General features: G+C 29.7%; 43 protein-coding genes and 2 tRNA genes (2 of these 45 only partly in view). 18 read left to right on the top strand and 27 right to left on the bottom strand.

Going from position 1 to position 57,671, the window contains the following annotated elements; genetic code table 11:
• From ACULEV_RS12990 to ACULEV_RS12975, 4 genes are all read left to right on the top strand, one after another.
• A protein-coding gene (locus ACULEV_RS12990; RefSeq protein ID WP_445455476.1) for a hypothetical protein crosses the window boundary here: on the top strand, positions 1 to 91 show its 3' end. Its footprint begins 224 nt before the window's first position; only the last 91 of its 315 coding nucleotides appear in the window; its start codon lies beyond the left edge, outside the window; it ends in the stop codon at positions 89 to 91.
• 87 nt (positions 92 to 178) lie between these two features.
• A complete protein-coding gene (locus tag ACULEV_RS12985) occupies positions 179 to 823 on the top strand; it encodes a hypothetical protein (RefSeq protein ID WP_445455475.1) in 645 nt (214 codons plus the stop codon).
• Positions 793 to 1,557: a sensor histidine kinase gene (locus ACULEV_RS12980; protein WP_445455474.1), complete on the top strand. Its 765-nt coding sequence runs from the start codon at positions 793 to 795 to the stop codon at positions 1,555 to 1,557. The genes ACULEV_RS12985 and ACULEV_RS12980 overlap by 31 nt, the downstream gene beginning before the upstream one ends.
• Position 1,558: 1 nt before the next feature.
• On the top strand, positions 1,559 to 2,230 hold the full coding sequence (locus ACULEV_RS12975) for a response regulator (protein ID WP_445455473.1): 672 nt from the start codon (positions 1,559 to 1,561) through the stop codon (positions 2,228 to 2,230).
• A gap of 216 nt (positions 2,231 to 2,446) precedes the next feature.
• Here ACULEV_RS12975 and ACULEV_RS12970 read toward each other — a convergent pair whose 3' ends face one another.
• The 9 genes from ACULEV_RS12970 to ACULEV_RS12930 all read right to left on the bottom strand — a co-directional run bounded on the left by ACULEV_RS12970 (position 2,447) and on the right by ACULEV_RS12930 (position 9,934).
• On the bottom strand, positions 2,447 to 2,893 hold the full coding sequence (locus ACULEV_RS12970) for a KTSC domain-containing protein (RefSeq protein WP_445455472.1): 447 nt from the start codon (positions 2,891 to 2,893) through the stop codon (positions 2,447 to 2,449).
• A gap of 109 nt (positions 2,894 to 3,002) precedes the next feature.
• A complete protein-coding gene (locus ACULEV_RS12965) occupies positions 3,003 to 4,832 on the bottom strand; it encodes a hypothetical protein (protein ID WP_445455471.1) in 1,830 nt (609 codons plus the stop codon).
• Positions 4,833 to 4,953: 121 nt separating this feature from the next.
• Positions 4,954 to 6,339, bottom strand: a complete 1,386-nt coding sequence (locus ACULEV_RS12960) for a hypothetical protein (RefSeq protein WP_445455470.1) — start codon at positions 6,337 to 6,339, stop codon at positions 4,954 to 4,956.
• A gap of 712 nt (positions 6,340 to 7,051) precedes the next feature.
• Complete coding sequence (locus ACULEV_RS12955) at positions 7,052 to 7,909, bottom strand: reverse transcriptase family protein (RefSeq protein ID WP_445455469.1); 858 nt, start codon at positions 7,907 to 7,909, stop codon at positions 7,052 to 7,054.
• Positions 7,890 to 8,180 (bottom strand): helix-turn-helix domain-containing protein, encoded by a 291-nt coding sequence (locus tag ACULEV_RS12950; RefSeq protein WP_445455468.1) that lies wholly within the window; start codon positions 8,178 to 8,180, stop codon positions 7,890 to 7,892. Before ACULEV_RS12950 ends, ACULEV_RS12955 begins: the two co-directional genes overlap by 20 nt.
• Positions 8,181 to 8,259: 79 nt before the next feature.
• Positions 8,260 to 8,478: a hypothetical protein gene (locus ACULEV_RS12945; RefSeq protein ID WP_445455467.1), complete on the bottom strand. Its 219-nt coding sequence runs from the start codon at positions 8,476 to 8,478 to the stop codon at positions 8,260 to 8,262.
• Between the two features lie 921 nt (positions 8,479 to 9,399).
• Positions 9,400 to 9,600 (bottom strand): GIY-YIG nuclease family protein, encoded by a 201-nt coding sequence (locus tag ACULEV_RS12940; protein WP_445455466.1) that lies wholly within the window; start codon positions 9,598 to 9,600, stop codon positions 9,400 to 9,402.
• Between the two features lie 45 nt (positions 9,601 to 9,645).
• Positions 9,646 to 9,718: transfer RNA gene (locus ACULEV_RS12935), tRNA-Met, on the bottom strand.
• Positions 9,719 to 9,861: 143 nt separating this feature from the next.
• Positions 9,862 to 9,934, bottom strand: a tRNA-Met gene (locus ACULEV_RS12930).
• A 115-nt stretch (positions 9,935 to 10,049) separates the two neighbouring features.
• Between ACULEV_RS12930 and era the strand changes: the two genes are divergently transcribed.
• Complete coding sequence (era, locus tag ACULEV_RS12925; protein ID WP_445455465.1) at positions 10,050 to 10,934, top strand: GTPase Era; 885 nt, start codon at positions 10,050 to 10,052, stop codon at positions 10,932 to 10,934.
• On the opposite strand, the gene ACULEV_RS12920 is transcribed toward era, so the two are convergent.
• Positions 10,935 to 11,423, bottom strand: a complete 489-nt coding sequence (locus tag ACULEV_RS12920) for a hypothetical protein (protein WP_445455464.1) — start codon at positions 11,421 to 11,423, stop codon at positions 10,935 to 10,937.
• Positions 11,424 to 11,577: 154 nt separating this feature from the next.
• On the opposite strand from ACULEV_RS12920, the gene der reads away from it, so the two are divergent.
• Entirely contained in the window at positions 11,578 to 12,888 is a 1,311-nt protein-coding gene (gene der / locus ACULEV_RS12915; RefSeq protein WP_140964515.1) for a ribosome biogenesis GTPase Der, read from the top strand.
• A 64-nt stretch (positions 12,889 to 12,952) separates the two neighbouring features.
• On the opposite strand, the gene ACULEV_RS12910 is transcribed toward der, so the two are convergent.
• From ACULEV_RS12910 to ACULEV_RS12900, 3 genes are all read right to left on the bottom strand, one after another.
• On the bottom strand, positions 12,953 to 13,843 hold the full coding sequence (locus ACULEV_RS12910) for a hypothetical protein (RefSeq protein WP_445455463.1): 891 nt from the start codon (positions 13,841 to 13,843) through the stop codon (positions 12,953 to 12,955).
• A 199-nt stretch (positions 13,844 to 14,042) separates the two neighbouring features.
• Entirely contained in the window at positions 14,043 to 15,935 is a 1,893-nt protein-coding gene (locus tag ACULEV_RS12905; protein WP_445455462.1) for a T9SS type A sorting domain-containing protein, read from the bottom strand.
• A gap of 169 nt (positions 15,936 to 16,104) precedes the next feature.
• On the bottom strand, positions 16,105 to 17,649 hold the full coding sequence (locus ACULEV_RS12900) for a hypothetical protein (RefSeq protein ID WP_445455461.1): 1,545 nt from the start codon (positions 17,647 to 17,649) through the stop codon (positions 16,105 to 16,107).
• A 155-nt stretch (positions 17,650 to 17,804) separates the two neighbouring features.
• On the opposite strand from ACULEV_RS12900, the gene ACULEV_RS12895 reads away from it, so the two are divergent.
• From ACULEV_RS12895 to ACULEV_RS12875, 5 genes are all read left to right on the top strand, one after another.
• A complete protein-coding gene (locus ACULEV_RS12895) occupies positions 17,805 to 18,971 on the top strand; it encodes a 2-isopropylmalate synthase (protein ID WP_445455460.1) in 1,167 nt (388 codons plus the stop codon).
• A 6-nt stretch (positions 18,972 to 18,977) separates the two neighbouring features.
• Positions 18,978 to 20,363, top strand: coding sequence for a 3-isopropylmalate dehydratase large subunit (gene leuC / locus ACULEV_RS12890; protein WP_445455459.1), 1,386 nt, complete (start codon positions 18,978 to 18,980; stop codon positions 20,361 to 20,363).
• A gap of 2 nt (positions 20,364 to 20,365) precedes the next feature.
• A complete protein-coding gene (gene leuD / locus ACULEV_RS12885) occupies positions 20,366 to 20,974 on the top strand; it encodes a 3-isopropylmalate dehydratase small subunit (RefSeq protein WP_445455458.1) in 609 nt (202 codons plus the stop codon).
• An 11-nt stretch (positions 20,975 to 20,985) separates the two neighbouring features.
• On the top strand, positions 20,986 to 22,107 hold the full coding sequence (gene leuB / locus ACULEV_RS12880; RefSeq protein ID WP_445455457.1) for a 3-isopropylmalate dehydrogenase: 1,122 nt from the start codon (positions 20,986 to 20,988) through the stop codon (positions 22,105 to 22,107).
• Positions 22,108 to 22,193: 86 nt separating this feature from the next.
• Positions 22,194 to 24,974, top strand: a complete 2,781-nt coding sequence (locus tag ACULEV_RS12875; protein ID WP_445455456.1) for an outer membrane beta-barrel protein — start codon at positions 22,194 to 22,196, stop codon at positions 24,972 to 24,974.
• A 53-nt stretch (positions 24,975 to 25,027) separates the two neighbouring features.
• Here the strand turns inward: ACULEV_RS12875 and ACULEV_RS12870 are convergent, their stop codons facing one another.
• The 6 genes from ACULEV_RS12870 to ACULEV_RS12845 all read right to left on the bottom strand — a co-directional run bounded on the left by ACULEV_RS12870 (position 25,028) and on the right by ACULEV_RS12845 (position 29,281).
• Complete coding sequence (locus ACULEV_RS12870; RefSeq protein WP_445455455.1) at positions 25,028 to 25,930, bottom strand: T9SS type A sorting domain-containing protein; 903 nt, start codon at positions 25,928 to 25,930, stop codon at positions 25,028 to 25,030.
• 144 nt (positions 25,931 to 26,074) lie between these two features.
• The gene (locus tag ACULEV_RS12865) at positions 26,075 to 26,854 is read right to left on the bottom strand and encodes a TPM domain-containing protein (protein ID WP_445455454.1); all 780 of its coding nucleotides are present in this window, start codon (positions 26,852 to 26,854) and stop codon (positions 26,075 to 26,077) included.
• Between the two features lie 23 nt (positions 26,855 to 26,877).
• The gene (locus ACULEV_RS12860; protein WP_445455453.1) at positions 26,878 to 27,315 is read right to left on the bottom strand and encodes a TPM domain-containing protein; all 438 of its coding nucleotides are present in this window, start codon (positions 27,313 to 27,315) and stop codon (positions 26,878 to 26,880) included.
• Positions 27,316 to 27,322: 7 nt separating this feature from the next.
• Positions 27,323 to 27,916 (bottom strand): LemA family protein, encoded by a 594-nt coding sequence (locus ACULEV_RS12855; RefSeq protein WP_445455452.1) that lies wholly within the window; start codon positions 27,914 to 27,916, stop codon positions 27,323 to 27,325.
• 10 nt (positions 27,917 to 27,926) lie between these two features.
• A complete protein-coding gene (locus ACULEV_RS12850; protein ID WP_445455451.1) occupies positions 27,927 to 28,259 on the bottom strand; it encodes a MerR family transcriptional regulator in 333 nt (110 codons plus the stop codon).
• Positions 28,260 to 28,303: 44 nt separating this feature from the next.
• On the bottom strand, positions 28,304 to 29,281 hold the full coding sequence (locus ACULEV_RS12845) for a M23 family metallopeptidase (RefSeq protein WP_445455450.1): 978 nt from the start codon (positions 29,279 to 29,281) through the stop codon (positions 28,304 to 28,306).
• Between the two features lie 210 nt (positions 29,282 to 29,491).
• Between ACULEV_RS12845 and alaS the strand changes: the two genes are divergently transcribed.
• The 4 genes from alaS to ACULEV_RS12825 all read left to right on the top strand — a co-directional run bounded on the left by alaS (position 29,492) and on the right by ACULEV_RS12825 (position 34,778).
• Positions 29,492 to 32,128, top strand: a complete 2,637-nt coding sequence (alaS, locus tag ACULEV_RS12840) for an alanine--tRNA ligase (RefSeq protein ID WP_445455449.1) — start codon at positions 29,492 to 29,494, stop codon at positions 32,126 to 32,128.
• 154 nt (positions 32,129 to 32,282) lie between these two features.
• Entirely contained in the window at positions 32,283 to 33,071 is a 789-nt protein-coding gene (locus tag ACULEV_RS12835; protein WP_445455448.1) for a hypothetical protein, read from the top strand.
• 108 nt (positions 33,072 to 33,179) lie between these two features.
• Positions 33,180 to 34,136: a GSCFA domain-containing protein gene (locus tag ACULEV_RS12830; RefSeq protein WP_445455447.1), complete on the top strand. Its 957-nt coding sequence runs from the start codon at positions 33,180 to 33,182 to the stop codon at positions 34,134 to 34,136.
• A gap of 12 nt (positions 34,137 to 34,148) precedes the next feature.
• The gene (locus ACULEV_RS12825) at positions 34,149 to 34,778 is read left to right on the top strand and encodes a DUF4230 domain-containing protein (protein ID WP_445455446.1); all 630 of its coding nucleotides are present in this window, start codon (positions 34,149 to 34,151) and stop codon (positions 34,776 to 34,778) included.
• 112 nt (positions 34,779 to 34,890) lie between these two features.
• Here the strand turns inward: ACULEV_RS12825 and ACULEV_RS12820 are convergent, their stop codons facing one another.
• Entirely contained in the window at positions 34,891 to 35,199 is a 309-nt protein-coding gene (locus ACULEV_RS12820) for a rhodanese-like domain-containing protein (protein ID WP_445455445.1), read from the bottom strand.
• Positions 35,200 to 35,302: 103 nt separating this feature from the next.
• On the opposite strand from ACULEV_RS12820, the gene ACULEV_RS12815 reads away from it, so the two are divergent.
• Entirely contained in the window at positions 35,303 to 36,925 is a 1,623-nt protein-coding gene (locus ACULEV_RS12815) for a DUF4832 domain-containing protein (protein WP_445455444.1), read from the top strand.
• 104 nt (positions 36,926 to 37,029) lie between these two features.
• Here the strand turns inward: ACULEV_RS12815 and ACULEV_RS12810 are convergent, their stop codons facing one another.
• Positions 37,030 to 38,787, bottom strand: a complete 1,758-nt coding sequence (locus ACULEV_RS12810) for an aromatic amino acid hydroxylase (protein ID WP_445455443.1) — start codon at positions 38,785 to 38,787, stop codon at positions 37,030 to 37,032.
• A 509-nt stretch (positions 38,788 to 39,296) separates the two neighbouring features.
• On the opposite strand from ACULEV_RS12810, the gene ACULEV_RS12805 reads away from it, so the two are divergent.
• Together ACULEV_RS12805 and ACULEV_RS12800 are read left to right on the top strand one after the other, a co-directional pair.
• Positions 39,297 to 42,353 (top strand): Eco57I restriction-modification methylase domain-containing protein, encoded by a 3,057-nt coding sequence (locus ACULEV_RS12805; RefSeq protein WP_445455442.1) that lies wholly within the window; start codon positions 39,297 to 39,299, stop codon positions 42,351 to 42,353.
• On the top strand, positions 42,346 to 43,080 hold the full coding sequence (locus tag ACULEV_RS12800; RefSeq protein WP_445455441.1) for a hypothetical protein: 735 nt from the start codon (positions 42,346 to 42,348) through the stop codon (positions 43,078 to 43,080). Before ACULEV_RS12805 ends, ACULEV_RS12800 begins: the two co-directional genes overlap by 8 nt.
• A 418-nt stretch (positions 43,081 to 43,498) precedes the next feature.
• Here the strand turns inward: ACULEV_RS12800 and ACULEV_RS12795 are convergent, their stop codons facing one another.
• The 6 genes from ACULEV_RS12795 to ilvA form a co-directional block, all read right to left on the bottom strand.
• The gene (locus ACULEV_RS12795; protein ID WP_445455440.1) at positions 43,499 to 46,387 is read right to left on the bottom strand and encodes a hypothetical protein; all 2,889 of its coding nucleotides are present in this window, start codon (positions 46,385 to 46,387) and stop codon (positions 43,499 to 43,501) included.
• Between the two features lie 168 nt (positions 46,388 to 46,555).
• Positions 46,556 to 49,552, bottom strand: coding sequence for a choice-of-anchor J domain-containing protein (locus ACULEV_RS12790; protein WP_445455439.1), 2,997 nt, complete (start codon positions 49,550 to 49,552; stop codon positions 46,556 to 46,558).
• Between the two features lie 405 nt (positions 49,553 to 49,957).
• Entirely contained in the window at positions 49,958 to 51,826 is a 1,869-nt protein-coding gene (locus ACULEV_RS12785) for an OmpA family protein (RefSeq protein ID WP_445455438.1), read from the bottom strand.
• An 18-nt stretch (positions 51,827 to 51,844) separates the two neighbouring features.
• Positions 51,845 to 52,780 carry a PorP/SprF family type IX secretion system membrane protein gene (locus ACULEV_RS12780; RefSeq protein ID WP_445455437.1) on the bottom strand — a complete coding sequence of 312 codons (936 nt, stop codon included), beginning with the start codon at positions 52,778 to 52,780 and terminating at the stop codon, positions 51,845 to 51,847.
• Between the two features lie 56 nt (positions 52,781 to 52,836).
• Positions 52,837 to 57,135 (bottom strand): lectin-like domain-containing protein, encoded by a 4,299-nt coding sequence (locus ACULEV_RS12775; protein ID WP_445455436.1) that lies wholly within the window; start codon positions 57,133 to 57,135, stop codon positions 52,837 to 52,839.
• A 449-nt stretch (positions 57,136 to 57,584) separates the two neighbouring features.
• Positions 57,585 to 57,671 carry the 3' end of a threonine ammonia-lyase IlvA gene (gene ilvA / locus ACULEV_RS12770; RefSeq protein WP_445458547.1) on the bottom strand. Its footprint extends 1,158 nt past the window's final position, so the window shows 87 of its 1,245 coding nt (coding positions 1,159-1,245); its start codon lies off the right edge, out of view — the gene reads right to left on this strand; it ends in the stop codon at positions 57,585 to 57,587.

The following is a 57,671-nucleotide window of genomic DNA, read 5'->3' as shown; positions in this document are numbered from 1 at the left end:
TGCGGGTAAAGATATGTCTACAGGTGTTATTATAGATAAATTAAAACCTTGCCCAGATGAGTGCGATCCAACTAGCCCATTCCATAAATAATTTTTATTAATTTAATAAAAAAAAAGAGAACTAGCTGGAAAGCATGTTCTCTTTTTATATATATAAAAGGTTCGATTTATTATGTTTATGGAAAATTTAAATTTTGTTAACTTTGTTTGTTTCATTGGTATTTTTCCCTTGATAATTTATATATATCATAAAAAAGTAAATATAGAAACAGTATTTTTTTTACCATTTATTGTTTTATTAGCTTTTGGAAGTTTGTATGAATTGTTTGGTTATTCGATTTTTAAAGGCAGTACAAAATATTGGTTTAGGATTTATTCCTTTTTAGAGTTTTATACAGTTTTATATTTTTATTACAAATTATTAAATTATAAAAAGTTTTTTGTTATTTATGCTATATTTTACTTCATTTTATATGTGTATTTATTAATTAATTGGTCACCTGATAAAATAGGTTTAAATGAATTACCACTTAATGTAGCAATAACTTCAATAGTTATAATAAGTAGTTTTCTTTGGTTTATAGAGGTTTTTAAAAGAATGGATGACAAACCCTTGTATTTTAGGTCAAGTTTTTACTATATTTCGGCTTTATTAATCTACTTTACTGGAACTTTTCTGGTATTTTTAATGGGCGATTATATGTTTTTTGATGATTCGATAAGTAGAGATAAGTTTTGGATTTTAATAGTTATCTTTGGTTTTTTTCTGAGATTAATATTAATTTTTACAGTTTGGAAAGCACGAATAAAGTTGGAACATTAATACTTGTAGGAACAGGACTAATTGTTATTTTAGTTTTGCTTTTATTATTTTTGGCTGTTTTTTATCAGACGTATGTCATGAAAATGAAACGAAAGGAAGCAGAACTTCTTCTTAAAACGTCATTAGAGTCTGAAAAACAAGAGCGTAAGCGTATAGCTGCGGATATTCATGATGGTGTTTCTGGTGATTTGAACGCTATAAGAAATTTTTTATCTGTACTTTATAAAAATGAAACTTCTCAAGAGAAAAAAGCACTATATGATGATATCAAAATAGGTGTTGAAGCTGCAATTGAGAATACACGCTTAGTTTCTTATAAATTAATGCCTCCTTTACTGGAAACATCAGGGTTTTTAATAACACTTCAGGATTACTTCTCAAGATTAAATTCAAAAACTTCAACTCATTTTTCTATAAATACAAAGGAGAAATCGATTGATTTACCTAATGAAATGTCTTATGAATTATTTAGAGTTGTACAAGAATTAACGACTAATATGATAAAATATGGTAATGTGAAATCTTGTGAAATTACCATAAAACAGGAAGGAAATAACTACATTTTTTTTATAAAAGATGATGGAACTCCTTTTAATTTTAAAGAGATGTATTTGATTTCAAAAGGGACTGGATTAAAGAATATTAGTTCTAGATTGAAAGTAATTGATGCAATTTTTAAACAAAATCAACCAATTTTAGGAAATGAATTTGTAATTTCGGTAAAAATTAGATAGAATGAAGGTAGCAATAGTAGATGATCACCAACTTTTCAGAAAAAGTCTAGCCCATTTACTGAATTCATTTGATGAAATTGATGTTGTTTTTCAAGCTAATAATGGTAAAGAGTTTTTAAGCAACATTGATGAGTATGAGATTGATTTAGTACTATTGGATATACAAATGCCAGAAATGGACGGTTTTCAAACGTGTAGAGTGCTAAGAGATAAATATCCTACTATTTATGTTTTAATTATTTCGCAACTTACAACAAAAGAAAGTATACACAGAGTTATGGAATTAGGAGCTCATGGGTTTTTTACAAAAAATTCAGATCCTGATCAACTTCAGAAAGCTATTATTAGTATCAAAGAAAATGGATATTATTTTGGAAATGAGCTAGGTTCAGTAATTCGTGAAGTAATACTTTGGGAAAAGAAAAACATACCTAGTTTATATGATTCTTTTGCTGAAATTGATGAAAACTGTTTAACGACAAGAGAAATTGAGATTATTAAATTGGTTTCTAACGGAAAAAGCAGTAAAGAAATTTCTGAAATTTTAAACATTAATGTGAGAACTGTTGAAACACACAGAAAACATATTATGGAAAAAACTAATACTAAAAATTTTATTGGAGTTGTGATTTTTGCATTAAAATATCAATTAATCGCGCTTGAAGAAATTTAAAAAAACGCTACTAGGTATAACAAGATACGTATAAATACGTAGTCAAAAACATCAAAAATACGTATTTATACGTATTTTTTTTTAGAATAAAACAAGTTAACTTTGGTAAAGATAGTTTAGAGTTTGTTTTGTTAAGTTTGTTTTTTATAAACAAATTTAAAAAAAAGCTACCCAAGTTAAGGGTAGCTTCTTTTGTTTTATTCTGATTATGAAAATTTATTCGGCTGCAACTAATTTAGAAGCACTTCGGTATAAAAAATTTGAATAAATGTGTCTTCTTGCGAAACGACTTGGTGATTCGGCATTTATCATTTTTACATAAGTGTTTTTTGGAACACCAAAATATTCATATTTATTTCCGTCTAAAAACTGTATGTATAAAACATTATTGTCCATATAAAAATCTTCAATATTGACTGAAGAAGTTGTTTTTAAATAAAGTTCTTTATCTTTATCAAGAGTTTCATTGGCAACACTAACTAAAAAATGGTAAGCCTCAATTGTTAGCGTACTTATTGCTTCCACTTCTTTCTTTTTTTCTTCATCCGTAAATTTATCAGGATGATTTTCTTTCATACTTTTTCTGTAGATCGATTTTAATTCGCTAAGAGTTACATCTTTAGTAACGTTAAGTAGTTTTCTGTACTCAACAATTTTTTTCATATTCATATTCAAAAGAGATAAAATACTTTATAAGAAAGTAATTTGTAAAAAATAAATTAGCGGCAAAAGTAATATAATTTATAAGTATAACTGTTAAATAAAGAATATTTTATTGATATCTAATATGATAAGGTTTTGAAAGTCTAAATTGTGGCAATGATAAGTCATCATTTTCAAACGAATTTGTTTTAATAATATTTGTCCCTTCAAAAGGAATAGTAGGGTAGTAGGAAAATGAAATTTGAAAACTATTAAAAATCAAATAATCATTGTTTATTAGTAAGCCAATTCCAATTTTGGAATACACTTTGCTATTAATTAAATCCTGATTCTTTTCTGAAATTGAGCCCATTGTAACGTTTAAGTAAGGACTAAAGCGAAAGCCTTTCCAACTCGTTGGAGAATAGGTTTGAGTTTGTAAAGATAAAACCCATTTTTGAGTTCCTCTAAGTAAATTTGTAAAGCCAATAATTCCATTGTTTCCTTCTAAATTAACTAAATCTCGTTGAGATACATCACGATTGTTTCCCCATACATAAGAAGGTTTAATAAATTGTCTAGTTTTCCATTTTCCAATATGAAATAGAGGACTGAAATAGTTAAGTTCAATTTTAAAAGTATTTTGGTAGGAATCACCATTATGAAAAAAGCTGCCCCATTCAACGGAATTGCTTAAATAACCAAATGAATATTTTCTACCATATGCTAATTTACTTCCTAGATACAATCTGGTTAACTCATTCTTATCTTGAAATCCAACAGTAATTGCTGCTATTTCTCCATAAGGAACATCTTCTACTATGTCATAATTAAAAATAAAACTATCCTTGTAATATTTTTGGGAAACAACCCCAATTTGAGAAATAATATTTGTTTCATTTGAGAAAAAAGATGTTGGATCAAATTCTTCGGATGCTTTTTGTAAAAATATTTTTTTATTATAGGCAATTGAAGTTATTAGTCTTGTAGTTCTACTATTATAATCGTTTTTATTGGATAATTTGAAAGATCTTCCAATCCAATATTCTTGAAATTCCGATTTTAGTGCATTTGTAACAATACTATCGTTAGCTACAATGAATGGTTCATTTTGTAATCTATTTTCAAAATATAATCCTCCAGCCCATTTTGTTAATGGAGAGAAAAAACTTCTGTTTATTGAAACAATTCGCCTGGTATTATTGTCAAAATCATTGTCATAAATTGCATTAAAACTAATGTAACTGTTTTTTATATTGTTTATCGAGTATGCTCCAGATTTAGCTTTATAACCATCAGAAAAACGTTCTTTGTAGTTTCCTCTTATTTGATGGCCTAATCCAAGTAAATTTCTTTCGCGAAGAGAAAAACTCCCTTGATTCGATGAAAGACTTCCATTAGGAATTATACTCCAAGAGTCTAAAAGTGTAACATCTACATCAATAGAGTCAGAATCTTTGCTTATTAATTTAGGATTGATAATTACTTTTCTAATATAACGTTGGTCTCTTATAAGTCGTTCAGATTCTTCAATAATCAAGTTGTCGAAAATGTCATTTTTTTTAAAAAGCAAAAGATTATTTACAGTAAATTTCTTTGTTTTTATATGTACGGCATTTCCAAATTTTTCAAAATTGTTTTTAGGAATTTTAGTAGAATCATCTATTGAATAACCAAAAGGGTCTAAGGATTTTATATTTATATTTCGAATGATTTTACCATTAAATTTTACTTTTTCATTTTTTACGACAGTTTCTTTAGATTTATTAATTTTCTCGTTTAATTTTGAAGAACGAAAAAACAATCTATAAACAAATTTTGAAAATTTACCTTTTTGAGAATATTTATGGATGTCATGGTAAATTTTTACAGAATCCTTTTTAATTGTATTTTTTTGCGAAAAACAACTAGCAGAAAAAAATAGATTTAGAAGAAATAGCAGTACAATTTTTTTTATCATAATTCAAACAAAAATAATTATTGAGTAATAGAACGGCAAAGTGTCTATGAAATTATTTTTGAGCCAATATAAATAAAAAAAGCCACTCATTCCTGAGTGACTCTAAAATTAACTTTTTGTTTTATTGTTGCTTATTATTAGTAAGGTCATTTAAAAGTTTAATTTGTAATAAAGATTCAGTTGTATTGCCATTTGCATTCCCTCCAGAAATAATCATATTTGCAGGAACTTGCATATTAGACAACTCATGAGCCACGCCAATACGTGTTTCTTTCTCAATTTGTGCTTTCTCTTGAGGTGTTAATCCTGCATTTACTTTAAGTCGGTTAGCATCTGCTTGTGCTTTTTCTTTTATTAATAAAGCTCTAGCTTCTAATTCTGCGGTTTTTACGGCAATTTCAGCTAATTGTCTATTTGATTCTTCTTCTTTTACTCTTGTTTCAATAGCAATTAAAGTATTCACTTGCATTTTTTCTTGCTTTACACGCTCAGCTGCTTTGTCTCTTTCCCCTTCAGCAACAATACGTTGTTGAGCTGCTCTAGCCGTTTCTACTTTTTGAATTTCGATAATTTTTTCAGCAGAAATATCGCGTTGTTGTTTTAATTTATCTTCAAAAGCCTTATTCAAGTCAACATCGTCAATAATTACTTGAGCGGTAACAATCTTATTGACATTAATTTCATGAGGAATTCTTTTAGGAATACCATTAACAAAGATTTTTTCATTTCGAATAAACTTATTAATTTCTTTAATGCCTCTTTTCTTTTTAAGAAGTGAATCTACACCAATTTCATTATAGATTGTATCTCTCACTTCTACTTTTTTAACAACAAAACCACCGTTTTTCAAGGCATCTTCAATAGTCATTCTATAATCGGTTGCAGAACCAGAAACATAATCTTCAGCAGAATACATGAATGTTACGTTTTTTAACTGTTCTGAAACTGTTGGCAATAAGGTATTGTTGATTAGGTTAGAAGGTTGTCTATACGTTTCTACTAATTTAATAAAAGCCATATCGTCGTTTGGCATTTCAAATCTAACCGAAGCATATACATTAGCATCTACTTTATCAATAAATCGTACATTAATTCCATTAGGAATAATACCTTCAATTCCTGTAACATCTTGCTTGTAGTTTCCTTTTTTATCTAAAGCCACACATTTGATGTCAATGAATTTTTCCCATTCTTGAATTTTGCTAAAAGGAACAATGAATTTAATTCCTGGTGACATGATTGTAGAACGAGCACCTGTTGGACTTAATATATAATATTGATGTCCTTCTTTAGCGAAAATTACCGATTCGCTTAGTAACAACATTAGCAAACCTAATCCAAATAGTCCTGCTCTTAATTTGAAATCTAACATGGTTAAAAGATTCAAATAAGAAGGAGTTTTTTCGTTGTCTTTATCTTTTTCGCTGAGTTTCTTAAGAAGAAAAGGATAAATAGCCGTTAAGACAATTGCGAAAATTACAAGTAAATAGCCTAAAAATGTTAGCATGATTAATTAATTAAATGGGTTAATAAATAGTTAAAAGGGTTAAAAAAAAGCAATGTTAGGTCATTCCAATTTCAATTTGAGAGCGTAAGAGTCTATATCATCATGATTGTTAATCAGTTGATACTTTTAAAATGTATTGAAATAAGAAATGCTATTTTATTAAAAGGAATTAAAATGGAATACCATAACATTAGTAACTACCAAAATGTCTGGAAGTTTATCGCAAAAACTTTTTATGCGTTTTTTGAATACTAATGTTTGTAAAGTTCTCATGGTAATAGTTACAATTTCTTTGATAGTAGTTTTACGTTAAAGAAATGTGAAATGTTACAAGAAATGGTGAAAATATTTTTCAATAAAATGTAATGTATTGAAATATAATGATTTGTCTGATTGGGTTATTTGTAAAAAAAGCCTCTTATTTCTGAAAGGGTTTTTAGTAGCAGGAATAGGATTTTAACTTGTAATTTACTGATATTCAGTAATAATTTTACTTTTTTTAGCTTTAAAAATGTAAATAGTATGCGTTTTAGTATGCTTGTTAATATTCAGTTTATAACGTTCCCAGACTTTACATCTGTTGAGTTTTTTCAAGACTGGCTTTAACAAATGTACCGAAAACTTTAAAAGAAAAAGCGTGAATAAAAAGAAAAAAATAATCATTAAACTTTCCAAAGAAACCCAAATCCTTGCAATAGCATAAAACCTGTGCTTAGTGGTTGCCTTTTTTGTTATTTGTTTTTCGTATATTATTTAAATAATTTCCATAAGGCTTTATCTTCTTTTCTGATTTTTCTTCTTCTTTTGCTCTTTGTATAATTTTTTCTGGTGCGTCTATTTTATTCAGAAAAATATTTATTCCGGTTACATTTTGATTTCCTTGATAATTAGTTTTTCTTCTACTTATTTTTAAACCACTTTCTTGAACGATTTTTAAAAATATTGGAATTAAATCTTGAAAATCTTTTTGAGATGAAAATGTTAAGTCGTCAATGTATCGAGTATAAGTTATGCCATTTTCTTCACAGATTTTTATTAATTTATAATCTGTTTCTAAAAAAATAATATTTGAAATATGTGTACTAGTTGGCGTACCTTGAGGTAATTCGCCTTTCCAGGTTGTCAATTTTGTAATATAAAAAGCAAACTGTTTATTAAAACCTAATTCAATGAATGTATTATGAATTTTTTTTGATTTTATTGAAGGATAAAAATCTTTCAAATCAGTAGTAAATATATATTTTTTTCCTTGATGTGGTTTTGCGTTTGTAATGTTACTTTTCTTTTTTACTCCACCGTGTACATTACTTGGTAATTCTATATCTGAAAGAATTCTATCTTTAATTTTTGATTGGATTAACTTTAATTTTGTTTTTGATGGGCGAATAATTCTTTCCTTAATAGTTCCATCTAAATAGGTTTTAAATTGCCCAGTTTTTTTGTCAATTTTTTGTTCAACCCATTCATTGTAATGAGTGTCTATTTCTTGAATAATTTTATCAAGTTCATTTTTTGTTTCCCCAATTATTGAAGGTAGAAACAATTTATTTCTAGACTTTAAAGAACTCATTTATTAATGATTTAACAGATGGATTTATAATCTCAAATGCTTTTCTTTTTTCAGGAGAAATGTCTTCTTCATTAAGTGACATAAAAAAAAGAATAGGCAATGGAATATCAAGATTCAAACTTATCACTTTTAAAGTTGATAAATTTGGTTCTTTACTATTATTTTCAATTTGAGATAAATATGTTTGAGTTATACCACAAGATGAGGCAAACTCTGTTTGAGTTTGGCCTTTTTGCTTTCTGATATCTTTTATAACTGTACCTAGATTCATAATAATTAAAATGGAAAAATTTAAAGGGTGTCGGTTGATAATTGAATAATGTAATACTTCTTTAAGAACTTAATAGCCATTAGATTAAAAATTTAATAATTAGGTAAACAATATCTGAAATTTCAGATTTATAATGTTTGTCTGTCAACCCTTTCTTAATTCTCAATCTATTTAATTTTGCTATTGCATCATTTAATAGATTAACATCATTCTCCGATAGAGAACACTGGTCCGTTGCGATAGTTACAAGTACATTTTGTAAACCATCGATGTTTTGAAGTCTTTTTTTTCTCGACATGATATAATAAGTTTTAGTAATAGCTTAATTGCTACCTGCTTATTTAACAATAATCAATTACTAAATGCGTAGACAATGTTCTCTATGCACCGCTTTAAAATCCCTGCTTCTTTTAAAATAGAAACTTTCATTGATACAATTCATTTCATCTTTTCTAATCTGATTTAAAACCTCTTTGAATTAATTGAATTTGATTTCAATGCTATCATCGATTTGGCGATTTGGCTTTTCCAGGCGACATCGACAGTTTTCAGCAGTTAGAGAGCGAATTGTGTCTGAAACCCCAATAAAGGGTTGTTTAAATGAATAAACAAAAGTTAAAACTCTCCATTTAGTAATTAATTTTCAAAACATATTTCAAAGAACTATGATGCAAATATATATAAATATTACTTACAGTTAATAAAAAAGGGCAAAATATTTTTAATTTTTTTTTAGTCTATTGAAAAAGAGTGAATTAATTTTATTGCTAACTTGTAAATATATCTGACATTGTTACCACTAATCTACTAATATAGGATAGATAGGTTTGATAAATGTTAGTTTGTATTTTTTTAAATTTAAACAATCGTTTTTAAACCCACAATACGTATTTATACGCATTTTTTTAAGTTTTCAGAACGTATTTAGACTTACAGGTTTTTATAATCTTTATACTTATAAATACATACATAGAAACTGAGGGTGCATTTTTATAGAATTATAATGCTAAAAAGTGTTAATTATTGGTGTTTTATAATCTGATTTTCAAGGGTATTAATTAGAAAATTGTATGCGTTTTCGTATGCGTTTGCATTAAAAAACGCATACGATTTTAGTATAAAAAACCCTCAATCGCTTGCTGATTAAGGGTTTTTTATCGTAGCGAAGACGGTATTTGAGCTTAGTGCGCTTAGGCGAATATGAGCCTCTTTATTTATATTATTTTTCTCTTTGTAAGGCATCCTTTTTTGTGGTATAAAATTCAACATGTACCACTTTCCAAGGCCTAAATTTAATTGTATAACCTTTTGTTGCTAAAAGATTATGGGATTTAAAACGTTCTATCAAATTAGAAGTGTATCCCACATAATTTTTATTATGTTTTTCAGAAAAAAGAATATAAACAACAAATTCTTCCATATTGTTAAAACCAAAAACCCTCTCATTTCTGAAAGGGTTACTTAGTAGCGGGAACAGGACTCGAACCTGTGACCTTCGGGTTATGAGCCCGACGAGCTGCCTACTGCTCTATCCCGCGATGTGCGTTTATAATTTCAATAAAATTCTTACTAGTTAACATTGCGATTTGAACCTGTGTCCGCCTAGGTGGATATGAATCCGACAAGCTACCAATTGCTCTATCCCGCGATGTGCGTTTGTAATTTCAATAAAAATTCTTAGTAGCGGGAACAGGACTCGAACCTGTGACCTTCGGGTTATGAGCCCGACGAGCTGCCTACTGCTCTATCCCGCGATTTGTGAGTGCAAAATTACAATGTTTATTGGAATAAACAAACCTTTTTTAAAAATAATGTTTTATTTCTTCTATTCACCTGATATGACTACCTTTGCAAAATAAATAAATTGTAATGGAACACAAAGCTGGTTTTGTAAATATTATTGGTAATCCAAACGTAGGTAAATCTACATTAATGAATGCTTTAGTAGGTGAGCGCTTGTCAATCATAACAAGTAAAGCACAAACTACTCGTCATAGAATATTAGGAATTGTCAATGGTGATGATTTTCAAATGATATTATCAGATACTCCTGGAATTATAAAACCTGCTTATGAATTGCAAAACTCTATGATGAGTTTTGTGAAAAATGCTTTTGAAGATGCGGATGTTTTGATTTATATGGTCGAAATAGGAGAGAAGGAGTTAAAAGATGAAGCTTTTTTTAATAAAATTGTACATTCTAAAATACCAGTTTTATTATTATTAAATAAAATTGATAAATCGAATCAAGAGCAATTAGAAGAACAAGTGGCAATGTGGGCTGAAAAAGTGCCTAATGCAGAAATTTTTGCTATTTCGGCTTTAGAAAATTTTAATGTTCAAGGCGTTTTTGATAGAGTTATAGAATTGTTGCCTGTATCACCACCTTTTTATCCTAAAGACACTTTAACGGACAAACCAGAACGTTTCTTTGTTAACGAAACTATTAGAGAGAAAATCTTATTAAACTACGACAAAGAAATCCCTTATGCAGTAGAAATTGATACAGAAGAGTTTAAAGAAGATGAAACTATTATTCGCATTAGAGCCGTTATAATGGTAGAACGTGAAACTCAAAAAGGAATCATTATAGGGCATAAAGGAGCTGCTTTGAAAAGAGTAGGAACTCAAGCAAGAGAAGATTTGGAAAAGTTTTTTGGCAAAAAAATATTTTTAGAAACTTATGTTAAGGTTAATAAAGATTGGAGAAGTAATGCTAATCAGTTAAGGAGATTTGGTTACAACCAAAAATAATTAGTGAATAACTCTTTCCATAATAGTTTGTAATTGATTCATTTGTGGCATTCCTTTTTTTCTGTTTCTTCTAGCCATATAATAAAGTAAAAACCAGGAGAACAACATTAAGGCAATAATAATAATTTCAATGGTGTAGTTTTGGTGTAATCTTACTTTAGTATAAGCAGATACTGAAGCAACTAAGAAAATTACGGCAATAAGAAAATGAAGAAAAATAAAAAATGTCCACAAAACAGGATCTGGACCATATAAGCCATTTACTGCTGTATTTCCATCTTCCATAGGTTCTAATTGTAGATGTAGATGTGGAGAATATTTTTCTCTTTGGAGTACACCCAAACTTATCCAAATGTGATTATCTAAAATTTTCACTTTGTAATCAGGCTCTATTTCAGATTTTAATTCTTCAAATTCTTTTAAAACAGTATCAAATGATTTTGTAGCAACTGTATAGAATCGAAGTCGTAGGGTAATGTTTTTCTCCATAAATTGGGATTTATGATACTAATCTACGAAAAAATATTAATAAAAGAATATCAAATTAACATTACACACTTGTTATTGAATTGATTAAATAGAAAAGCAAATCTATTTTTCTAAATTCTAAATGATTATCTTTGCACTTTCAAAAAAATAAATAATGAATAATATTGTAGCCATAGTAGGTAGACCAAATGTGGGAAAATCGACATTTTTCAATCGTTTAATACAACGTAGAGATGCTATTGTTGATTCTGTTAGCGGTGTTACCAGAGATAGAAATTATGGCAAAAGTGAATGGAATGGAAAAGCCTTTTCTGTAATAGATACAGGTGGATATATTAAAGGTTCGGATGATGTTTTCGAAGGAGAAATAAGACGTCAAGTAGAATTAGCTATTGACGAAGCAGATGCTATTATTTTTTTAGTGGATGTGGAAGAAGGTGTAACTCCAATGGATGCTGAAGTTGCTAAGTTACTTCGTAAAGTAACAAAACCAATATTGCTAGCAGTAAATAAAGTAGATAATGGTGCTCGTGAGAAAGATGCTGTTGAATTTTATTCTTTAGGATTAGGAGAATATTTTACCATTGCTGGAATGAATGGAAGTGGAACGGGTGAATTATTAGATGAATTAGTAAGAGTTTTACCAGAATTACCTGAAGTGGAGGAAGAAGAAAATCCTCTGCCAAAGTTTACTGTTGTAGGTAGACCAAATGCAGGAAAATCATCGTTTATTAATGCGCTTATTGGAGAAGATCGTTTTGTAGTAACTGATATTGCAGGAACAACTAGAGATTCTATCGATACAACTTATAATCGTTTCGGATTCGAATTTAAATTAGTAGATACCGCTGGAATCAGAAGAAAAGCTAAAGTAAAAGAAGATTTAGAATTCTATTCAGTTATGCGTTCTGTAAGAGCAATTGAACATAGTGATGTTTGTATTTTAATGATTGATGCAACAAGAGGCTTTGAAGGACAAGATCAAAACATATTTTGGTTAGCCGAAAAAAATAGAAAAGGAGTTGTAATATTAGTCAATAAATGGGATTTAGTTGAGAAAGATACCATGTCAACTAGAGATTATGAGCGAAAAATTCGTGAAGAATTACAACCATTTACAGATGTACCTATTTTATTTGTTTCTGCTTTAACGAAACAAAGATTACTAAAAGCGTTAGAAGTAGCTGTTGAAGTTTATGAAAATAGAAAACAACGTATTGCAACTTCAAAATTCAATGACGTTATGTTGCCTATTATTGAAGCAATGCCACCTCCAGCTTTAAAAGGAAAATATGTGAAAATTAAATATTGTATGCAATTGCCTACACCAACACCTCAATTTGTGTTTTTTGCTAACTTGCCTCAATATGTAAAAGATCCTTATAAGCGTTTTATTGAAAACAAATTACGTGAAAATTATAATTTTTCAGGTGTACCCATTGATATTTATTTTAGACAGAAATAATAATACAAAAAAAGAGCTTTCAATTTGAAAGCTCTTTTAAAATGCACAATAACCTCATTCATTATTATTGTACAATTATTTTTTTAGTTGTCACTTTGCCATTGTTTCTCAACATTTTTAAAGTGTAAATTCCTTCAATTGTAGATTCATCAACAATAAAATTTATCGTTTCTTTATCTGCAATAGTAAACTCTATTTTTTTTGTATTACCAAACAAATCGATTAATGTCATTTCTTTTAAATCAATTTCTTTTGCGAAAATTTTAGAAATATAACCTCTATAGATAGGATTTGAAATAATGTAAGTTGCGTTTGTAGATTCTTCTGATGTGTTTGTGTCTTGTATGTTAGCTACTACATTTTCAGTAATTGGTTTAATTTCAATATCATCAACTTCCATTTGTAAGCTTGAATTTTCACTCAATTTGGATTGATTTTGAACAGAAGGATAAAACCAAAGTTGTGAATTGTCTTCAGTAGGAATATATGTTATTTTTACAATTTGCCAAAAAGAGGTTGGTTTGCTAACTTCCTTAGACCAAATTAATTGGCTTGCTTCATCAACCTTAGGCTTTCTTTGTGAAGTAGAATTTGATAAACCACTAGTTGCTCTAACATTTGCTGTTGGAACTTGTGTTTTAGATTCCTGAGAATTTATGCTTGTATATGCTTTTACTTTAAAAGAAATTTCATATTTTTTTCCAACAGTAAAATTATAGTTGGTATAAATACCTTCACTATTTTCTTTTGCAATACTTAACCAAGCCCAAGTGTTATTGTTTAAGTTTCCTAAAACCATTGGAGTTCCATGACTTGCAGCCCAACCTTTTATACAACTTGGAGCGCTAAAACCATTTCCAGTACAATTTCCGCTTAAGCTTCCATTAGTTAACGTTTGTGAATTACTAATAATTGAAGTAAGAAATAATGCTGTAAAAAATAATATTGTTTTCATGTTTATTGTAATTAGATTTTTTTTGTTTTTATTGATATGCAAATATTCAAACTATTGGAAAATAAAACATTAAGAAATCTCCTCATTTTTAAGGGGAAAAACACCCTTTTTTAAAAAGGGAAAAAGTATTTAAAATAGCACAAAAAGAAAGCTGTCTAATTTAGACAGCTTTTAATAATTAATTTATGCAGTATTATAGTTATTGAATTAGTAACTTTTTTGAAGTGATAGAGTTATCTTTTTTAATCACTTTTACAACATAAATTCCTTTTGGTAATCTTTCATTTATAGGAAAACTAATTGAATTATCGTCTTTAATTGTAAATAGTGTAGTATTTGTTTTTCCTAATAAATCAATTATTAAAACTTCACTCACATTTTTTGAGTCTGTGGTAAAAGTGCAATAACTTCCTTTTGTAATTGGATTTGGAGATAATTGTTCAAGGATTGTGTTTTTTTCTAAAACATTATCTGATTTATCCATGATTACTTCTACATTTTTAATATCCTTGGTTTCAATAGCATATTCTGGTTGACCATTTGCTAATAACCCTTGAATGATGATTTTAAAGGCTTTTCTAGTTTCTCCCCATGGAGCACAATCATTCCAAATTCCGTGTTTGATATAGTACCAAGTATTTATAACTAATCCTGTATTAAATGTAGCAGACATTCCATTTGGAGTTACAGATGGATTTACTCCAACAGGATTATTTCCAGAAGTACTACCATTAGGAGCATAAGAAATAGACCAATGATGACTAACAAAAACTGGGTTTGAAGCAGCAATAGCTGTAACTTGTACATTATTCCCAATATTAGAAGCATTGATTGAAAAGTTAGTTGTATATCCTGACCAATATACATTTTGTGGTAAAGCTATTCTTAACTCTGTCCATTGTACACAACTGTTATAAACACCATGTTTTATATAGTAGTTTTTATCTTTAGATAAGCCAGTAAAAGTAGTTGTAGTTCCATTTTGTATTGAACCAATTAATCCTAAGCTATTTGCATCCGTCGTTGAGCCAGCAACTGAGGTTTCAATTAATCCCCACCAATGATTTAATCCAGCAGACGTATCACTTGCAGTAACAGTAACTGTAATAGTTCCGTCTGACGCACAAAAAGAATTGAAGGTAAAAGCGGGTGAAGCAGTTGATTTTAAAACCCTAAATATATGTGTAGTAGGAATCCATCCCACACATGGGCTTGAAGATGTAGCTACTTTTATTTCATATTCATATCCAGAAATGAAATTATACCCTTGACCATTAAATAATAATGATAAATTTAATACATCTAATTGTCCAGATGTCCATCCATTTCCTCCTAATTGGGTTTGCCATTGAAAAGCTCCAGTTGAACCAATAGGTCTTCTCCAAACATCAAGATAATATTGGTTTTCACCAAAAGATGCTGTTCCATCAAGAAAAATGTTTTCACCTTCACAAAAATCAGTTTTCATATTTCCAGCTGCATCTTCAAAGTGAAATACGGAAGTTACTGGAGGAGTAATTGTTATATCATCAACTTCCATTTGCACTTGTGCACTTCTGTGTAGTGCAGAATTTACAGTCATTAAAGGATATAGACAAAGTTGGGTATTATTTTGTGATGGAGTATAACTAATAGATATTGTTGACCAATTACCAATGTTTGATCCTATGGTTCTTTGCCATATAAGTTCTCCACTAGCTAAAGCTGTAGGAATTGCCGTTCCAGATGTCGTAGTTAGACCACTAACGGCTCTTATATTTGCTGTCGAATTTAGTGTTGCAGTAGTGGGATTAGTAATACTAGTACTTGTCCTAACTCTGAAAGAAATTTGATAAGTTCTGCCCGCTACAAAGGCATAATTGGTAAATATTCCTTCACCAGTGTTTGAATGAGACCACATCCAAACAGCTGTATTTGTACCAACTGTTCCTGTTACACTTGGACTTCCGTGACTAGCTTGCCAACCTTGAACACAAAATGGGGAATTGTATCCATTGCCAGTACATGTACTGTTTAATTCTCCATTCGTTATGCATTGTGCATTAGTAATACTCCAAATAAAGAATATTATAATTGTAAATAAATTTTTCATTTTGATTAAATTAATTATTTGTTTATAAATAAAATGTGTTGTTGTGATCACTTTGCAAAGATTGTAACTTCTGTAATCAAAACGTTTTATCGATAAACCTTAATTAAAAGGGGATTTTTACCCTTTTTTTATTTAATTAATTTAATTGCTTCTATTCTAGTGTTTTAAACTATCTTATTGAGTTGGTTGCTTTTTCTTTAATAATTTCCATGATAGGTTTATTATCAATTTTACTCTCTAACCAAGAGATGATATCTAAGTATAAAAAGGCTCTTCTTTCATAAGGATGATCTTCATATTCCTTCAAACGAGCATGTAGTTTTTTAAATTCACTTTTTAACTGATGTGGATAAATAGTACCTAAATTTCTCAAAAACTTAATCATTTCACGTTGTACTTCATGAAGATCGTTCATCTTGATTAAGAATTTGTAGGTACTTTTTAATTGTAATTCTAATTTGTAATCTAAACTAGCTTCATAATGTGCAACAAGGCTTAATACTCTTGCAAAACACATTAGATCTTCTCTCATAGTTAAATTTCTATTGTCTATAATTTTCTGTAAATAGGAAATACATTTTATATTATTCCCAACACCAAAATACAAACAAGCTATTTTATAATAAAATACCATTACGTGATGTTCGTCTATTTTATCTTCATTTATCTTTAATTTTTTTAATAACTCGTCAATAAGATAAATTCCTTTATCAAAACTACCTTCTAAAAAATGAAGATTTAATTTACTATTATAAATACATAAAAAGGTAAGAATAGTAACATTGTCATTTTTAGGAAAGGCATCTAAGGCAATTGTTTTTTCTAATTTTTCTAATGTTTCCTTAAATAAAGTCTTATGTTTTATTAGATACAAGCACTCTAAAAGATAATTAACTCCTTTTATATACCAAACAGGATTTAAAAAAATCATTTTTGTATTGCTATAAAATAAATCTACCCATTTTTTTGAATATTTATAACAAGACAGAAAATCCTGAATTAAAAAACTGTACCATAAATGAGCTTTGTATAACCATAATTTTTCCCTAAAACCTAAATCAGAAATAGTATAATTAGGCAGTTCTTTATTAAAATACTTAGTTATTTCTTGCATTTCTGCGTCACTCTTTGCGTAGCCACTTTTTAGCATAATGCTGTATAGTTGTAAGGATAAATTAGAAAGTTTACTGGCAATGACATTTTCTTTACTAAGTTTTTTTGCTTGCGAAGTTAATTCATCAGCTCTACCTACAATACTTCGAGTTATGTATTGAGATTCAATTACTTTTTCAAGTTCTACAATTTCATAAGCAATATTTTTTTCTTCATTTTCAAGAGCCATAATTTTAGCTTTTTCCAATATTTTTAAACTTTGCTTATAAAGCCCTTTATGATATAAAATAGTTGCAAAATCAAGTTGTTCACGTATTAAAATTCGATTGTTTTGATTCACAGGATTCATACGTAAACTCACTAAAATTTGCTTGTATAAATGTGCTTTTAAATTAGAGAGCTGTAATTTGGTTACTATTTTGCTTTCTAAAATAGCTTCTTCATTGTAATCATTCATTTTATCCAATAAATTGAATAATAAAAGGAATTTTGCATTCACATTTACATCAAGTCTGTTGGCATATAATTTAAACTGACGCTTTTCTGACCTAGAAAGCGATTTAATTAAGATAAATAAATTGTCTTTTGATAAGTTTGCCATTGTAAATAAATGAATATTAATTTAATGTAAATCAATCTGTTATGTGTTTTAAAAATTGTTTTAATACTGTAAAACAATTTTTAAAAAACTCTCCTTACGCTAAGCAAAGTATAAATTTGTACGCATAAATTAAAATTAAGTTTAATAATTCTTTTATGGATAAAGGGAAAGTACAAATATTCGACACCACATTAAGAGATGGAGAACAAGTACCTGGTTGTAAATTAAACAAAGAGCAAAAATTAATTATTGCAAAACGTTTAGACGAACTAGGAGTGGATGTTATAGAAGCTGGATTTCCAATTTCTAGCCCAGGAGATTTTGAAGCAGTTGAAGCTATTGCAAAAATAGTAAAAAATGCAACTGTTTGTGGACTCACAAGAGCAGTTGAAAAAGATATAGAAATAGCAGCACAAGCCCTTAAATATGCAAAAAAACCAAGAATTCATACAGGAATAGGCACATCTGATTCTCATATAAAATATAAATTTAACGCTTCTAAAGAGGAAATCATTGAGCGTGCAGTTAAAGCTGTAGCTTATGCCAAAACGTTTGTTGAGGATGTGGAGTTTTATGCTGAAGATGCAGGGAGAACAGATAATGCTTTTTTAGCTCAAGTATGTACCGAAGTTATAAAAGCTGGTGCGACCGTTTTAAATATTCCAGACACTACTGGTTATTGCTTACCAGAAGAGTATGGTGCTAAAATAAAATATCTTACAGAAAATGTAATTGGTATAGACAAAGCTATTTTATCTTGTCATTGCCATAATGATTTAGGTTTGGCTACAGCCAATTCTATAGCAGGAGTAATTAATGGAGCAAGACAAATTGAATGTACTATTAATGGAATAGGGGAAAGAGCTGGAAATACTTCACTTGAAGAAGTAGTGATGATTTTAAGACAACATCCAACTTTAGGGTTAGATACAAATGTGAATGCTAGATTATTAAATGAAATGAGTCATTTAGTTTCTGAGAGCATGGGAATGTTAGTACAACCTAATAAAGCTATTGTAGGAGCTAATGCTTTTGCACATAGTTCAGGAATACATCAAGATGGAGTAATTAAAAATCGGGAAACCTATGAAATTATTAACCCAGAAGATGTAGGTGTTTCTGAATCATCTATTATTCTTACTGCAAGAAGTGGTAGAGCCGCTTTGGCCTACAGAGCAAAAAAAATAGGTTACGAATTAACAAAATTGCAATTGGATATAGTATACCAAGAATTTTTAAAAGTAGCTGATAGAAAAAAAGAAGTCATTGATGATGATGTCCATAGAATTATTGAAAATAATAATATAGGAATAGTAGCATAAATAAAAATGGAAAAGAAAACCCTTTTTGATAAAGTTTGGGATAGTCATGTGGTAAGCGAAGTACAAAATGGACCACAGATATTGTATATAGATAAACATTTAATTCATGAAGTAACAAGTCCACAGGCTTTTGCTGAATTAGAAGAGCGAAATATCCCAGTTTTTCGCCCAAATCAAATTGTAGCTACTGCTGATCACAATGTGCCAACAAAAGATCAGCATCTTCCTATAAAAGATTTGTTGTCTAAAAATCAATTGGAACAATTAACTAAAAACTGTGAAAAAAATAATATTACATTATATGATTTAGGACACAAATATCAAGGAATTGTCCATGTTATTGCACCAGAATTAGGAATTACATTACCTGGAATGACTATGGTTTGTGGAGATAGTCATACTTCCACTCATGGTGCTTTTGGAACCATCGCTTTTGGTATTGGAACGAGTCAAGTAGCGCAAGTTTTTGCTAGCCAATGTTTGTTGTTGAATAAACCAAAAAGTTTACGAGTTTCTGTCAATGGAAAATTAGCTAAAGGAGTAACTCCCAAAGATGTTATTTTATATATCATTTCGCAAATTGGTACAAATTCTGGAACAGGATATTTTTGTGAATATGCAGGAAATGTATTCCAAGAAATGTCTATGGAAGGAAGAATGACCGTTTGCAATATGAGTATCGAAATGGGAGCAAGAGGAGGAATGATCGCACCAGATGAAGTTACTTTTGAATACATAAAAGGAAAAGAGTTTGCTCCCAAAGGAAATGACTTAGAAGAGCGAATTGCCTATTGGAAAACTTTGCCAACAGATGAAGGAGCAACTTTTGATAAAGAGTATTCTTTTAATGCAGAAGATATTGCTCCAATGATTACTTATGGAACAAATCCAGGAATGGGAATAAAAATCAGTGAAAATATTCCTGTTTTAGAAGATGATTCTTTTCAAAAAGCATTGGATTATATGGGTTTTCAAAAAGGAGAATCCTTAATAAATAAACCCATAAATTATGTATTTATAGGAAGTTGTACTAATTCTCGAATTGAAGATTTTAGAATAGCAGCGCAATATATACAAGGGAAACAGAAAGCATCTAATGTAAATGCTTTAATTGTACCTGGTTCTCAACAAGTTGCTAAACAAATTGCAGAAGAAGGATTAACAAGTATTTTTGAAGAAGCAGGTTTTGAAATTCGTCAGCCAGGTTGTTCCGCTTGTTTAGCGATGAATGATGATAAAATTCCAGCTGGAGAATATTGTGTATCTACTTCAAATAGAAATTTTGAAGGAAGGCAAGGGCAAGGTTCACGCACACTTTTATCAAGCCCATTAGTAGCTGCTGCAATAGCTGTCGAAGGTAAAATTATAGATATAACAAAACATTTAAATTAATAATGGAAAAGTTCATCACATTACAGTCAAAAGCAGTTCCATTACCAATGGAAAATATAGATACCGATCAAATCATTCCAGCCCGTTTTTTAAAAGTTACAAATAAGATTGGTTTTGGAAACAATTTATTTAGAGATTGGCGTTATGATGAGGATAACCAAACAATAGCTTCATTTGTATTAAATAATCCAAAATATTCAGGAAAGGTATTAGTAGCTGGTGATAATTTTGGATGTGGAAGTAGTAGAGAGCACGCAGCTTGGGCATTAACAGATTATGGTTTCAAAGTTATTGTATCGAGTTATTTTGCCGATATTTTTAAAGGGAATGCACTTAATAATGGATTGTTACCTATCCAAGTTTCTCCAAAATTTTTAAAAGAAGTTTTAACCATTATAACTAAGAATCCTGAAACACAATTAATAGTTGATTTAGAGACTCAAACGATAGAAGTGGACGGATTAAATTTAAAAGAAGATTTTGAAATTGATGCCTATAAAAAGTTATGTATGATAAATGGATATGATGATATCGACTTTTTAGTGAGTAATAAAGATAAAATAGAAGCTTTCGAAATCAATAGAAATAAAAAAGAATCCATAGTTATTTAAATATAGAAAAGATGAAGATGAAAATAGCAGTTTTATCTGGAGACGGAATTGGTCCAGAGGTAACAAAAGAATCGGTTAAGGTTTTACAAGCAATTGCAGACGCATTCGGACATGATTTTCAATTTACACATGCATTGGTAGGTGCTATTGCAATTGATAAAACGGAAAATCCATTGCCAAACGAAACCCTAATTTTATGCAAAGAAAGTGATGCAGTTTTATTTGGAGCCATTGGTGATCCAAAATATGACAATAATCCTGATGCTAAAGTAAGACCAGAACAAGGATTGTTAAAGTTGCGTAAAGAATTAGGTTTATTTGCTAATATTCGTCCAATTACTGCTTATGATGCATTATTAGATAAATCTCCATTAAAAAAAGAAATCATTCATGGAACAGATATGGTTATCTATAGAGAATTGACTGGAGGAATTTATTTTGGTGAAAAAAAACTAAGTGAAGATGGAACAGTAGCTTCCGATTTATGTGAATATTCCCAATTTGAAATTGAACGAGTTGCCCATTTAGCCTTTAAGACTGCACAACAAAGAAGGAAAAAAGTAACATTAGTAGATAAAGCAAATGTCTTGGAATCTTCAAGGTTATGGAGAAGAGTAGTAACCGAGTTAGCTAAGCAATATACAGATGTAACATTAGATTTCCTATTTGTAGACAACGCAGCTATGCAGATGATATTAAATCCAAGTCAGTTTGATGTAATTTTAACTGAAAATATGTTTGGAGATATTATTTCCGATGAAGGAAGTGTAATAGGAGGTTCAATAGGTTTATTAGCATCAGCTTCAGTAGGTGATGGAACCGCTTTGTTTGAACCTATTCATGGTTCTTATCCGCAAGCAGCAGGTAAAAATATAGCTAACCCTATTGCTTCCATTTTAAGTGCAGCTATGCTTTTAGAACACTTTTCTTTACATGATGAAGCAAGATTGATTAATAAGGCTGTAGAAATTATGCTAAATGAAAATATGGGAACTATAGACTTAAATAAAGAAAATCCATCTTCAACTTCAGAAATAGGAGATGTTATTGTGAAATTAATAGATAGTCAAGAGGTAACTATTGGAGGTTCTCATTTTGAGAATATTAAGTTGGGAAAATCAGTGTATATATAAAATTAAGTTAAAAAAGTTTAATTCTTTTTTAGACTGTAAGAAAAGACTTTATTTCGCGGTTAGTTATTAATCGCGATTTTTTTTATATGAACAAAATTTACTTTTTACTCGTTTTTCTTTGTTTTTCTACTATTAGCTTTAGTCAAAATATATTTTCAATTTCTGGTAAATTAATTGATGGAAATTCAAAATTACCATTAGAATCAGCTACAATTTATTTTTCAAAAGTAAGTGATTCTACTGTTGTAGATTACACTATTTCAGATAAAAATGGAAATTTTAATTTTAAAATAAAAGGATTAGAATATCCTGTTAATCTTAGAGTTTCTTACAACGGCTATTTAGATTATAAAAAGAAATTTACTTCAATTGTAAAAGATTCTGATTTAGGTATTATTTCTTTAAATGAAAATGTTTCATCTTTAAATGAAGTAATTGTTAAATCTGAAATTCCTCCTATTACAGTTAAGACCGATACTTTGGAGTTTAACGCATCATCTTTTAAAGTTAGCCCAGATGCAAACGTGGAAGCACTTTTAAAACAATTGCCTGGTGTTGAGATTGATACGGATGGAAAGATTACGGTAAATGGTAAAGAAGTAAATAATATTTTGGTTAACGGAAAACCTTTCTTTGGTAAAGATGGTAAAATTGTTACACAAAATCTTCCTGCTGAAATGATAGATAAAGTTCAAGTAACAGATACGAAGACTAAAAAAGAAGAATTATCTGGTCAAGCAGCATCTGAAAATACGAGTACAATTAATTTAACCATTCAAGAAGATAAAAACAAAGGATTGTTTGGTAAAGCAACAGTAGGATATGGTACAGATGATAGATACGAATCGAGTTTACTATTTAATTATTTTAAAGATACTCAAAAAATAAGTGTTTTGGGTTCGTCTAATAATATTAATTCCGTTGGTTTTTCTATGGATGAAATTTTTGACAATATGGGTGGTGGTCGAAATCAATCTGTATATATGAATAGTAATGGAAGTTTTGGAATTAATGGAATGCGTTTTGGTGGAAATTCAGGAATTACAAAATCAAATATGATTGGGATTAATTTTTCCGATGAATGGTTTAATAAAAAAATAGATCCAAACGGAAGTTATTATTTTTCCAATGCGATTTCAGAAAATAGAAATAGAATAAATAGAATTAATTTGCTTCCTAACGGAAATACAAGTACAAATTCGGAATCTAATTCTAAAACGGAATCTACTGGAAACTCTATTAATTTTGATTTTGAAATAAAAATAGATTCAACTACAACTTTATATGTTTCTCCAAGCTTATCTAAAACCAAATCAATAGACCGTTTCAATAGTAATTCTGCTTCTTTTGATAATTCTAATATTTTATTGAATGAAAATACAACCAATAATTTTCAACAAGATGAAAGGTTTAATTTTAAAAATAATTTATATCTCTATAAGAAATTAAAGCGAAAAGGAAGAGGAATAAGTTTTACTATGGATAATGAAAATAGTAAAGATGAGTCCAATTTAAACACTATTACTAATACTGTTTTTTATCAATCAGGAAATCCAAATGATAGTCGAAATCAGAATCGATTTGATGATAATGTAAATAATATGATTCAATTTGAAATAGGCTATTCTGAACCTATAACTGATTCATTGAAGTTAACTTTTGAAACGTCTTTTAAAACTCAGAAATTAAGAAATACTAAGAATACTTTTGATTTTGATTCTTTTACAGACAATTATTCTAATTTTAATGATCTGTTATCCAATGAAATTAATTCGAGAAATAATACCTTTAATAGTGCTGTTGGCATAAATATTACTAAAAAGAAGTATCGATTTAATTTAGATTTTGGAACAGATTTTCTAAATTATGATAATCAATCTAATTATTTAGGGAATACAATAACTTTAAAAAACAAATATATTTATCCTAACGTAACTGCTTTTTTAAGCTATAAGTTGGCAAAATCAAAATCAATCTACAGTCGTTATAGTTATAGTGCTTCTTTACCATCTGCAGAACAACTATTGCCTTTTGAGAATTTAGCAAATCCTTTGAATACAATTACAGGTAATGCCTTTTTAAAACCAATAGAATCACATAATTTATATCTGAATTATAACAATTATGATTATGCTAGTCGTTCCGGTTTATACACTTATTTTGGAGGAAATTTAAGAAAGAATCAAATTGTGAGTTCTACCGTTTATGATTCCGATTTTAAAGCGACTACAACTTATCAAAATATTGATCAAACTTATAATTTTTATGCTGGTTTTAGTTTAAATAAATCTCTAAAAAAAGAAAAACGAACTTTCAAATACGGATTTGGTTTTGGGATGAATTTTGATTTCAATCAAGGTTTAACTAATGCTGAGTTGTATCAAGCTAAAGGAATTCAATTGAATCCTAGAGTTAATTTATCTTGGTCAATTGATGATTTAGTTACAATTGCTCCTACTTATAGATATACTTATAATGTAACTTCTTTTGAGAATTATGTGATTGATAAAACCAATACTTTTATACATACTTTTAAAATTGAAGCTACAACATATTGGCCTAAAAATATTGTCTTAGGAAATGATTTTGGATATACATATAATTCGAATATCGCTAATGGTTTTCAAAAAGACTTTTATTTATGGAATGTAAGCTTAGGATATAACTTCTTTAAAGAACAATTACTAGCTAAAGTAAAAGTATATGATTTGTTAAACCAAAATGTGAATGCAACAAGAACCATTTCTCCAACTGCTATTACTGATGCAGAAAACACGGTATTACAACAGTACGTAATGTTTTCTTTGACTTATAAGCTAGAGAAATTTGGTAAAAAGAAAGATAAAAATAGGATAATTATACATTAAATAAATTAAAAAAGTCCTCACAAATGTTAAACACAATTCTGAGGGCTTTTTTATTACTTAATTGTCAATTTTTTTGTAATTGTAGTGTTGTCTTTTTTAATAACTTTTACAATGTAGTTACCTTCATAAATATCTTTTTTTAGTTTTAAATTGATGTAATTTTTATTTAAAACCTTAAAATCAGCTTTAAAAGCACTACCAGCTAAATCAATAATCTGTATTTCAATCACTTCACCCGAGTTGATTCTTACATTAACAAGATCATCTTTATTAACTGTTTCAGGAAAAATATATTCTAATTGATTAGTATTTATTGCTTCCTTATTACTTCCTTTTTTTTGATTTGCAAAACTCCTTTTTTGCCCAGTTGTTGTAATACTGATATCATCAATTTCAAACAGAGAATATTGGGATTCATTTATATTCAAGTTGGAACTCATAGAAATAGAAAACCATAATTGTGAATTATTATCTTTTGGTGTGTAAGAAATAGAAATGTTTTCCCAGTCTTGACTATTTTTTGTAATACCTTTTGTCCAAATAAGCTCACTTTTATTTGGGGAATATTTTTCAGTGTGAAAATTAGATTTTAATTCATTTGTAGCTCTTAAATTTGCAGTAGTAACAATTTTATCTATAGAATTAATAGTGGTTGCTACTTTCATTTTAAATGAAATATGATAACTCTTTCCTGCAGTAAACTCATAATTAGTAAAAATTCCTTCTATACCATTCTTATTTGCAATAAGAGTAGCCCATGTATTTTTATTAATATCTCCTTGTATATATGGATTACCGTGGCTAGCATACCAGCCTGAAACACAAGAAGGAGCAGTAAAGCCATTACCAATGCAATTACTGTTAAAATTTCCATTAATAAACTCTTGCGAATATAATGAAGAGGAAAAGAGAAAAAGTGATAGAGATAGAATGTTGACTAATAACATTTTTTTCATGTCTAGAGAATTTAGGGCGTAAATTTATTTTAAATCCTACAAATATCGTTATTTATAAATAATTTACTACAAATTTATTTGTATTTTTAATAAAAAAAAACACCTTCATAAAAGGTGTTTAAATAATATGTTTTTAATTTTTCGTTACCAACTTCCACCAGCTCCTCCTCCAGAGAAACCACCACCACCAAATCCTCCACCGAAGCCACCGCCTCCAAATCCACCAGAAGAACCACCACCAAAACTTCCACCACCGCTTCCTCTTCCTAGACTACTAAGAATAATGACATCCATTAAATCGGATCCAGAAAATCGACCTGAACCACCATTACGACCATTGTTTTTACCTTTTGAAATAAAAATGAGAATGATGATAAAAATGATGAAAAAGATTATTATTGGAAATCCATTTCCGTTATTCTTGCTTTTTCGACTTCCTTTATAAGTTCCTTTAATAATTTCAAAAATAGCTGTCGTTCCTTTATCAAGGCCGTTATAGTAACTACCAGCTTTAAATTCTGGAAGAATTACATTGCGTACTAGTTCTCCTGTAATACCAGCGGTTAATTTGTCTTCCAATCCATAACCAGGTGAAATCCAAATTTCTCTATCATTTTTAGATAATAAAATAATAACTCCATTATCTTCTTTTTCTTGACCAATTCCCCATTCTTGAGCCCATTTAGGAGTTAAAATACCAATACTTTCTCCTTTTAAATCATTAATTGTAACAATTACAATTTGGGTTGAGGTTGAATCTGAAAATTTTACGAGTTTATTTTCTAATTGATTTTCTTCATTTTCATTTAAAACATCAGCATAATCATATATTGAGGTTTGAAAGGAAGGTTTTTCTGGAATATCAAATTGGGCAAAACCTATAACATGTATAAGAAATAGAGCAATTGCTAAAAGATATTTCATTGTTTTAAATATAAATTGTATCATTATCCTTTTGAAATTTCATTAGGTAATTCATTAGTATCATCAGATTGATAAGGGAAAAATTCTTTTAGTCGGTTGCCAGCTTCCATAATTCCTTTTACTAATCCTTCTTTATTTTTGTTGTTTTTGAAATTTTCAATAACAATATCCTTTGTTGAATTCCAAAAGTCATCTCCTACAACCTTATTGATGCCTTCGTCTCCAAGAATTGCAAAATGCTTGTCAGCTACTCCAACATAAAATAAAACACCATTTCTATCTTTAGTGTTTTGCATCTCTAGAGATAAAAAAACCTCCTGAGCTCTTTCAAGCGGAGGTTTTTCGGAATGATTTTCTATGTGAACTCTTATTTCGCCCGAAGTGTCTTTTTCTGCTGCAACTATTGCTTGAACAATTTCTTGTTCTTCACTTGCGGTTAAGAAATCTTCTGTTTTAGACATGTTCTTATTATTTTCCAAAATCAAATTCTACTTCAACTGGTTTATCAGCTCCTGTAACAGCATCAAAATAAGCTTTTTCTTTGTAATCTGATAAGAAAATACTTCTAGGCATTTTTAATACATAATTATTATACGTTTCAACAGATTCATTAAAGCGGGTTCTAGCTGTTAAAATTTGGTTTTCCGTGCTTGCTAATTCGTCTTGTAATTTCAAGAAATTTTGGTTGGCTTTTAAATCAGGGTATCTTTCAACTGTAACTAATAAACGAGATAATGCTGAACTTAATCCTCCTTGCGCATCATTAAAAGCTTTTAATTGTTCAGGAGTAATATTAGTTGGGTCAATCGTAGTTGCTGTAGCTTTTGCTCTAGCGTTAACCACTGCTTCTAATGTAGATTTTTCAAAATCGGCAGCTCCTTTTACAGTTTTTACTAGGTTGCCAATCAAATCATTTCTTCTTTGGTATGAAGTTTCTACATTACCCCATGATTTTTTTACATTTTCATTTACTGTAACGGCTCCATTTCTAATACCGATATACCAAAATATTCCAATTAATAGTAACCCTCCAATAATTATCCACGGTAAGAATTTTTTCATAATTTTTGTTTTAAAGTTGATTTTTAATATTTAATAATTGTGTTTTAACATTTTCTAGTTTTCTAATGATATCAAACTTGTCTAATGTTTTCTTTTGATTCTCTTTTAAATGTGTTTTGGCTCCTTCTAACGTAAAACCTCTTTCTTTTACTAAATGAAAAATGAGTTCTAAATTTTTTACATCTTCGGGAGTAAATTTTCGATTGCCTTTTGCGTTCTTTTTAGGTTTTAAAATGTCAAATTCTTTTTCCCAAAAACGGATTAATGATGCATTCACATCGAAAGCTTTAGCTAACTCACCAATGCTGTAATATAATTTGTCTTTTGGTAAATCGATGTGCATAATTTTTTAATTTCAAATTTTTATAAAAACCTTACTACTTCAAATTAATCTAAAGACTGATTTTCTTGTGTTGCTAAATTTGAAATAGCAATATATTCTTCAGCTGAAATACTTCCGTAGTAAAAATTAATCGGATTTACTTTTTCACCATTTTTAATTACTTCATAATGCAAGTGAGGAGCTTCACTACGTCCAGTACTTCCTACATAACCAATTATGTCTCCTCGTTTTACTTTTTGCCCAGGATGACAGTTGTATTTGCTTAAATGAGCATATAAAGTTACATATCCATAACCGTGATTTATCTCAATATGATTTCCATATCCTGAGAGTGAGTTGTCAGCTTTTAAAATTACTCCATCTCCAGTAGCATAAATAGGAGTTCCAGTTGGTGAAGTAAAATCCATCCCATAGTGAAACTTTCTAATTTTCGTAAAGGGATCACTTCGATATCCAAATCCAGAAGCCATACGTTTTAAATCTTCATTTTTAACAGGCTGAATAGCAGGAATTGCTGCTAATAATTTTTCTTTTTGTTTAGCCAAAACAATTATCTCATCTAAAGATTTGGATTGAATGACTAATTCTTTGGTCAATTGATCTACTCTTTTGGTAGTATTTATTACTAATTCAGAATTGTCATAACCTTCAAGCGTTTTATATCGATTTACACCTCCAAAACCTGCTTTTCGCTCTTCCTCTTTAATAGGAGATGTGTTGAAATAAATTCTATAAATATTGTTGTCACGGTCTTCTATAGCTCCTAAAACCTCATTCATCAAATCCATTTTCTTATTAAGAAGTTTGTAATTTAGCTTCATAGATTCGAGTTCATTTGTTAGTAATTTGTCTTTTGGCGTTTCAAAATAAGGTGTGTTTATTAATAAGATAAGACATAAAAAACCAAATAATGCAGAAGCCAATAAGAATAGAAATGCATAAGCAAATTTTTTACGACGTTGCGGTTTTATCCTTTTATATGCTAAATTTTCAGAATCGTAATAATATTTTACTTTAGACATGTTTTAAAATTACTATTTTTGCACCAAATTAATAGGTGTACACATTAGTTATACGAACAAAATTAAAAAATGTTTCATTCTAATCGATTTTTTATAACGAAACTTTTTTATTTTTTGTATAAATGAGTTTAAATTAATATACATCTATTTGATTTTTAATGATAAAGGCTAAAATAGAATTTGTGCCTAAAAACAATTAAAATATTTTTAATGAAATCACAAGACATTCGCAAAGCGTATTTACAATTCTTTGAAAGCAAAGGACATCTTATTGTTCCTTCAGCACCTATTGTGTTAAAAGACGATCCTACCTTGATGTTTAATAACTCTGGTATGGCCCAATTCAAAGAATATTTTTTAGGAAACGGAACGCCTAAAAGTAATCGTATAGCCGATACGCAAAAATGTCTTCGCGTTTCAGGAAAACATAATGACTTAGAAGATGTAGGGTTTGATACCTATCATCACACTATGTTTGAAATGCTAGGTAACTGGTCTTTTGGGGATTATTTCAAAAAAGAAGCATTGCCTTGGGCTTGGGAATTTTTAACTGAAGTCTTAAAATTAGATAAAGACCGTTTGTATGTTTCTGTTTTTGAAGGAAACGAAGCTGAAAATGTACCTTTTGATCAAGAAGCATTTGATATTTGGAAACAATTCGTACCAGAAGATCGAATTATTTTAGGGAATAAAAAAGATAACTTTTGGGAAATGGGTGATCAAGGACCGTGTGGACCTTGTTCTGAAATTCATATCGATTTGCGTACAGAAGAAGAAAGAGTAGCCGTTTCAGGACGTGATTTAGTAAATGCAGATCATCCTCAAGTGGTGGAAATTTGGAACAATGTATTTATGGAATTTAACCGTAAAGCAGATGGTTCTCTTGAAAAATTACCAGCACAACATGTAGATACTGGAATGGGATTTGAGCGTTTGTGTATGGCTATGCAAGGAGTAACATCTAATTATGACACCGATGTTTTTACACCACTTATTGAAAAAGTAGAACAAATTACAGGATTAAAATACACTTCAAACGAAGTTAAAAATATATCAGAAGAGCAAAATAAAACCAATATTGCTATCCGTGTAATAGTGGATCATGTGAGAGCAGTGGCTTTTGCTATAGCAGACGGACAATTGCCTTCTAACACAGGAGCAGGTTATGTTATTCGAAGAATTTTACGTCGTGCCATTCGTTATGGTTTTACTTTTTTGGATACCAAAGAAGCTTTCATTTACCAATTAGTTGAAGTTTTGGCTAACCAAATGGGAGAATTTTTTCCAGAAATTAAAAAGCAACAAAATTTAGTTACCAATGTTATTAGAGAAGAAGAAGCTTCATTCTTAAGAACTTTAGAACAAGGTTTACAATTATTAGATACTGTCATTGCTGAAATAAAAGGTTCTGAAGTTTCTGGAGCCAAAGCATTTGAGTTATATGATACGTTTGGTTTTCCAAAAGACTTAACGGCTTTAATTTTAAAAGAAAAAGGCTATTCGTTTGACGAAAAAGAATTTGAAGCTGAATTACAAAAGCAAAAAGCACGTTCAAGAGCTGCATCTGAAGTGTCAACTGAAGATTGGTCGGTATTGATTCCTGGAAATGTAGAAACATTTGTGGGTTATGATCAAATAGAGAATGAAGTTAAAATTACGCGTATTCGTAAAGTAGATTCTAAGAAAGATGGTATTTTGTACCAAATTGTTTTAGATAATACACCCTTTTATCCAGAAGGAGGAGGACAAGTAGGAGATAAAGGAACTTTAGTTTCGGCAAACGAGATGATTGAAATCATTGATACTAAGAAAGAAAATAATTTAATATTACATATTACAAAGCAGTTGCCAGAGAATGTAGAAGCTAGTTTTATTGCCAAAGTGAATACGGATTTAAGAATAGCTTCCTCTAAAAATCACTCTGCTACGCATTTAATGCATTTGGCATTACGAACTATTTTAGGAACACATGTAGAGCAAAAAGGATCTTTGGTTAACCCAAATTACCTACGCTTTGACTTTTCACATTTCTCGAAAGTGACAGACGAAGAATTGAAACAAGTTGAAGATTTTGTAAACCAAAGAATACAAGATCAATTGCCATTGATTGAAAGAAGAAGTATTCCTATCCAACAAGCTTTAGAGGAAGGAGCAATGGCTTTGTTTGGCGAAAAATATGGAGATAATGTTCGTGCCATAAAATTTGGCGATTCTATGGAATTATGTGGAGGAATTCATGTTCCTAATACTGCTGATATTTGGTATTTTAAAATAATTTCAGAAGGAGCAGTAGCTGCTGGAATTCGTCGTATTGAAGCAATAACTGGTGATGCAGTGAAAGATTTCTTTGCAAGTCAAGAAAACATGTTAGCTGAAATCAAGGAAACTTTAAAAAATCCACAAGATGTTTTAAAAGCTGTTGGATCATTACAAGATGAAAATACAAAGTTGAAAAAACAAGTAGAACAATTATTAAAAGATAAAGCAAAAGGATTAAAAGGAGAGTTAGCTACACAAATTCAAGAAATAAATGGGGTGAAATTCTTAGCAACCCAAGTAGATCTAGATGCCAACGGAGCAAAAGATTTGGCTTACGAATTAGGAAATAATGAAACTAATTTATTCTTAGTTTTAGCTACTGTAACGGAAGATAAACCAATGTTAACCTGTTATATTTCTAAAGAATTAGTAGCAAGTAAAGGCTTAAATGCTGGGCAAGTGGTTCGTGAATTAGGAAAATACATTCAAGGTGGAGGAGGAGGACAACCGTTCTTTGCAACTGCAGGAGGAAAAAATGTTACTGGAATTAAAGAAGCTTTGGAGAAAGCAGTTGAATTTGTGAAGTAGTAAATAACTTATTCTAAACAGCCTTTTAGAGTTTAAAACTCTAAAAGGGCTATTATATTAAAATGTTAATTTCTTTTGGTAGATTTCAAATTTACTTATGTTAAGTTATTTATTTTTCTTTTCTTTGCTTCTTTACCTCAAAAAAGACATAAAAATGAAAAAATTTCTTACAGTATTAAGTGCAATCACTTTAGTTTTTACCTCATGTTCTAGTGACGATTCTCCTTCTGAGGAAACTAGTTCAGGTTCATTGTTAACAAAAATAGTGGAAACATATGATGATGGAACGGTTGAAACAATAGAATTTGAATATAATGGAAATAAAATAGTGAGACAGACATCCGATTTAGATGTAAGAGATGAGACTATTTTTACCTACACAGGCGATTTAATAACTAAAGAAGAATATTTTTTTGATGATGGTGAAGGTTATACTATGGAAGAGGTAATTTCTTATGAATATGATTCAAACAATAGATTGATTAAATCATCTCGTGCTTCAACAGGTTTAGCTGAAGAGGATATTTTTACTTATAATTCGAATAGTACTATTTCCTTTACGACTACTTCAACAACAACTTCACCTTCAACAATTGTTGCTACAGGAATTATTTACTTAAATGGAGACCAGCCATATAAAAAAACAATTACAGAATATCCTGGAACAATTTGGGAATCGAGTAGAGTGGAAGAAAACGAATTCGATGATAAAGTTAATCCACTTATTAATGTTGTAGGGCTTTCTAAAACTTTAATAGCTTGTCCAAAATATATCTATGGTTATGATGGTGTTTCTAATAATAATTTGAATTTTAAACGTGATAATGTTTTGGAGGAGTCATCCACTTACACTTACAATAATAATAATATGCCATTGACTGAGAACTATATTGACACGAGTAATAGTGATTACAATTCTGTCTCACAATATTTTTATAACTAAGAATAAATATCAGAAAAAAGAAACCCAAAATGATTCGTTTTGGGTTTCTTTTTTTATTACTACTTTTGGGAATCATAGAAACATTTTCAAATTGACACATTCCTTTAGATGCAATTCACTACAAAAATTCCAATTTTAAAAAGCAATAACCCAATAGATTACAATTCTAAAGTTTTGTCATTGGGTTCTTGTTTTGCAGAAAATATAGGTAAGAAGTTTGATTATTATAAATTTCAAACTACAACTAATCCTTTTGGAATTATTTTTAATGCTGTTTCTATTGAAAAATTGGTAAATAGAATAGTAAATGGAATTCAATTTACAGAGAAAGATGTTTTTTTTCATAATGATTTATGGCATTGTTATGAAGTACATTCAGAATTATCAAACCCAAATAAAGAAGTCTTTCTGAAACGATTAAACAGTATTGTAGTTTTTCTGAATCATCAAATTACAGAATACACACATATTATAATTACTTTAGGAACTTCTTGGGTTTATCGAAATATAGACTCTAATGAAATAGTTGCCAATTGTCATAAAGTACCTCAAAAAGAGTTTACAAAAGAATTACTTTCCGTTGAAACTATTGAAAAAAGCATAAAAAATAGTGTCACATTGGTTAATCAAATCAATAAAAATGTTAAGTTTATTTTTACCGTTTCACCTGTGAGACATATTAAAGATGGTTTTGTGGAAAATACTATTAGTAAAGCTCATTTAATTACTTCTTTACAACATTTACTGAATACTGAACACTTCAAACTGAACACTGAATATTTTCCTTCTTACGAAATTTTGCTTGATGAACTTCGTGATTATCGCTTTTATGCTGAAGATATGTTGCATCCTAACCAAGTAGCTATCGATTATATTTGGCAACGATTCAAAGAAACAGTAATTTCAGAAAAAGCATTTCTAACTATGGATGAGGTTGAAACAATTCAAAAAGCATTATCACATAGACCTTTTAATCCTAATTCTACAAGTCATTTGAAGTTTATTGAAAATACACAGCGAAAAGTTAGTAATTTGCAAGCAAGATTTCCTTATATCAAATTTTAAAATTAAAAATCTATGAGTCTTTTTACTAGTCTTTCTGAATTAAGAAAATGGGTTGTAGTAATACTAGTTGGGTTAGTATTGTTTTTTGGATACAAATACTTTACAACTACTTCAAATGAAACTACTGTAGAATATGATACTAATTTAATCCAACAACAGATTAAAAATGTAGGCAAATTAGTCGTTACCGAAGGTCATTTTGCTGAAGTTCTAACTTATAAAGTTCAAAAGAAAACTTATTTGCCAGGTTTAACTTTCGATAAGAAAGCTTTAGTTGTGATCAATGCAGATGTAACAGTAGGCTTCGATTTAAGTAAAGTTACTTATGATATTGATGCTGAAAATAAAATTTTAACGATTACCAATATTCCTAAAGAAGAAATAAAAATCAGTCCAGATATTAAATATTACAATATTGAATCGTCTACTTTTAATGAATTTACTGGTGACGATTATAATAAGATTAATAAGATTGCCAAAGAAAATTTAGCTAAGAAAATCGAAAAATCTACTTTAAAATCTAATGCTCAAAACCGATTGCTTTCTGAACTTACAAAAATGCTAGTCTTAACTAATTCTATGGGTTGGACTTTACAATACAAAGGTAATATAATTCAAAAAGAAACCGATTTGAAGTTGTGAAAAAAAAATAACAGATGTCAATCTGGACTTGTTTCAGATTCTAACTGAAGCAAATTTTAAGATTCTGAAACAAGTTCAGAATGACAATTAATCTTTTTAATTGAGACTAAATTTACAATTTACCCTGCAAACTAGTCCAACCACCACCATTTATACATTCAATACCGTTTTGTTTTAAAAGAGAAGTAGCTTGAGCACTACGCATTCCTGAACGACAACAAGCTATAATGGGTTTATTCCATTTCTTTATTTCTGCAATTTTTCCATTTAAACTATTTAGAGCTATGTTTTTAGAACCATTAATGTGTCCTTCTTTAAATTCTTCTGGAGTTCTTACATCAAGAATGATTGCACCATTGGCTACAAATTCTTTAATCTCATTGGTTTTATTACCAAATCCTAGCATATCTAAAAGTCCCATAAGTTGTAATTTTTATACAAATGTAAGGTGCAATTTAATAATTTATTGTAACAATTGTTACGAACTTACGTTATTACAAAAACAAACAAACTAAACAAACTGTATGAAAAAAATTAAATTAGGATTATGTATTTTGTGCCATTCCTTGTTTGCACAAAATACAGTTAATTACACGAATTCAAATGAGATTTTTGCAAATCCTGAACGAGGTTTTCAGAAATATTCAATTACCGATTCCAATTATGCTACTACTGCTAATTATAGCAATATTAATGTAAACGAATTAAATGATTGGTATTCAGGAACAGATAAAATTAGTGTCCTTTTTAGGTATTTTCTTTTAGAAGATTTTTTAAATACAGATATTAATACAGCTTATTTAAATAATATACAGTTAGATTTTGATAGAATTAGAATGACTGGTTTAAAATGCATCATTAGATTTTCTTATTCTAATGCTCAAGGAACTTCTGCCCAACAAGCAAATAAAGCTCAAATTTTAAGTCATTTAAATCAATTAGCTCCAATAATTAATGCCAATAAAGATGTTATTATTTCGCATCAAGCGGGACTTATAGGCACATGGGGAGAATGGTATTATACTAATTCTAGCGAATTTGGAACAGAGGACAATATAAATGCAACACAATGGTTAAATAGAAAGGAAGTAGTAGATGCTATGCTAAACGCAACTCCTATTTCCATTCCCATTCAGGTTCGCTATCCTTTATTAAAAAAAACAATGTATGGAAATACTCCTTTAACACCAGCAACAGCCTATCAAAATACAGCTTTAGCAAGAATAGGATTTTTTAATGATGCTTTTTTAAATGATTATGGCGATCAAGGGACATATGAAGTAAATAGTCAATATCAAAATCCTGTGGGTACAACTGATTATGTGTATTTGAGTAATGAAAGCAATTACTTACCTATGAGTGGTGAAACTAATGGTCTAAATCCTCCTAGAACAGATGGTTCAAATGCCATTTTAGAATTGGATGATACCAATTGGTCAATGCTTAACAGAGATTATTTCGAACAAAATATTACCAATTGGATCAATTCAAATCATATTGATGATATAAAGAGAAAACTAGGCTACCGATTGGTTTTAAATAATTCTATTTTTGATTTGCAAGGAACAAATTTATCGGTTCAAATTAATCTCACTAATGAAGGTTATGCCAGAATTTTTAAGGAAAGAATGGTGTATTTGGTTTTAAAAAATAACAGCACCTTACAAAAAACAAACTTTTTAATAAATACAGATTGTAGAACTTGGACAAATACTATAAACATATCAGCAATAGTAGATTTAAGTAGTTTACCAATGGGAGATTATAGTAGCTTTCTTTACATGCCTGATAGTGAGGCTACATTAGCTTCAAATCCAAAATATGCTATACGCTTAGCCAATGATGGAGTTTGGGAAGCAACAGAAGGAATGAATGATTTATTGCAAACAGTAAGTTTAGGAAGTTTGAATCAAGATGTTTTTGAGAATACACAAGTTAAGATTTACCCAAATCCTTCTTCTACTACTATAACTATCAATTCAAAAGAAAGTATTTCTAAAATGCAATTGTTTAATACGTTAGGTCAAAAGGTATTTATTAAAGCCAGTGGAAATTTAATTGATATTTCGTTTTTACCAGCAGGAAATTATTTTTTACATCTAGAAACAAATAAGGGAAAAGTAGTGAAGCAAATTAGTAAAAAGTAGAATTTAAGATTTACAAAATTAACCATCAATTTGCAAATTAATAAGTAAACAATTTACGAATTGATGGTCTTTTTATTATTTAGAGCCTCTTTATATTAGAACAATTAAACCAAATTCTTTTCAAAAATCAATTCCAAACCATTATTGATTAAAAGAATAACTTCTGGTCTTTTTACTTTTATTAATTCCAAATGATTTACAATCTTGTCTAAAAACTCGTTGTCATTTTCTTTATAAGCTAATTCTGCAATTTCAATACAAAGCAACCAATCATTAGGATGATTGGCGGAAACAGCTCCAAAAGCTTCTTTCAAAGTAGTGGTAGCTTTTTTGTTTTCGCGAATGTTTCTAACACTTTGGTACAAAATTTCTAATTCTTGTCTTTCAGCAGAAACTTTTGCTTTTATGGTAGTAGAAGAAGGCACATGTGTAATCATATCAAAACTATTCACATCAGCTGGACCACTAAATGCGGAGGTGATTTTTTTACCCACAGCCATATCGTAAATACCCCATTCTGGTTGGAATAAAATAGTATCATTATGCGTAACTGTACAATTTTTAAATTTAATCAGTACAATTTCTCCTTGTAAATTGCGTGTGCCAGTAACAATTTCTCCCGAAACGATTATGTTTCCTTCAAATTCTAGTGTAACTTGTTTTCCTTCATAGATATCATAGGCCTTTAAATCTCTTGGTCCCATGTCTTCAATGGCTAGGTTGATGCCTTTTAGCATGCCTATTGGGCTACCAAAACCTTCAGCATGATATTCCGTTCCGTGTCCTACTAATTCTTTTTCTCTGTAAGCCAAAGCAGTTGGACCAGAGGTTTGTATATAAACCGATTTGCCTTCATGTTCAATCACATTGGTAAACACTCCCGAAATTTGTAAACCCGTACTCAATTCTATCGTTCCTAAGGTTTTTGAATCAATCAATTTTTTCACACTTTTAGGACCACCTTTTCTAATTGCCATTGTATTGGCAAATTCTTCTAAAACCAAACTCAAATGTGCAAAATCAGGAGTAACATATAATTGCGGTTGTGGCTTGGTAATGTCAAAACTTTGGTCAGCAGCCGAAATGTCATAAGGAATTTTCTTCACATTATCAGTCATACACCACGCACTTTCTCCTATGGAAGATAACAAACCAGCACCATATATTTTAGGATTATCAAGGGTTCCTATCAAACCATATTCTACAGTCCACCAGTGTAAGTTTCTTATGCGAGCCATTTCCGATAACTCGCCCATATTGTTTTGTAAGTATTCCACACGTTCTTCAGCGGCTTTAATTTCATTTTCTGGTGTGTCTTCAGCTTCTTTTAAAATGGATAATAAGCGCACAGCTTCATACATTTCGTTATCATGTGAAGATGAAATTGCCTTACAGCCTATTTCTCCAAAACGACGTAAATATTCTGCATATTCTGGATTAGCAATAATAGGAGCGTGACCAGCACCTTCATGAATAATATCTGGAGCTGGTGTATATTCTATATGTTCTAGTTGACGAATGTCGGAAGCAATAACGAGCACATTATAAGCCTGAAACTCCATAAAAGCATTAGGAGGAATAAAACCATCTACGGCTACAGCAGCCCAACCTATCTCTTTTAAAATTCGGTTCATGCCGTACATATTTGGGATATTTTCAATCTCCAAACCTGTTTTTTGAAGTCCTTCTAAATACGATTCGTGTGCTACTTTAGACAAATAACCTACATTTTTTCGCATTACATATCGCCAAACCGCTTGGTTTATAGGCGTGTATGCGGTATAATCCTGTGGTTTTATAAATTGCTTTAAATGTTTAGGTAACCTGTCTATCAAAGGGTTACTTTCAAAATGCGTTTCCATAGTAGAGCTAATTATTGTATGTGTAAAAATACGAATTTTTTAGCTGATTTTTTGTAATGAAAACAGGTAATTTTTGTTGAATGTGTAAAAAGAGCAAAGAAACTAGAACAAAGAGAATAGAGAATAAAAAAACAGAGAAGAAATAATTGAACACTCAAAAACTGAATACTGAGTACTAACAACTGAACACTTTTCTCAAGGAGCTATTTCCAGCTTTCCATTACACGTTTTTGCAAACAAGGCTTTTTTTGTACAATCTAAAAAGAGCTTCCTGTGGTCGCTTTTTTAGCCCAACAAAAAATAGCCTTCTTTCACAAAAAGCGTTTTATTGCAATCTGGGCTAGGGGAGTTGTTTTTCAGAAGAAAATTTGAAGATTAAAATCTAAAAAATCTTTTATAACTATTAAGTTTTAAATTTTTGAAAACATAAATTTGTTATTAAGTAATTTTTTGTTTTATTTTAAAAATGTTTTAAAGTGTTATTTTTGTAGAAAATTCATATAATTATTTTGACTCAGGCTCTAAAAAATATTCTAAATCAGTTAGATTTAATTGAAAATGATGCTGTTTTCTTTAGAAATAAAGAAGACGGAGAAGTTTTTGATGGCTTTTCGTCAGATATAAATAAAAAATTAGAAGACATAAAGCCAGATGCTTTTTATGTTTTTAACAACCAACCTTTTGTTTTGTTTTTTGATTTAACTTCAAATACAGATTTAGAAAAGGAAAATGAAATTCATAAAAAGGTTTGGTCGTTTGATAATGCTCCAATTATTTTTGTAATAAAAGATACGGAAGTAAAAGTATACAATGCTTTAAGTTATAGTAAAAAAGAGAGTAGTTTAGAAAAAATAAAACTATCCCAAAATGAGATGATTGATAAATTTTCTTTTTGGAACTTACAAAGTGGAAATACTTGGAAATGGTTGCAAGATGATTATTATGAAAATAATAAAAAGAAAGAGTCTCGTAAAAGAGTAAATGAAAAACTTTTTCAAAATATTAAAGAAGTTAGAGAAACTTTAGTTGATATAAATAAAAGCCATAGTTTAAATGATAATGAAGCGAATTCGTTAATTTTAAGGTTAATCTTCATTAGATATTTAATTGATAGAGAAATAAAAATTGATACAGATTATATTTCAGGTAAAAGCACAAAGGATAGAAGGATTAGCTTCAGTAGTTTAATTAAAAATCCTGAAAAACTTAATCAGCTTTTTTCTAAATTGAATGATAATTTTAATGGTGCGCTTTTTAAAGAATTAGATATTCAAATTTCTAAAGAACAGTCAGAATATTTAGCAAATGTTTTTAAAGGAGAAATAGAAGAACAAGGTTCATTGTTTGAAGGATATTATTTTGAAATTTTTGACTTTTCTATTATTCCAGTTGAAGTAATTTCGGGAATTTATGAATCATTAATTGATCCAGAAACAAGAGATTTAGATTCAGCTGTTTATACACCATCATTTTTAGTTAATTATATTTTAAAAGATACAGTTGATAAATATTTAGAAGAAAATAATACTTCAGAATGTAAAATATTTGAAGTAGCTGTTGGATCAGGAATCTTTCTTGTGCAATCATTAAGAAAAATGATTGAAAAAGAAATTGAATTAAATGGAAACTCTAATAAAAAACTATTTAGTGAAAAAATAAGAGCCATTGCAAAAGATAATTTATTTGGTATTGACATTAATAAGGAAGCATTAAAAGTAACTTGTTTCTCTATTTATATTGCATTATTGGACTATCAAGATCCAAAAGATATTGAAAAATATCCTTTCCCAAATTTAATAAATGAAAATCTTTTTGAAGCTAATTTTTTCAATGTAAACCATGAATTTAATGAAATCATAAGAGGTAAGAAAACGCAATTTATACTTGGGAATCCACCTTGGAAAAGCAAAAAAGCCGATATTTTTCATACAAATTGGTTAAAAGAAAATAAAAAAACAGTTGGCAATTTTGAAATAGCACAATCTTTCTTGTTACGCTCAAAGGATTTTATGCAGTCGTATACTAAAACTGCATTGATAGTTACGAGTACAATGTTTTATAATGTTTCAAAAACAACTAGAGCATTTAAAAATGAGTTTTTAACAACGTTTTGCATTGATAAGTTTTTTGATTTATCAGCAGTTAAACAATCATTATTTGAACAACAAGAAAGTCCAACTTCAATTGTTTTTTATCATTTATCAAAAAATAATGAATATTTAAATAATTTAGTCGACCATCAAAGCTTAAAAGTTAATTCTTTTTTAAAGAATTTTAAAATGTTGGTAATTGAGAAATTTGATAAAAAAGAAATTCTACAAAAACATTTTATAGAAAATGATTGGATGTTTAAAGTTGCTTTGTATGGTAATACTTTAGATTTTGCTTTTATTACTAGAATCAAGAATATTAATTCACAAAAGCTTTCAAAATTTATTGACAACAAAACTTTATATGGGACATCTGGTATATTGGTCGGAAATAAAAAAAATAGATTTGATTTTTTAGAAGGATTACCTTTAATTGAAAATAGAGATGTAAATAAATATTTCACTAAAGAATCATTTAACAAAATAGAGAAAGATGACATTCAGATTGAGTCTGGAAGAAGTTTATACAATTTTGATTCAAATAAAATTTTAATAAAAGAGCAGGCAAAAAATTGGTCTAATTTAATTGTTTCATATAGTGAAAATCCTTCGGTTTTTAAAAAAGGTGTTTTTGGCTTATCAAGCAAAAACGATTCTTTATTAAAAAGAATATATTCAAATTTAATTTCAGATTTATACACATATTACATATATTCAATTTCGGGTGGTTGGGGTGTTGCTACACATCCTCAAATAAAATGGAAAGAAGAGTTTTTATCATTTCCAATAATTGAAACAACTAATTCTATTAATGAAGAATTAGTTAGTTTAGTTGAAAAATTCCTAAATCCTTTAAAAAAATATTATAGTCAAGATATAAAATCAGAGAGTTTACCAATTGATCGACAGTTACTCAAAGATATAAATTCAATTACCAATAGTTTATATAATGTTAAGGGTTACGAAAAAGACTTAATTAATTATGTTTTAGAAGTTTCCCGTTATCAGTTTCAAGAAAGTAAACAGCAAAAATTTTTGAAGAAAGTTGATAATAATAAAGAGTTTCTTGAAAAATATATTGATGTTTATATACAAGAATTTGAAAAAATATATGATGACGAATTTATTCAAGTTGAAATTTATTCTTTGGACTATTTTATTGCAATAAATTTTGTTTTCCTAAATGAAAAACCTTCCAAAAAAATAGTTTATTCGGATAAAAAGGAGGAAAAGCAAGTTTTAAAAAGTTTAGCCAATTCGTTAAGCATTTCTCAAATTACAAATGCTAAAGATTCTGAACACAACTTATTTATTCAAAAAGACATAAAAGGATTTGAAAAGAATTCTTTTTATATCATTAAGCCCAATGAATATAAATGTTGGCACAGAGCAATGGCATGGTATGATGTAGCAGAATTTAAAGAAGCTATACAAAAAGCAGAGTTAGAACGATTAAATTCAGACTTTAATGCTTAATGCCTCTAATTTTAAATCAAATTCTGAACAGTTAACTCAAAAACGAGTTGAAATGGTTATGCAGTATGTTGTTTATTGTTATCAAAAAATGATTGATGAAGCTAAAACATATCGGAAAGATATTTTTCTAAATGAAACTAAAACAAGATATAATCTTGAAGAAGGTTTAAGTGAAAAATTTGTTAATGATTATTTAGGGATTTGGGATAACCTTAATTATTACAAGAATAATATTTCGGATAAACCAGATGTTCATTTGTTTTTAAATTATGAACCTAAACAATCATATACAGAAAACGATACTATTAAAGATGATTATATAGACATTAAGGTAAACGAAACTGGATTAAGCGAAATTTGGGGTAAAAGTGGAAATCAACAGCAAATTCATTTAGCAATAGAGTGCAAAGTTGTGGAAAATGGATATAGTGAATATGTTTCTGATATTAAGAAAATGTGCGATAGAGCTTTTAATACTCCTAGGTTAAATTTTGAAGGACAAATTGCTTATATAACAAACCCTAGTTATACTCATTCTTCTGTTGCTTTAGGTATAAATAAAAATTTAACTACTAATTCTGAAATTATAACGAATCAAGATTTAAAACCGAAAATCATTGCTCAAAAATTTGATTCAAGTTATTTTTCTATTCATAAAAGAAATCATAATCAAAAGCTTTTTTCAATCTATCACTTAATGTTTGATTATACTAAAATAATTGTTTAGATTTTGTTATTAGAATAATCGAGTAGGGTGAGTATTCCTTGCGGGAAAGCGTAAAAAAAGAAAAACTTTGAAAACTTTATTAAGTATTGAGAAGCTTTATCAAAATGGGGTTTAAAAATCCGTGGCACAATTGGGATCTTTCGTTTTTTCAGGAAGATAAGATTGTAGGTTTAGTTTGTTGGAAAACGCGAAGAGATATTATAAGACTTCTATTTTTCAAATAATTCCACTTTAACTAAAAATGTAAGTTTCCATAACTTTTAGATTTTAAGAAGCAGCTGTGGCATTTTTTAATAATTTAAAATTAATGCCACACTTTTTGTGACAAAATAAATTATTTTTTAAAAATGTCACAAAAACTGTGACAAAATGAAAGTTAAAATAAAAATGTCACAAGATTTTTTCTTTAATCTTTAGTTTATTCTTCCTTTTTCTTTGGAATACTATCTTTTTGAATGATTTGCATTGGTACACTATCTTTTACTTTCTCTAAAGGAATTGTTTTTGGTTGTACAAGACTATCTTTGGCTATAGTTGGTAAAAAAACAGTCGTTGAATCTGTTGGATTTGTTAATGGAGAAATACCATCAATATATTCTGTTTCTTCTAAGTCTTGTGTTTTTTTGCCTATTTTAATACTTGGTTCCTCTTGTGTTCCTGTTATTTTTATTGGGATTCCAATAATGCCTAATGGAGGAAGACCTATTCTCATTTTTAAATTGAGTTTGCCATCTAAACTATTTTGACCTTCAAATCGCAATCGAAAACCAGCGACTTTAAATTTAAAACGCTCTATAGTTACAAGGTTATTTTTAATAGTCGATTTTATATCAACTTTAGAAATATCGGGATCTTTAATAGCATTGCTTTCTGTTTTTTGAGCTACGTTATTTAATAGTTTGAACCCTTTCATTTTTACTTGTTTTACCGAAAGTGTTCCACCACCTTCAAGAGAAGGTAAAACAGGTTCCATTTGATTGTTTAAAACGCCTTTTAGTTTATAGTCTAATGAAATAATACCTTCAGCATGTTCGGCTGCTGTTACAATTTCTTTAAATAAAGTAATTTCGTTATAGGCTCGTTTAACATCAAAGTTTTTAGCTTTTATGGTGTAATCAAAATAGGCTTTTTGACTACCTTCGTTTTTATACATAGCATTCATACTAGCAGTTGCTCCAATAATTCCTAAAGAAGCATTAGTTAATTCTAAAACACCTTCTTTAATTACCAATTTCCCTTGAAGGTTTTCTATGTTAATATCATCATATTTAGTTTGTCTTACTTGAGCTTGTATGTTTAGATTTAGATTCGTAGGTATTTCAACCACACCAAAAGAGACAGTTGTTGTTTCTGTTTCTTTAGTAATGTTATTGTTTGCAGGAATGAATTCGTTACTATTTAAAAAAGTAGATTTTAAATTAAAAGTTCCTTTAATAATTTCATTATCCGATAATATAAAATTGATGACATTTTCTAAGTGACCATTCATCAGGATATCAGATTGTCCATATTTTCCTTGAAAATTTTTAAAGTTCATTTGGTCTTGATTGAAAGTGAAAAGTCCGTTTTCAATTAAGAAAGGTTTGGGTAAATAATCGTTAGTAGTTTCAATGTTTATTACTTCTAATGTTCCGCTATTTTTTAAGTTTTGATAATTTCCATTGGTTGCATCACTTTGCTTTCCATATAAGCTAATGTTGGCTTTAATAAATCCGTTTATATCTAATCCTTTTTGGGAGAAGACTTTGTAAATGTTAGCCACATTTAATCTTCCATTTGCTTTAATGTTATAGTGAACATCATTAAAGTTAGTAAATGTTGCTGTAGCTGTAAAAGGTTCTTTTTCAAAGGAAAAATTGGCTGGAGCCAAAGTAAATGAAGCATCTGAAAAATTATCTGTAGGACAATTTAGATGAGCTTTTATATTTATTTTTTCAATAGGTTTTGGATAGTAAGTAGTTTGAATGGAACCATTGGTTACGTTAAAAATGCCTTTGGTTACAGGAAATTTTCTAGTGTTTTTATTATAAATTCCTTTCGAAAGTATATCAGTATCTAATAGTCCACTTATTTTAAAATTAGGAATTTGTAGTGCATCATTAATTAATTTTAAATCTATTTTAGATTTTATTTTAGCATCAATAACCATTTGTTTACCAAAACCATCTGATTTTAAGATAGCACTAAGTTTGCTGTTGTTTAATTTGAAATACAAGGAATCTAATTGAAGATGTAATTGGTTAATGTCTAGATTGGGTAATTTGGTTTCTAAATTAAGATAAATGTTCTCCAATGGGTAAGGGGCTTTTTTATTTTTGATAAAACCATCTCTTACACTAATTTTGAAATTCATTTCAGGATTCAGTTTTTGGGAAGCGCTATATTTTCCTTTTAAAGTGAAAAGAGCATCTGTTTTTCCTTTCATTTCTGTTTGGTCTTTCCATGAAACGTATTCGGCTGGCAAAGCAGTAAATAAATCCTCTAAGTTGCTGTTTTCTGTTTTTAGATTAAAATCCATGTCATATCCATTGGAAAGGAAATTAAAGAAGCCGCTAAATTCAACGGGTAATTTATTGATTACTAAGTCATTCTTTTCGAAAATAAAAGCAAGAGAATTGGTGTTTATTTTGGTTATTAAATCGGCTTTTACCTTTTTGTTTTTTAGGTATTCATTGTCATCATAGCTAAAACTTAAACTATCAATTTTTGCAGAAGTATCCAGTTTAAAATCGGAATCTAGTAAATTTCCTTTTCCCTTGTAATTTAATCCTTTTGCTTCGATAATCATTTTTATAGAAGCATCATTATAGACTAGATAGCTGTTATTGATTTGTATGTTTTTTAAATGTAATGAAGCTGAGGATTCATTAGCTCTGGATGAAGTATCAGTTGATTTATAAACATTATAATTGGCTTCTCCATTTTTGTTGATTTGGATATTAATAGTCGCTTTGTCTAAATAAATTTTATCAATTTCTGTTTGATAGCCAAAAAATAAACTGCTCACATTAATCCCAAAGCTAATTTCATTTGCTACAATCAATTTTTCATTTTGAAAAGGAGCAGAACCGTTTAAATTGAAATCTTCAAGTGTTAGTGTTAAAGAAGGGAAATGCGTAAAAAAAGACAAGCTAGAATTATTAAAGTTGAGTTCTCCTTCTAGTTTTTCATTGGCAAATATTTTTACTTTTTGGGTAATAGTATCTGCAAAAACAATTGGTAAAATAAAGAGTAAACTTAATAATATAACAATTGCAATTCCAGAAAATTTTAAAAATTTCAGGAATAATTTTTTACGTTTCGCCATAACTTAAAAAGAAAGATTTTTACAAAGGTATTATATTTTAAAATAGTTACATATACTTTTTATTAATTCTAATTATTCAGTTTTATGTCAATTTTTTTAGGAAAAGACAAGAAAATAAAAAGCTCCGAGATTTCTCGGAGCTTTAAAAAAATAAGTATAAAACTTTTATTATTCTTTAATCACTTTAATTACTTGTTGGGCTCCGTCAATAGTAATATTAACAATATAAGCACCACTATTTAATTGTGACATATCTATTTTTGCTGATGTTGCATCCACTTTATTAGATAATACTTCTTGTCCTAATAAATTAAAGACACTAATAGAAGTTATATCTGAAGTATATTCTAAATTAAGTATATCTTTAACTGGATTTGGATAAGCTCTAAAATTAGTTAAATCAAAAGCAGAAGAACTTAAACTAGCATCATAAGCCGAAACTTGGAATGCATCGAATACATCATTTCCATATTCCCAAACTCTTACATAAACAATTTCACCAGCAGTTCTACCTGTTAGAGCTACTAAAGAAAAATTACCATCAGCACTATCATCATCATCACATTCTATCAATACTAAACTACCACAAGATCCTGAATAAACGGCCATACCAGTATCAGCAATAGAACTTCCGCTTAAACTATTAGTTTCTATTGTTAAATTTCCTGAAGCTGGAATTGTAACTTGATACCAAACATCACCTCCTGAATAAAGAGCACAACCTGGAGCTGTTTCATTAGAATCTGTAGCATCTACATTAGTTCCTATAACAGCATTATCAGCAAAAACACCACCAAGTGTTAAAACTTGAGCATTAGCACAATTATTATTAGCAGGTGGTGTATTTAAAGTTGTAAACGTAAATGTTGACCATCCACTAAATGTACCTCCACCACAATCAGTTCTTACATGAAAATAATAATCTGTTAATGGAGTTAAACCAGTTGCATTATAAGTTTCTGTTGCTAAACCTGTTCCAGAACCAGTAGGGTCAGTTGCATTTGTATCTAATACATATTCATAATTTCCAGAAGTAGCAGACCATGTAATATCTCCAGACACATCAGAAAGATTTGCTATAGCTAAACCAAATGGATCCTGACATGCTGGAATTGTTTCCCATATAATATTATCCAAATAGACATAAGTATAGGTTGATGTTGATAACCTACGGATAGCAATATAACTATCAAGTCCAAAATAAGAGTCAAAAGAAACAATATATTCTGTGTAAGTTGATGATAAATCTACTGTAGTTAAAGGTGTAAATGTAGAACCATCAGCTGTATTAGTTATTGTTCCTACTTCAATGTCTTGAGAATCTGTTGATGCTCTTGCAAAAAAACGTAATTGGTTAGTACCATCACTTAAATTAGACAATAAAGGAGAAATAAGCATAATGTTAGCTGTACTAGTAGAGTTAGAATTATATAAAGTTACACCATTAGGAGCCGTATTGTCTGCACTAGTTGAAGTTTCAACATAAGCAGAAGTTGACGCTCCATTATCTATAAGACTAGACCAACAAGTTGGTAAATCTGGTGTGGTTACTCCATCAAAATTTTCATTAAAACTATCAATTGCAACACAAGCAGTTGTGAATGTGTAAGGACCTGTCCAAGCACTACTATCTCCACCACAATCAGCTTGTACATAAAAGTCATAGGAAGTGGAAGGGTTTAAACCTGTTAAATTATGAGGGTTAGTTGTTGTACCTGTAATCATAGTTCCTGAGCCTTGTGTAAATCCTGTTGCTCCCCATTCTACATTCCAAGTTGTTGCCGAACCACCTTCAGTCCATCCTAAAGATGCCGATGAACTGATTAAATTTGTTACTGTTAAAGAACTTAAAAGAGGAGCTACACATGATGGGGTCGCATTAATTGAAATATCATCTAATGAAATGTACCATGGGCTACCATTCATATATCCTTTAATACCTACATAGTAAGTTCCAGAACTTGCAGGTGTGAATGAACCAATTATTTGTTGATAATTTCCATTAATAATTCCTGTAGCAGGGATAATTGAATTTGTCATACCAACTGCAGAAGCTGAAGTACCATAGCTTACTGTAATATCTGAATCTGTAGCAGTTGATCCATCTTGACGCGCATAAAAATCGATTGTATAACTAGTTCCTCCAACTAACTCTATTGGAATAAATAACCAATCATCATTACTATATCTTAAATAAGCATTCCATGATCCTGTTCGAGGAGTTCTGTTATAATCTGTAAGAGTTGAATTTGCTGTCCAAACCTGAGTTCCTGTTACTGATTCTTGAGTTAAACAACCTCCAACAGCTACACTTTGTGTATAACCTGATTCAAAACCTTCAAAGTAAGGGATTGTATAAGGGTTACATGGTGTTGTAAAAGTAAAAGGTCCAGACCATAAACTTAAGTCACCACCTCCACAATCTGCTTGTACATAATAATCATAAGAAGTTGCAGGTGTTAAACCCGTTTTGTTAAAAGGATTATTAACTCCCATATCAGTTGCAGTTCCAGTAGGAGTAGTTCCAGAAGTTACTACTTCAACATTGTATAAAGATGCTGTTCCATTTTCAATCCAACTTAATTCTGCGCTTGTAGGAAGAATGGTATTAGTTGTCAATGCAGTTGGTTGAGGGCAAGATGGATTTGCATCATTTACAAAATCATCTACGCCTAAAATATATTCATCAGTTCCAGTAGCTCTGATAGCAATATATACAGTTTGACCAACATAGCTAGCTAAACTGAATTCTTTTTTTTCCCAAGAGGCACTTGCAGTTTGATTGGATTGTAATACAACAGAAAAATCAGTATTTGATGTATTAGTGGTTGTAGATAATAAAACTTCATAAGATTCTAAAAAACTTGAAAAAAGTGATTTAATATAAAATGAGAATCTATCATTAACTCCAGTAGTTACATTTATTGCAGGAGAAATTAAATAATCATCATGTGCTGTAGAGTTATAGCTAATGCTTGCTATGTTAGTTCCAGAATATGCTCCCGTTCCTTGGTTACTAATAAGCCATTCATTAGCTCCTCCTCCATTGATGATAGACCAACCAGTAGGTAAAGTAGTACTTGCATCGAAGTTTTCGGTAAATTGTGCATAAGATTGACTGAAAAAAGTCAATAATAAAAAACACATAAAAGTAGTTTTTTTCATTTAAAAGGTTTTATGATTTAGTTAATATGGGGTAAAAATATAGATATTAATTAATTAATTATAGTATTTTTTTAAATTAATTTGTTAAATGTGTTAATAAAACTAAACTTCATTGATTAGCAGAATGAAGTGAATTAGGTTCACTTTAGTTACTTAATTTCTATAATCTTTTTTTATAGTTTTTCTTTCTAATTGATTAATAAATAGTTAAGCTGTTTTTGAAGTTTTTTTTGTAAAAGGCACAATAAAAGTTTTTCAAATCATTTTTAAATGTACCTGAGTTTTGTTGTTACTGTTTTGAGAGATTTATTTTTAAAAACAGTATAAAAAGCCAAAACCCTTAAAGAGATTATCTTTAAGGGTTTTAAAAAATTATACAATTATAATTTAATTAAGGGTAGTTGTTTATTTTTTAATGATTAAGAATTCTGAGCGTCTGTTTTGAGCATGTTGCTCATCGGTACATTTATCACACTTTATTTTTAATTCACTTTCTCCAAATCCTTGACCAGATATTCTTTCTTTGTCAATTCCTTTTGAGATAATGTATTGAACTGTGGATTGTGCTCTTCTTTCTGATAAATCAAGGTTGTACTTGTCTTTACCTTGACTGTCTGTATGTGATTTTGCAAAAATTACCATTTTTGGATATTCCTTCATCACTGCTACTAGTTTGTCTAGCTCTTCTGCTCCTTGTGCTGTTATGTTGCTTTTATTAAACTCAAAATAAATAGGTTGAAGAATAACTTCTTTCTCGGTTATTATAGGTTTAATAGGCTCTAAGTAGGCTTCTATAAGTGTAGCTCCATTTGGTGAGGCTGGCATAGTAAAGATACCATCTTCAAAGCCTTCTTTGGATACTTTAAAAGTATATACTTTTTCACATTGTACCTCATAACTTTGTTGACCAGCATCATTGCTATTACTTGTTGCAATTAAAGAATTGGTATCATCTAATACGTTGATAAGTGCGCTTTCAATTGCTTTTCTAGTAGTTGCGCTTTTAACCATTACTATTGCATTTACACCACATATAGGTCTTGCTATGTATAAATTATCTACTCCGTCTCTATTGCTTGAAAAAATAGCTACTTTTTTTGATGTATTAAAGCTAAATGCAAAGTCGTCTTTTCCTGTATTTACAGGTTCTCCAATATTAATAGCTTCTGAACCTGTGTTTAAATCGGCTTCAAAAACATCTAGTCCTCCAAATCCTTGTTTAGAGTTTGAAGAGAAATATAGCATGTTTTCGCTGGTAATGAAAGGAAAGCTTTCGTTTCCAGGTGTGTTTATTTTTTCTCCTAAGTTTTCGGGTGTTCCATATTCATCTCCGTTAACACTTACTTTCCAAATATCTTCTCCTCCTAAACCTCCTGGCATATCTGAAGAGAAATACAAAGTTTTACCATCTTTACTAATACTTGGATTACGTAATGAATATTCGGTGCTATTTATTGGCAATGCTGTTAAATTACTCCATTTACCATCATTTTTAGTGGCTTTGTATAGATACATTCTACTAAATTTAGATTTTTTATCATCTGATTTTTCAAATTTATTATCATTAAAACTTTCACTTGTAATATACATAATTGTACCATCTGCTGAAATAGTTGCAGGTCCGTCATGCCATTTAGTATTTACACTTTCTACTAAAGTGGGTGCGCTAAGAGTGCCATCTTCGTTGTATATAGCTTGGTATAAATCTAAATAGGGTTCATCGTTCCATCCAGAGGTTTTTCTAGCTTCATTTCTTGCACTAGTAAAATAAACAGTGTTATCATCTGTTAATAGTGCTCCAAAATCTGACTTGTTGCTATTAATATCTGAGGTTTTAACTTCAAATAATGGTCTTTTAGCTTTTAAATCGGCCAAATAATTTGGATTATTTTGAAAACTAATGGCTCTTTCATCATTAGGCTTTAATTGAACAAATTGTTGCATTTGTTTTTTAGCTTCATCATAGTTTCCTTCTGCTTTTAACATTTGAGCATATTTATAATAGATTTCTGCATCTTGTAGTTTTTCTTCAACAAGTTTAGCATACCATTTTATAGCTTCGGCAGTGTTAAAAACGTTATAATAACTATCTGCTAATCTTTTTTGAACATAACTGTCTTCATATCCTTTTTCTGTTAATTTTAAATAGGCGGAAGCGGCATCTATGTATTCAAATCGATCAAATAGTTTGTCGGCATCTTTGGTTTTTGAGTTTTGTGCACTTAGCAATCCACTAGCGATTACAAAACTTAAGGTTATATATAGTTTCTTCATGTCTTTATCGCTTTTAAATTAAAAATATCTAGGTGATCGAGATACTTTTCTTGGAAAATTCAAGTCAAATAGCAAGATGATCTCGTGTGATGATGGGGTTGTCACTTTTAAATCAGATACAATATGATCATAGGCATATCCAATTCTTAAATTTGGTGATATGGCATAATTAATCATTGCTCCAAAACTATCGTCAATTCTATAGGTTGCTCCTATTTCAAACTTTTCATTAAATAAAAAATTAGTGGATACATCTAGAGAAGGAGTAACGTTAAAAGCTGATTTTAACATAAAGAAAGGCTTAAATTTAATTTTTTCGTTTAAATCGAAAACATATCCTCCTGTTAAAAAATAATGGCTTGTTTCTGAACCAAATTCTACTTGATCATCATTTACTCGTAAATCTAAATGTTTTGACTTTAGCATATTGGGTACAGAAAAAGCTAAATAATACTTATCTGTGTAATAAAAAAGTCCTGAACCAATATTGAAATAAGTATTGCTTACATCTTGCGAAAAAGCAGGATCATTTGCATCTGGAACATTTCCATTTCCTATATCACTAAATAAACCTACCTTATGAAAAGTAAGTCCTGTTTTAATACCAAAAGCTAAACGATGTTCGTCTCCAAGGTTTAAGGTGTATGAAAAGTCTCCGTACAAATTATTTTCTTCAACTGGGCCAATTTTATCTGTTATAAAAGACAATCCTAAACCTACGTTTTTACCTACTGGCATATGACCTGATAAGGTTCCTGTTGTAGGAGCATCTTCAATTTCAATCCATTGCTTTCTATATAACAACCCTATTGCTAAATTCTCCTTACTACCTGCATAAGCTGGATTTATGACGTTCATATTATACATATATTGTGTATAATGAGGGTCTTGTTGTGCATTTGCATCAATAAATACTGACATTATGCCTAAAGCTACTAAATATAGTTTCTTCATTTTATTTTTGATTTTTTAATACTGCCTCCATAAAAACGAAGGCAGTATATTTAGTTTTATTGTTGTCTGTTTATATAAATCCAACCTGTTCTAGACTCCATATCGGCAAATTCTATTACATAATAGTAAGTACCATCTGGAAGTTCATCTCCATTATTGGTTTGACCAAACCATTCATTTTCATAACCTGATTTTGTATAAACTTCTTTACCATATCTATTGAAAATCTCTAGTTTACTTACATTAAACCCTGATAAATCAAATGTATCGTTCAGACCATCTGTATTAGGTGAAATACCTTTTTGAATCGTACAGCTGATAGTAGTTACTGTAAATATAGCTGTATCATAACAAACATCATCAGGTGTGAAAATGTAGTTACTAACTCCTTCTTGAGAAGTTGCAATAGTTGAAGGAGACCAAGTACCAGATAAGGTATAACCTTCAATGGATAAAGTAGGGAAGTTAGCACTTGAATTCATGCAAGTTTCAAAAGCTTCAAAAGTAACAATATCTTTAGATACAATTTCAACACTTAAAGTACCATCTGTTGCACATTGACCCACATCAGGTGTGAATGTATATGTGTAATTTCCAGCAATTGAAGAATCTATATTTGAAGCATCCCAAACACCAGTATAACCTTCTAATGAAGAAGAAGGCAAAGAGGTGTTTAAATCACCTTCACATAATGTTATATTGTTGAAAGTTGCAGCGGCGGGAGAATTAACAGCAACAACAGCAGTTTCATTCAAAGAATTACTACAACCACTGAAGATGAAATCATAAGATATTCCGTCAACCCAATAACTACCATTTGTGTATTCTAATGTAATTGTGTTAGTTGGAACAGTAGTTACAAAAACTGTTTGGTTTAATTCTGAGATATTTCCATTATTTAAAGTAATAGTTGTATTTCCATCAGTAACTGTAATTTCACCCGCAGTATCATTTTTAGCAGCACTTATTGTTATTGATGTTCCTGCAGGTACTAAATCATCCAATTCTAAAATTAAAAGCGGATTGGTTATAGTTATCTGAGTAGCATTTGCAGTTGTAGCATTTGTTCCAGCAGCTTCAATAGATCCTAATGCATTAACTGGATCTATACCACCAGTAGCATTTATAGCATGATGTATTAATGTTGTTGAACTAGTAGTAATGTTAGTTAAAGTAATAGTTTGATCTATCGTTGCGTTTGGAGAAGTAACAATACCATTACCACTTGCGTCAAGTAGGATAGAATCATCAATTCCATTTACATTATAACTTACTGTTCCATTAGGTGATCCTGTTATATTGAAAATAGCATCATCACCAATACAAATAGGACTTAGGTTTTCTGTAACTGTAGCTACAACTGGGTCAAGGACTTCAACAAAGAAACTATACTCTATTATAAAACCACATTCATCAGTAATTTCAACTGTATAAGTAGTACTTGTTGTTGGTGTAAATACAGGATTTGGTATTGTTGGATCGCTCACTCCAGTTGTAGGAGACCAAGAATAGTTAGTTGCATTTGTATAACTAGCATCAATATCTGTAACAGAAGAAGCTGCACAAATAGTTTTATCTGCTAGATTATAAGGATTTATAAATGATAAATATTTAAAACATAGTTCTTGTTGATTTGAAAAACCTCCAGTAGAACCTGTAAAACCGAAATATACATTTGGATCTCCTCCAAAAATTGTATTAACAATATCTCCAGTATAAGTTAATCTCTGACTACAGTCAAAAATTACTGTTAGTGTTTGAGTGGCTACTTCCCATAATATTTTAACTTCATGTCCTGTACCATCTTCAATATTAGCTGATGTTTCAGATGCAACAATAGGACCTGCTAAATTATTAGCATTATTGTGTTCCGTATTTCCATTAGCTAGTATAGCAAGGTGATCTGCTGGTATGTCTCCATTAAATCCATTATCATAAGTGTCAAATTCTACGGCTAGAGAATTATCAATTCCTTGATATCCGATTCCTGTTCCGGTAACACCAATTATTGGAGTTGCATCTTTTTTCAAGACAAAAGCAATTCCGTCTGCACCATTGTCATCATCTCCAAAACTAGCTTCAAAAATTATTTGGAAATCAGTATTTAGATTAATTACATTATCATACCAAATTGCTCCACCTTGTGAAAGATCGTCTTCTGTTACTCTATAGCAACATTCGCTAAGGGTTACAGCATCTCCTACTAATAGAGGTGTTAAATTACTATTATAGCAATTTATAAGTTGTGTTTCAAATGCAATTGGTCCTGCCCAATTACTAATACCATCAACTGCTCCACAATCTGAAGCGACATAAAATTCATATTGCATTGAAGGGTCTAATCCAGTTATAGTAAATGGGTTTGAATTTGCAGGAATGATTATAGAGGAAACGTCTGGATAACCTGTTCCAACTGGTTGTACTACAATTTGCCAACTCGCGATACCAGGATTGTTTTCTGTCCAAGAAACTATAGCATAGTCAGCTTGTGATGACAATACAGTAAGATTTGTTGGTCTAATACATGTTGGCGGAGTACAACTTCCTACACTACTGTATAAAACCGTATTTTGTAATCCTGTACCAGGTGTATGTGTAAATAAATCATCTCCAAAAGGGTCGATTATTTGTATACCTACTTCATATGCAAATGAACCTCCAGAATTCCAAAATAATTCGAAAGGAATTCCATCACAAATTGGGAATTGAACAGTTGTTGGTCCAGAGCCTGAGAAACCAGGACCTATAGTGCCAACTAAAATACCATTTTGAGTAATATTCATGGTATTACCATTCCAACCATCACCATAACTGTCAGTTAAAATGAAGCTATACATACATTGGTCAGTTGGGTCACAAATTGTAGTTTCAAAAGTTTCAGGACCTTCCCAAAAACTTGTATCTGATGCACCACAAATTGCACGTACATAAACTTCATATTCTGTAGCAGAATTTAAACCTGTAAAATTATAATTAGTTGCAGAAACAGTTGCTGTTGGTGTTGCGCCAGGAGGTGGATAACCAGTGCCGACTGGCTGAATTATAACTTCCCATTGAGTAGCATTTCCTGATGTATTATCAGACCAAGAAACAGTTCCTGTACTAGTAGTCAAGGAAGAAATTAGTATATCAGAAGGTTGTGGACATGTTGGAGGTGTACAAGAAGCAGGTGCGCTATAAAGGACAGTTCCTGCCAATGCTCCATTTTGATTGGGCATGTTAAATATAGTGACATCTAATGGGTCAAGTATGGAAACTCCAACTTCATTAGGATAACTTCCACCATTGCTCCAAAAAAGTTCAAATGGTTGGTTACTACACAATGACACGACAACATCAATTGGACCAGATCCTGTAGTAAATGTTGGCCCTATTGTTGCTAAAGTAACTCCTAATTGATTTACTTGCATTGTAGCACCATTCCATCCATCACCATATGAATCTGTCATCCTAAAAGTAAACTCACATTGATCTGAAACAGCACAAATTCCTGTTGTAAATGAAAATGGACCTATCCATTCACTAAAATTATCATTACCACAATTTGCTCTTACATAAAACTCATAAGTTGTTGCAGGAGTTAATCCTGTTAAATCATATGGATTAGTTGTAACTCCATTTATTGCAATTGCATTAGCATCATTAATAACAAAACCTGGAGGTCCATATTGAATATCCCATTGAGATGCTCCAGAAGGATTATCCCAACCTAAAGATACAGATACATCAGACACATTAGAAACAGTCTGAGTTGTAATATCTAAACACTTAGAGGTAATATTCACATTATCTATAATCCATCTATCACCATTGTCATTTTCCATTACAAATGCTACAAATAGGTTTTGTCCAGTATAAGTACTTAAATCAACTACTTTTTGTATATAAGTAGTTTGTTCAGTTGCCGTTGTACCGTTCATTAATGTAGATTCATTCCAAGTTTGGATAATACTGAAATTTCCTATGTCATTTTGAGCAAAAGTGTCAGCATCTGCAATTCGAATAGTAAAGTTGCTTCCTTGAATTCCAGCTTGGGTTAATTTTGTAAAAAATCGAAGTTGCCCATCCGAAGGAATGATAACAGCTGGTGTAATCAACCAATCTTGAGCTAATGAACCGTCTGGTACATTTTCTCTATTTAAATAAGCTGCTCTAGTTCCAGCGTAGGCTTGACCAGTTGGTGCTAATTCCCAGCTTTGTGCGGTTCCAATCATATTGTCAACTATTGCCCATGTTCCAGATGTCAATCCCCAAGTAGGTAGAGTAGGAACAGAAGTTCCTTCAAAATCTTCTGACAACTGACCATAGGAAATGAAAGAAAACAATAAGATAAATAAATGTAGTAGTTTTTTCATTTTATAATAATGATTTGTTAGTTAAGGGTTATTTAAGTTGGGCAAATGTAATAATTACTAATAGTTTTAAAATTTTTACCGATTAAATGTAGTATAACATCGATTAAATGTTTTTTACAACTTATTTTTATGTTTTTTCAAAAACATAAATATCACAAAAATGTTTAAATTGTTAAATATTTTTGAATAAAAAATAGGTTTTAGTGTTTTATTACCAATAAAATAACAGTATAATTTTCCAATGTTTATTTTTTTATTTGACTGGATGAAATTGAGCGTCAATAAAGTAAAATTTAATGAAAATTCAATTGAAATAATGGTTTATTAAGAAGTTAAATTAGATTCCTTTCTTAATTAAAAATTAGTAAAAACATATTAATTTGGTTTAAAAAAGTCTTACAGTTTCCTGTAAGACTTTGCAACTAAAACTAAAACCAAATCCTAATATTTTATCCAATTAATTGAGCAAATAAATCCTCTTTTTCATTGAGATAATGAAATTCAAACCCTTTTTCTTTCATTTTTGTTTGAATAGG

Source organism: Flavobacterium sp. HNIBRBA15423 (assembly GCF_052655965.1).
The sequence above is the reverse complement of the archived record's forward strand: the minus strand, read 5'-3'. Positions and strand labels throughout refer to the sequence as shown.

Excerpts from the sequence above, each read along its gene's own strand:
- ACULEV_RS12985 (WP_445455475.1), top strand. The coding sequence starts at position 179 with ATGGAAAATTTAAATTTTGTTAACTTTGTTTGTTTCATTGGTATTTTT.
- ACULEV_RS12975 (WP_445455473.1), top strand. The coding sequence starts at position 1,559 with ATGAAGGTAGCAATAGTAGATGATCACCAACTTTTCAGAAAAAGTCTA.
- ACULEV_RS12970 (WP_445455472.1), bottom strand. The coding sequence starts at position 2,893 with ATGAAAAAAATTGTTGAGTACAGAAAACTACTTAACGTTACTAAAGAT.
- ACULEV_RS12965 (WP_445455471.1), bottom strand. The coding sequence starts at position 4,832 with ATGATAAAAAAAATTGTACTGCTATTTCTTCTAAATCTATTTTTTTCT.
- ACULEV_RS12960 (WP_445455470.1), bottom strand. The coding sequence starts at position 6,339 with ATGCTAACATTTTTAGGCTATTTACTTGTAATTTTCGCAATTGTCTTA.
- ACULEV_RS12955 (WP_445455469.1), bottom strand. The coding sequence starts at position 7,909 with ATGAGTTCTTTAAAGTCTAGAAATAAATTGTTTCTACCTTCAATAATT.
- ACULEV_RS12950 (WP_445455468.1), bottom strand. The coding sequence starts at position 8,180 with ATGAATCTAGGTACAGTTATAAAAGATATCAGAAAGCAAAAAGGCCAA.
- ACULEV_RS12945 (WP_445455467.1), bottom strand. The coding sequence starts at position 8,478 with ATGTCGAGAAAAAAAAGACTTCAAAACATCGATGGTTTACAAAATGTA.
- ACULEV_RS12940 (WP_445455466.1), bottom strand. The coding sequence starts at position 9,600 with ATGGAAGAATTTGTTGTTTATATTCTTTTTTCTGAAAAACATAATAAA.
- era (WP_445455465.1), top strand. The coding sequence starts at position 10,050 with ATGGAACACAAAGCTGGTTTTGTAAATATTATTGGTAATCCAAACGTA.
- ACULEV_RS12920 (WP_445455464.1), bottom strand. The coding sequence starts at position 11,423 with ATGGAGAAAAACATTACCCTACGACTTCGATTCTATACAGTTGCTACA.
- der (WP_140964515.1), top strand. The coding sequence starts at position 11,578 with ATGAATAATATTGTAGCCATAGTAGGTAGACCAAATGTGGGAAAATCG.
- ACULEV_RS12910 (WP_445455463.1), bottom strand. The coding sequence starts at position 13,843 with ATGAAAACAATATTATTTTTTACAGCATTATTTCTTACTTCAATTATT.
- ACULEV_RS12905 (WP_445455462.1), bottom strand. The coding sequence starts at position 15,935 with ATGAAAAATTTATTTACAATTATAATATTCTTTATTTGGAGTATTACT.
- ACULEV_RS12900 (WP_445455461.1), bottom strand. The coding sequence starts at position 17,649 with ATGGCAAACTTATCAAAAGACAATTTATTTATCTTAATTAAATCGCTT.
- ACULEV_RS12895 (WP_445455460.1), top strand. The coding sequence starts at position 17,805 with ATGGATAAAGGGAAAGTACAAATATTCGACACCACATTAAGAGATGGA.
- leuC (WP_445455459.1), top strand. The coding sequence starts at position 18,978 with ATGGAAAAGAAAACCCTTTTTGATAAAGTTTGGGATAGTCATGTGGTA.
- leuD (WP_445455458.1), top strand. The coding sequence starts at position 20,366 with ATGGAAAAGTTCATCACATTACAGTCAAAAGCAGTTCCATTACCAATG.
- leuB (WP_445455457.1), top strand. The coding sequence starts at position 20,986 with ATGAAGATGAAAATAGCAGTTTTATCTGGAGACGGAATTGGTCCAGAG.
- ACULEV_RS12875 (WP_445455456.1), top strand. The coding sequence starts at position 22,194 with ATGAACAAAATTTACTTTTTACTCGTTTTTCTTTGTTTTTCTACTATT.
- ACULEV_RS12870 (WP_445455455.1), bottom strand. The coding sequence starts at position 25,930 with ATGAAAAAAATGTTATTAGTCAACATTCTATCTCTATCACTTTTTCTC.
- ACULEV_RS12865 (WP_445455454.1), bottom strand. The coding sequence starts at position 26,854 with ATGAAATATCTTTTAGCAATTGCTCTATTTCTTATACATGTTATAGGT.
- ACULEV_RS12860 (WP_445455453.1), bottom strand. The coding sequence starts at position 27,315 with ATGTCTAAAACAGAAGATTTCTTAACCGCAAGTGAAGAACAAGAAATT.
- ACULEV_RS12855 (WP_445455452.1), bottom strand. The coding sequence starts at position 27,916 with ATGAAAAAATTCTTACCGTGGATAATTATTGGAGGGTTACTATTAATT.
- ACULEV_RS12850 (WP_445455451.1), bottom strand. The coding sequence starts at position 28,259 with ATGCACATCGATTTACCAAAAGACAAATTATATTACAGCATTGGTGAG.
- ACULEV_RS12845 (WP_445455450.1), bottom strand. The coding sequence starts at position 29,281 with ATGTCTAAAGTAAAATATTATTACGATTCTGAAAATTTAGCATATAAA.
- alaS (WP_445455449.1), top strand. The coding sequence starts at position 29,492 with ATGAAATCACAAGACATTCGCAAAGCGTATTTACAATTCTTTGAAAGC.
- ACULEV_RS12835 (WP_445455448.1), top strand. The coding sequence starts at position 32,283 with ATGAAAAAATTTCTTACAGTATTAAGTGCAATCACTTTAGTTTTTACC.
- ACULEV_RS12830 (WP_445455447.1), top strand. The coding sequence starts at position 33,180 with ATGCAATTCACTACAAAAATTCCAATTTTAAAAAGCAATAACCCAATA.
- ACULEV_RS12825 (WP_445455446.1), top strand. The coding sequence starts at position 34,149 with ATGAGTCTTTTTACTAGTCTTTCTGAATTAAGAAAATGGGTTGTAGTA.
- ACULEV_RS12820 (WP_445455445.1), bottom strand. The coding sequence starts at position 35,199 with ATGGGACTTTTAGATATGCTAGGATTTGGTAATAAAACCAATGAGATT.
- ACULEV_RS12815 (WP_445455444.1), top strand. The coding sequence starts at position 35,303 with ATGAAAAAAATTAAATTAGGATTATGTATTTTGTGCCATTCCTTGTTT.
- ACULEV_RS12810 (WP_445455443.1), bottom strand. The coding sequence starts at position 38,787 with ATGGAAACGCATTTTGAAAGTAACCCTTTGATAGACAGGTTACCTAAA.
- ACULEV_RS12800 (WP_445455441.1), top strand. The coding sequence starts at position 42,346 with ATGCTTAATGCCTCTAATTTTAAATCAAATTCTGAACAGTTAACTCAA.
- ACULEV_RS12795 (WP_445455440.1), bottom strand. The coding sequence starts at position 46,387 with ATGGCGAAACGTAAAAAATTATTCCTGAAATTTTTAAAATTTTCTGGA.
- ACULEV_RS12790 (WP_445455439.1), bottom strand. The coding sequence starts at position 49,552 with ATGAAAAAAACTACTTTTATGTGTTTTTTATTATTGACTTTTTTCAGT.
- ACULEV_RS12785 (WP_445455438.1), bottom strand. The coding sequence starts at position 51,826 with ATGAAGAAACTATATATAACCTTAAGTTTTGTAATCGCTAGTGGATTG.
- ACULEV_RS12780 (WP_445455437.1), bottom strand. The coding sequence starts at position 52,780 with ATGAAGAAACTATATTTAGTAGCTTTAGGCATAATGTCAGTATTTATT.
- ACULEV_RS12775 (WP_445455436.1), bottom strand. The coding sequence starts at position 57,135 with ATGAAAAAACTACTACATTTATTTATCTTATTGTTTTCTTTCATTTCC.